The sequence below is a fragment of the Streptomyces sp. NPDC033966 genome (assembly GCF_055575955.1).
On sequence record NZ_JBVIRQ010000004.1, the window covers coordinates 402,766 to 459,846 of the forward strand.

At 70.9% G+C, this 57,081-nt stretch carries 50 protein-coding genes and 1 riboswitch (2 of these 51 cut by a window edge); of the genes, 22 read left to right on the plus strand and 28 right to left on the minus strand.

Annotated features, from left to right (window positions below; genetic code table 11):
- From ACZ518_RS14130 to ctaE, 6 genes are all read right to left on the minus strand, one after another.
- Positions 1-509 carry the start of an aminotransferase class V-fold PLP-dependent enzyme gene (locus tag ACZ518_RS14130; protein WP_469113286.1) on the minus strand. 880 nt of this gene lie to the left of the window's left edge, so the window shows 509 of its 1,389 coding nt (coding positions 1-509); it begins with the start codon at positions 507-509; the stop codon falls past the left edge of the window.
- Between the two features lie 224 nt (positions 510-733).
- Positions 734-850: riboswitch (SAM riboswitch) on the minus strand.
- A gap of 105 nt (positions 851-955) precedes the next feature.
- On the minus strand, positions 956-2,020 hold the full coding sequence (trpD, locus tag ACZ518_RS14135) for an anthranilate phosphoribosyltransferase (RefSeq protein WP_469113287.1): 1,065 nt from the start codon (positions 2,018-2,020) through the stop codon (positions 956-958).
- A gap of 165 nt (positions 2,021-2,185) precedes the next feature.
- On the minus strand, positions 2,186-3,811 hold the full coding sequence (gene qcrB, locus ACZ518_RS14140) for a cytochrome bc1 complex cytochrome b subunit (RefSeq protein WP_469113288.1): 1,626 nt from the start codon (positions 3,809-3,811) through the stop codon (positions 2,186-2,188).
- On the minus strand, positions 3,808-4,866 hold the full coding sequence (gene qcrA, locus ACZ518_RS14145) for a cytochrome bc1 complex Rieske iron-sulfur subunit (protein WP_469113289.1): 1,059 nt from the start codon (positions 4,864-4,866) through the stop codon (positions 3,808-3,810). Before qcrA ends, qcrB begins: the two co-directional genes overlap by 4 nt.
- Complete coding sequence (gene qcrC / locus ACZ518_RS14150) at positions 4,863-5,672, minus strand: cytochrome bc1 complex diheme cytochrome c subunit (protein WP_469113290.1); 810 nt, start codon at positions 5,670-5,672, stop codon at positions 4,863-4,865. Before qcrC ends, qcrA begins: the two co-directional genes overlap by 4 nt.
- 76 nt (positions 5,673-5,748) lie before the next feature.
- Positions 5,749-6,369, minus strand: a complete 621-nt coding sequence (gene ctaE / locus ACZ518_RS14155; protein WP_469113291.1) for an aa3-type cytochrome oxidase subunit III — start codon at positions 6,367-6,369, stop codon at positions 5,749-5,751.
- A 186-nt stretch (positions 6,370-6,555) separates the two neighbouring features.
- Here ctaE and ACZ518_RS14160 point away from each other — a divergent pair, with 186 nt between their 5' ends.
- The gene (locus ACZ518_RS14160; RefSeq protein ID WP_362468736.1) at positions 6,556-6,957 is read left to right on the plus strand and encodes a DNA-binding transcriptional response regulator; all 402 of its coding nucleotides are present in this window, start codon (positions 6,556-6,558) and stop codon (positions 6,955-6,957) included.
- A gap of 107 nt (positions 6,958-7,064) precedes the next feature.
- On the opposite strand, the gene ACZ518_RS14165 is transcribed toward ACZ518_RS14160, so the two are convergent.
- The 4 genes from ACZ518_RS14165 to ctaC form a co-directional block, all read right to left on the minus strand.
- Entirely contained in the window at positions 7,065-8,312 is a 1,248-nt protein-coding gene (locus tag ACZ518_RS14165) for a L,D-transpeptidase (protein ID WP_469113292.1), read from the minus strand.
- Between the two features lie 134 nt (positions 8,313-8,446).
- Positions 8,447-8,845 (minus strand): cytochrome c oxidase subunit 4, encoded by a 399-nt coding sequence (locus ACZ518_RS14170; RefSeq protein ID WP_249765692.1) that lies wholly within the window; start codon positions 8,843-8,845, stop codon positions 8,447-8,449.
- Entirely contained in the window at positions 8,842-10,572 is a 1,731-nt protein-coding gene (gene ctaD / locus ACZ518_RS14175) for an aa3-type cytochrome oxidase subunit I (protein WP_125818809.1), read from the minus strand. The genes ACZ518_RS14170 and ctaD overlap by 4 nt, the downstream gene beginning before the upstream one ends.
- Positions 10,569-11,543 carry an aa3-type cytochrome oxidase subunit II gene (gene ctaC / locus ACZ518_RS14180; protein ID WP_469113293.1) on the minus strand — a complete coding sequence of 325 codons (975 nt, stop codon included), beginning with the start codon at positions 11,541-11,543 and terminating at the stop codon, positions 10,569-10,571. The genes ctaD and ctaC overlap by 4 nt, the downstream gene beginning before the upstream one ends.
- Positions 11,544-11,849: 306 nt before the next feature.
- Between ctaC and ACZ518_RS14185 the strand changes: the two genes are divergently transcribed.
- Positions 11,850-13,229 (plus strand): aminotransferase class V-fold PLP-dependent enzyme, encoded by a 1,380-nt coding sequence (locus ACZ518_RS14185; protein ID WP_469113294.1) that lies wholly within the window; start codon positions 11,850-11,852, stop codon positions 13,227-13,229.
- Positions 13,230-13,319: 90 nt separating this feature from the next.
- On the opposite strand, the gene ACZ518_RS14190 is transcribed toward ACZ518_RS14185, so the two are convergent.
- Positions 13,320-14,297, minus strand: a complete 978-nt coding sequence (locus ACZ518_RS14190; protein ID WP_469113295.1) for a carbohydrate kinase family protein — start codon at positions 14,295-14,297, stop codon at positions 13,320-13,322.
- A gap of 131 nt (positions 14,298-14,428) precedes the next feature.
- Here ACZ518_RS14190 and ACZ518_RS14195 point away from each other — a divergent pair, with 131 nt between their 5' ends.
- Positions 14,429-14,644: a hypothetical protein gene (locus tag ACZ518_RS14195; protein ID WP_469113296.1), complete on the plus strand. Its 216-nt coding sequence runs from the start codon at positions 14,429-14,431 to the stop codon at positions 14,642-14,644.
- Between the two features lie 145 nt (positions 14,645-14,789).
- On the plus strand, positions 14,790-16,220 hold the full coding sequence (locus ACZ518_RS14200; RefSeq protein ID WP_469113297.1) for a hypothetical protein: 1,431 nt from the start codon (positions 14,790-14,792) through the stop codon (positions 16,218-16,220).
- A 110-nt stretch (positions 16,221-16,330) separates the two neighbouring features.
- On the opposite strand, the gene ACZ518_RS14205 is transcribed toward ACZ518_RS14200, so the two are convergent.
- On the minus strand, positions 16,331-16,687 hold the full coding sequence (locus tag ACZ518_RS14205; protein WP_030029080.1) for a HesB/IscA family protein: 357 nt from the start codon (positions 16,685-16,687) through the stop codon (positions 16,331-16,333).
- 342 nt (positions 16,688-17,029) lie between these two features.
- Here ACZ518_RS14205 and nadA point away from each other — a divergent pair, with 342 nt between their 5' ends.
- Positions 17,030-18,217 carry a quinolinate synthase NadA gene (nadA, locus tag ACZ518_RS14210; RefSeq protein WP_469113298.1) on the plus strand — a complete coding sequence of 396 codons (1,188 nt, stop codon included), beginning with the start codon at positions 17,030-17,032 and terminating at the stop codon, positions 18,215-18,217.
- A 67-nt stretch (positions 18,218-18,284) separates the two neighbouring features.
- Here nadA and ACZ518_RS14215 read toward each other — a convergent pair whose 3' ends face one another.
- The 3 genes from ACZ518_RS14215 to cobS all read right to left on the minus strand — a co-directional run bounded on the left by ACZ518_RS14215 (position 18,285) and on the right by cobS (position 23,190).
- Positions 18,285-21,413 (minus strand): efflux RND transporter permease subunit, encoded by a 3,129-nt coding sequence (locus tag ACZ518_RS14215; RefSeq protein WP_469113299.1) that lies wholly within the window; start codon positions 21,411-21,413, stop codon positions 18,285-18,287.
- Positions 21,414-21,557: 144 nt separating this feature from the next.
- The gene (locus ACZ518_RS14220) at positions 21,558-22,271 is read right to left on the minus strand and encodes a response regulator (RefSeq protein WP_469113300.1); all 714 of its coding nucleotides are present in this window, start codon (positions 22,269-22,271) and stop codon (positions 21,558-21,560) included.
- Positions 22,272-22,368: 97 nt separating this feature from the next.
- A complete protein-coding gene (cobS, locus tag ACZ518_RS14225; RefSeq protein WP_469113301.1) occupies positions 22,369-23,190 on the minus strand; it encodes an adenosylcobinamide-GDP ribazoletransferase in 822 nt (273 codons plus the stop codon).
- Between the two features lie 70 nt (positions 23,191-23,260).
- Between cobS and ACZ518_RS14230 the strand changes: the two genes are divergently transcribed.
- A complete protein-coding gene (locus tag ACZ518_RS14230) occupies positions 23,261-24,025 on the plus strand; it encodes a hypothetical protein (RefSeq protein WP_469113302.1) in 765 nt (254 codons plus the stop codon).
- Between the two features lie 41 nt (positions 24,026-24,066).
- Here the strand turns inward: ACZ518_RS14230 and pspAA are convergent, their stop codons facing one another.
- Together pspAA and ACZ518_RS14240 are read right to left on the minus strand one after the other, a co-directional pair.
- Positions 24,067-24,345 (minus strand): PspA-associated protein PspAA, encoded by a 279-nt coding sequence (pspAA, locus tag ACZ518_RS14235; protein WP_469113303.1) that lies wholly within the window; start codon positions 24,343-24,345, stop codon positions 24,067-24,069.
- Between the two features lie 14 nt (positions 24,346-24,359).
- On the minus strand, positions 24,360-25,154 hold the full coding sequence (locus ACZ518_RS14240) for a PspA/IM30 family protein (RefSeq protein WP_362468707.1): 795 nt from the start codon (positions 25,152-25,154) through the stop codon (positions 24,360-24,362).
- Positions 25,155-25,432: 278 nt separating this feature from the next.
- Between ACZ518_RS14240 and ACZ518_RS14245 the strand changes: the two genes are divergently transcribed.
- Both ACZ518_RS14245 and ACZ518_RS14250 read left to right on the plus strand, forming a co-directional pair.
- Positions 25,433-26,041: a DUF3043 domain-containing protein gene (locus tag ACZ518_RS14245; protein WP_469113304.1), complete on the plus strand. Its 609-nt coding sequence runs from the start codon at positions 25,433-25,435 to the stop codon at positions 26,039-26,041.
- Between the two features lie 113 nt (positions 26,042-26,154).
- Complete coding sequence (locus tag ACZ518_RS14250) at positions 26,155-26,862, plus strand: class I SAM-dependent methyltransferase (RefSeq protein WP_469113305.1); 708 nt, start codon at positions 26,155-26,157, stop codon at positions 26,860-26,862.
- A gap of 119 nt (positions 26,863-26,981) precedes the next feature.
- On the opposite strand, the gene ACZ518_RS14255 is transcribed toward ACZ518_RS14250, so the two are convergent.
- Positions 26,982-27,191: a hypothetical protein gene (locus tag ACZ518_RS14255; RefSeq protein WP_469113306.1), complete on the minus strand. Its 210-nt coding sequence runs from the start codon at positions 27,189-27,191 to the stop codon at positions 26,982-26,984.
- 102 nt (positions 27,192-27,293) lie between these two features.
- Here ACZ518_RS14255 and ACZ518_RS14260 point away from each other — a divergent pair, with 102 nt between their 5' ends.
- The 5 genes from ACZ518_RS14260 to ACZ518_RS14280 all read left to right on the plus strand — a co-directional run bounded on the left by ACZ518_RS14260 (position 27,294) and on the right by ACZ518_RS14280 (position 33,571).
- Positions 27,294-28,508 carry a bifunctional adenosylcobinamide kinase/adenosylcobinamide-phosphate guanylyltransferase gene (locus tag ACZ518_RS14260; protein WP_469113307.1) on the plus strand — a complete coding sequence of 405 codons (1,215 nt, stop codon included), beginning with the start codon at positions 27,294-27,296 and terminating at the stop codon, positions 28,506-28,508.
- Positions 28,509-28,572: 64 nt separating this feature from the next.
- The gene (gene cobT / locus ACZ518_RS14265) at positions 28,573-29,631 is read left to right on the plus strand and encodes a nicotinate-nucleotide--dimethylbenzimidazole phosphoribosyltransferase (RefSeq protein WP_469113482.1); all 1,059 of its coding nucleotides are present in this window, start codon (positions 28,573-28,575) and stop codon (positions 29,629-29,631) included.
- A gap of 82 nt (positions 29,632-29,713) precedes the next feature.
- Positions 29,714-31,597, plus strand: a complete 1,884-nt coding sequence (locus tag ACZ518_RS14270) for a phosphatidylglycerol lysyltransferase domain-containing protein (RefSeq protein ID WP_469113308.1) — start codon at positions 29,714-29,716, stop codon at positions 31,595-31,597.
- Entirely contained in the window at positions 31,594-32,331 is a 738-nt protein-coding gene (locus ACZ518_RS14275) for a hypothetical protein (protein ID WP_469113309.1), read from the plus strand. The genes ACZ518_RS14270 and ACZ518_RS14275 overlap by 4 nt, the downstream gene beginning before the upstream one ends.
- 64 nt (positions 32,332-32,395) lie before the next feature.
- The gene (locus tag ACZ518_RS14280) at positions 32,396-33,571 is read left to right on the plus strand and encodes a sensor histidine kinase (RefSeq protein WP_469113483.1); all 1,176 of its coding nucleotides are present in this window, start codon (positions 32,396-32,398) and stop codon (positions 33,569-33,571) included.
- Positions 33,572-34,174: 603 nt separating this feature from the next.
- On the opposite strand, the gene ACZ518_RS14285 is transcribed toward ACZ518_RS14280, so the two are convergent.
- Positions 34,175-34,429: a hypothetical protein gene (locus tag ACZ518_RS14285; protein ID WP_469113310.1), complete on the minus strand. Its 255-nt coding sequence runs from the start codon at positions 34,427-34,429 to the stop codon at positions 34,175-34,177.
- Positions 34,422-34,640 (minus strand): hypothetical protein, encoded by a 219-nt coding sequence (locus tag ACZ518_RS14290; RefSeq protein WP_469113311.1) that lies wholly within the window; start codon positions 34,638-34,640, stop codon positions 34,422-34,424. The genes ACZ518_RS14285 and ACZ518_RS14290 overlap by 8 nt, the downstream gene beginning before the upstream one ends.
- Before the next feature lie 308 nt (positions 34,641-34,948).
- Here ACZ518_RS14290 and ACZ518_RS14295 point away from each other — a divergent pair, with 308 nt between their 5' ends.
- Positions 34,949-35,557, plus strand: coding sequence for an XRE family transcriptional regulator (locus tag ACZ518_RS14295; protein ID WP_469113312.1), 609 nt, complete (start codon positions 34,949-34,951; stop codon positions 35,555-35,557).
- Between the two features lie 264 nt (positions 35,558-35,821).
- Positions 35,822-36,481: a DUF4937 domain-containing protein gene (locus tag ACZ518_RS14300; RefSeq protein ID WP_469113313.1), complete on the plus strand. Its 660-nt coding sequence runs from the start codon at positions 35,822-35,824 to the stop codon at positions 36,479-36,481.
- Positions 36,482-37,084: 603 nt separating this feature from the next.
- On the opposite strand, the gene ACZ518_RS14305 is transcribed toward ACZ518_RS14300, so the two are convergent.
- From ACZ518_RS14305 to ACZ518_RS14325, 5 genes are all read right to left on the minus strand, one after another.
- Positions 37,085-37,918 (minus strand): endo alpha-1,4 polygalactosaminidase, encoded by an 834-nt coding sequence (locus ACZ518_RS14305; protein ID WP_469113314.1) that lies wholly within the window; start codon positions 37,916-37,918, stop codon positions 37,085-37,087.
- A complete protein-coding gene (locus tag ACZ518_RS14310; protein WP_469113315.1) occupies positions 37,915-38,568 on the minus strand; it encodes a spherulation-specific family 4 protein in 654 nt (217 codons plus the stop codon). The genes ACZ518_RS14305 and ACZ518_RS14310 overlap by 4 nt, the downstream gene beginning before the upstream one ends.
- A 39-nt stretch (positions 38,569-38,607) precedes the next feature.
- On the minus strand, positions 38,608-40,191 hold the full coding sequence (locus ACZ518_RS14315; protein ID WP_469113316.1) for a hypothetical protein: 1,584 nt from the start codon (positions 40,189-40,191) through the stop codon (positions 38,608-38,610).
- Positions 40,188-41,759: a GT4 family glycosyltransferase PelF gene (gene pelF / locus ACZ518_RS14320; protein ID WP_469113317.1), complete on the minus strand. Its 1,572-nt coding sequence runs from the start codon at positions 41,757-41,759 to the stop codon at positions 40,188-40,190. The genes ACZ518_RS14315 and pelF overlap by 4 nt, the downstream gene beginning before the upstream one ends.
- Positions 41,760-41,907: 148 nt before the next feature.
- On the minus strand, positions 41,908-43,935 hold the full coding sequence (locus ACZ518_RS14325) for a hypothetical protein (protein WP_469113318.1): 2,028 nt from the start codon (positions 43,933-43,935) through the stop codon (positions 41,908-41,910).
- Between the two features lie 356 nt (positions 43,936-44,291).
- Between ACZ518_RS14325 and ACZ518_RS14330 the strand changes: the two genes are divergently transcribed.
- The 6 genes from ACZ518_RS14330 (at position 44,292) to ACZ518_RS14355 (ending at position 53,786) form a co-directional block, all read left to right on the plus strand.
- The gene (locus tag ACZ518_RS14330; protein ID WP_469113319.1) at positions 44,292-45,821 is read left to right on the plus strand and encodes a leucyl aminopeptidase; all 1,530 of its coding nucleotides are present in this window, start codon (positions 44,292-44,294) and stop codon (positions 45,819-45,821) included.
- A 341-nt stretch (positions 45,822-46,162) separates the two neighbouring features.
- A complete protein-coding gene (gene lpdA, locus ACZ518_RS14335; protein ID WP_042800828.1) occupies positions 46,163-47,551 on the plus strand; it encodes a dihydrolipoyl dehydrogenase in 1,389 nt (462 codons plus the stop codon).
- Positions 47,552-47,604: 53 nt separating this feature from the next.
- Positions 47,605-49,374, plus strand: coding sequence for a 2-oxoglutarate dehydrogenase, E2 component, dihydrolipoamide succinyltransferase (gene sucB, locus ACZ518_RS14340; protein WP_469113320.1), 1,770 nt, complete (start codon positions 47,605-47,607; stop codon positions 49,372-49,374).
- A gap of 189 nt (positions 49,375-49,563) precedes the next feature.
- Entirely contained in the window at positions 49,564-50,190 is a 627-nt protein-coding gene (locus ACZ518_RS14345; RefSeq protein ID WP_469113484.1) for a GntR family transcriptional regulator, read from the plus strand.
- A 278-nt stretch (positions 50,191-50,468) separates the two neighbouring features.
- A complete protein-coding gene (gene aceE / locus ACZ518_RS14350) occupies positions 50,469-53,150 on the plus strand; it encodes a pyruvate dehydrogenase (acetyl-transferring), homodimeric type (RefSeq protein WP_469113321.1) in 2,682 nt (893 codons plus the stop codon).
- Positions 53,151-53,264: 114 nt separating this feature from the next.
- Positions 53,265-53,786, plus strand: coding sequence for a DUF4240 domain-containing protein (locus ACZ518_RS14355; RefSeq protein ID WP_469113485.1), 522 nt, complete (start codon positions 53,265-53,267; stop codon positions 53,784-53,786).
- Here ACZ518_RS14355 and ACZ518_RS14360 read toward each other — a convergent pair whose 3' ends face one another.
- Entirely contained in the window at positions 53,787-54,557 is a 771-nt protein-coding gene (locus ACZ518_RS14360) for an SDR family NAD(P)-dependent oxidoreductase (RefSeq protein ID WP_469113322.1), read from the minus strand.
- Between the two features lie 85 nt (positions 54,558-54,642).
- Between ACZ518_RS14360 and ACZ518_RS14365 the strand changes: the two genes are divergently transcribed.
- The gene (locus ACZ518_RS14365; RefSeq protein WP_469113323.1) at positions 54,643-55,296 is read left to right on the plus strand and encodes a TetR/AcrR family transcriptional regulator; all 654 of its coding nucleotides are present in this window, start codon (positions 54,643-54,645) and stop codon (positions 55,294-55,296) included.
- Between the two features lie 43 nt (positions 55,297-55,339).
- Here ACZ518_RS14365 and ACZ518_RS14370 read toward each other — a convergent pair whose 3' ends face one another.
- Together ACZ518_RS14370 and glnA are read right to left on the minus strand one after the other, a co-directional pair.
- On the minus strand, positions 55,340-55,621 hold the full coding sequence (locus tag ACZ518_RS14370; protein WP_469113324.1) for a hypothetical protein: 282 nt from the start codon (positions 55,619-55,621) through the stop codon (positions 55,340-55,342).
- Between the two features lie 152 nt (positions 55,622-55,773).
- Positions 55,774-57,081 carry the 3' portion of a type I glutamate--ammonia ligase gene (gene glnA, locus ACZ518_RS14375; protein WP_007263729.1) on the minus strand. 102 nt of this gene lie beyond the right edge of the window, so only the last 1,308 of its 1,410 coding nucleotides appear in the window; its start codon lies beyond the right edge, outside the window; the stop codon is at positions 55,774-55,776.

The following is a 57,081-nucleotide window of genomic DNA, read 5'->3' on the forward strand; positions in this document are numbered from 1 at the left end:
GCGAGGGCCCGCTCCAGGGTGGCGACCGCCTCGCCCGGGGTGCGGGGGGCGTTGAGGTAGGTGACCCGGGCGTCGCCCCAGGGCAGCAGCGAGGCGTGGTGCTCGGTCTCGAAGACGAAGACCTGGCAGTCGGCGGGGAGCGCGGCGGCGAGCAGGTTGAGGGAGTCGGTGGTGGACCGGGTGAAGACGACCTGGTCGGAGGGGCGGCAGTCGAGGAACCCGGCGACCGTGGCGCGGCTCTGCTCGAACAGGTCGGTGGACAGCTGCGAGAGGTAGCCGGCGCCGCGGTGGACGCTGCCGTAGTAGGGGGCGTACGCGGCGACGTCGTCCCAGACCCGCTGGAGCGCGGGGGCGCTGGCCGCGTAGTCGAGGGCGGCGTAGGTGACCTCGCCGCCGGTGACGAGGGGGACGGTGACGTCCCGGCCGAGCACCGGCAGCGGCCCGTCACAGGCGGGGCCCTCGGCGGCGGTGGCGCAGGCGGCGGTGGCGGCGTTCAGGGATGCGGACATGGCGGTATCTCCCGGCAGGCAGGGCTGAATGGCTTCGGTGTGCCCGTACGCGGGTACGGCGGCGCGGCGGCGGCCGTCAGCGGGTACGGGAAGGGCCTCGGACTGATCGGGGGTACGCGGAAGGGACCCTGATCCGAGGGTTGAAGAAGGGGCGGAGTCGCCCTATCGCATTCGCTTGCTCACGGAAAACGCTCCTCGAGAGACCAGGACCCCTGGTGTCGAGGGATCCGCGCTTGCCGTAGACCTCGCTGCCTACGGCCTGGTCATCACCCGGGGCACCCCGCCACGGAAGGAGGGTTGCCGGACAGCAAGCCGGGGCCTAAACGCTGTCACTCGTGACCTTGGAGAGCATCCTGCCACAAGATCCCGCACGCGCAAGACCCCGGTCCACGATGTGGACCGGGGTCTCCTTCTACACGCCGCATCTCGCGCCGTTCGGCCAGGGCCTACGCGTTGCTCGCCGCCACCCAGCGCTCCAGCACGGCACGGGCCGCCCCGGAGTCGATGGACTCGGCCGCGCGGGCCATGGCGGCCGCGAGCTGTTCCTCCAGCGCGCCCGTGCCGGGGTCCAGCGCCACCAGGGCACTCGCCGAGTTCAGCAGCACGGCGTCGCGCACCGGGCCCGTCTCCCCCGCCAGCAGGCGGCGGGCGACGTCCGCGTTGTACGACGGGTCACCGCCCCGCAGGGCCGAGATGTCGACCGTTTCGAGGCCCACGTCACGCGGGTCGAAGGCGTGCTCCGTGACCTCGCCGTCACGGACCCACCACACCCGGGAGGTGCCGGTGGTGGTCAGCTCGTCCAGGCCGTCGTCGCCGCGGAACACCAGGGCGGAGGTGTTCCGTTCGGCGAGCACCCCGGCCATGATCGGGGCCAGCCGCGCGTCCGCCACGCCGACCGCCTGCGCCTTGACGCGGGCGGGGTTGGTGAGCGGGCCGAGGCCGTTGAACGCGGTACGCACCCCGAGGTCGCGGCGGGCCGAGGCGGCGTACCGCAGGGCCGGGTGGAAGACCACCGCGGCACAGAAGGTGATGCCGGCCTCCTCGGCGACCTGCGCCACCCGCTCCGGGGTGAGGGCCAGGTTGACGCCGAGCTTCTCCAGGACGTCGGAGGAGCCGCTGGCGGAGGACGCCGCCCGGTTGCCGTGCTTGACGATCTTGGCGCCCGCACCGGCGGCCACGATGGCGGACATGGTCGAGATGTTGACCGTCTTGGCGCCGTCGCCGCCCGTGCCGACGATGTCCACGGTCCGCCCGGGCACCTCGATCAGGTTGGCGTGGGCGTACATCGTCCGGACCAGCCCCGTGTACTCGGCCACGGTCTCGCCCTTGGCCCGGAGGGCCACCGCGAAGCCCGCGATCTGCGCGTCCGTGGCCTCGCCGCGCATGATCCGCTCCATCGCCCAGGCGGTGTCCTCGCTGGCGAGGTCCTGCCGGCTGACCAGAGCTTCGAGGATGCCCGGCCAGCCGCGGGCCGCCACGCTGTCGCCGCCTGCCGGGGTCGCAACGTTCATGGTCAGCTCCTGCTGCTCGTCGGGGTTGGTACGTCCGATGGGAAGGATCTCAGCCTATCCAGCCCCGGAGACGGCAAAGAGCCCCGTCCAGCGACTGGACGGGGCTCTCGCCGTGGCGACACCAGGACCGGCCGGGGCCGGTCCCTCAAGCGGTCGTGCCGGAGATCAGTGGTGGCCGTGTCCGGCCTGGATCTCCTTGTACTCCTCCACCGTGGGCTTCGGAATCTGGTTGTTCTCCGCGTAGAAGCCCTTGCTGAGCTTCGCACGCAGCTTCTCGCCGCGCGTCACCTTGCGCTCGACACCGTTCTCGTCGACCGTCGGGCCGATCTCGACCGGCTTGTACTGCTCGTGCGCGGTGAGCGTGTGCAGCTTGCCCTGCGACAGCGGCTCGTGGACCTCGACGAACTCACCGTGCGGCAGGCGCTTGATGATGCCGGTCTCGCGACCGTGCAGCACCTTGTCGTGGTCCCGGCGCTGGAGGCCGAGGCAGATCCGCTTGGTGACGATGAACGCCAGGACCGGGACGGCGAAGAAGCCGATCCGGACGAACCACGTGATCGAGTTGATCGACAGGTGGAAGTACTGGGCGAACATGTCGTTGCCGCCGCCGATGAGGAGCACGATGTACTCCGCGATCCAGGCGACACCGAAGGCCGTACGGGTCGGGACGTTGCGCGGGCGGTCCAGGATGTGGTGCTCGCGCTTGTCGCCGGTGACCCAGGACTCGATGAACGGCCAGACGGCGATGGCGCCGAGGACCAGCGGGAAGAGCAGCAGCGGGATGAACACGCCCAGGACGAGCGTGTGGCCCCACAGGTTGATCTCCCAGCCCGGCATGGCTCGGATGAGGCCTTCCGGCATACCCATGTACCAGTCGGGCTGCGCACCGGTGGACACGTGGTCCGGGCGGTACGGGCCGAGCGCCCAGATCGGGTTGATCGAGGCGATCGCCGCGATGGCCGCGATGACACCGAAGACCAGGAAGAAGAAGCCTCCGGCCTTGGCCATGTAGACCGGCAGCAGCGGCATGCCGACGACGTTGTTGTTCGTCTTGCCGGGGCCGGCGAACTGGGTGTGCTTGTGGAAGAACACCAGGATCAGGTGCGCGACCAGCAGGCCCATCATGATGCCGGGCAGCAGCAGGATGTGCACCGAGTAGAAGCGCGCGACGAAGTCGCCGCCCGGGAACTCCCCGCCGAAGAGGAACATCGACAGGTAGGTGCCGACGACCGGGACGGACAGGATGGCGCCCTGCATGAAGCGGACACCGGTACCCGAGAGCAGGTCGTCCGGCAGCGAGTAACCGGTGAAGCCGGTGAACATGCCGAGGACCAGCAGCAGGAAGCCGAAGATCCAGTTGACCTCACGCGGCTTGCGGAACGCGCCGGTGAAGAAGACGCGCATCATGTGCACGACCATGGCCGCGACGAAGATCAGCGCCGCCCAGTGGTGGATCTGGCGGATCAGCAGGCCACCGCGGACGTCGAAGCTGATGTCCAGGGTCGAGGCGAAGGCCTCGGACATCATGACGCCCTGCATCGGCACGTACGAGCCGTGGTACACGACCTCGTTCATGCTCGGGTGGAAGAACAGCGTCAGGTACACACCCGTGAGGATGATGATGATGAAGCTGTAGAGGCAGATCTCACCCAGCATGAAGGACCAGTGGTCCGGGAAGATCTTGCGCATGTTCGCCTTGGCGAGGCCGTAGATGCCCAGGCGGCCGTCCGCCCAGTCGGCTACGCGCTCGCCGCGCGACGCGTTGCGCGCAGTGTTGTCTGAGGTGCTCATCCGCGCTCCCAGAATGCAGGACCGACGGGCTCTTCGAAGTCGCCGTGCGCCTCGAGGAAGCCTTCGTCATTCACGCCGATCCGCAGCTGCGGAAGCGCGTGACCGGCCGGGCCGAAGATGACACGGGCGCCGTCGGAGAGGTCGAAGGTGGACTGGTGGCACGGGCAGAGCACGTGGTGCGTCTGCTGCTCGTACAGGCTGATCGGGCAGCCGACGTGGGTGCAGATCTTGGAGAAGGCGACGATCCCCTCGTGGGACCACTCCAGCTCCTGCTTGTCCTTGATGTCCTCCGGCTTGATGCGGACGATCATCAGGGCGGCCTTGGCGATCTGGACCTGGAAGTCGTGCTGGTCCTCCTCCAGGCCTTCCGGCATGGCGAAGGTCAGCGAACCGACCAGGACGTCCTCGGGACGCAGCGGCTCCATCGTGTTCTGGTTGATGAGCAGCTTGCCCTTGGACCACAGGGTCTTGCGCAGCTTGTCCTCGGGCAGCGGGCCCAGGTCGCGCAGGATCACGACGGCGGAGAGCGGCAGCAGGGCCAGCGCGCCGAGCATCGTGTTGCGGATCAGCGGGCGGCGGGCGATGCCGGACTCGTTCGCACCGTCGGCGAAGTCCTGCATGACCTTCGCCTTGACCTCCGGGGAGGCGGCGATCTCGTGGCGCTCGTCGGCGACCTCGACGTCGGACATCAGCGTGCGGGCCCAGTGGACCGCGCCGGCGCCGATGCAGAACAGGGCCGTGCCGAGCGTCAGACCCAGCGCGAAGTTCAGCGCGCTGACCTTCCCGACGGGGAAGATGAAAACGATCTTGTCGACCGGGATGGCCACGTACGAGGCGATGAAGCCGATCGTGGCCAGCATCGACAGCGTGAACAGCATCGCGACCGTGCGCTCGGACCGCTTGGCGGCCTGCTCGTCGATGTCCTGGATGCGCGGCTTGTGGACCGGCAGGCCGGGGTCCGCGAACGGGTCGTCCGCGACCGCTACCGCACCGTGGTGCGCGTCGCCCTGCTCGCTCGGCAGGTGCTTGTCTTCGGGAATGTCTTGGCTACTCATGACTTCTTGGCCTTAGCGGTGTGGGCCGCGACCCAGACGGCGACAGCGATCAGCGCACCCAGACCGAAGATCCAGCCGAACAGACCCTCGGAGACGGGGCCGAGGCCACCGAGCTTGAGGCCACCGGGGCTGGTCGACTTCTCGCCGTTGACGTTCTGGAGGTACGCGATGATGTCCTTCTTCTGCTTCTCCGGCATGGTGCTGTCGGGGAAGGAGGGCATGTTCTGCGGGCCGGTGAGCATGGCCTCGTAGATGTGCTTCGGCTCGACGTCCTCGAGGTTCGGGGCGTACTTGCCGTTCGTCAGCGCGCCGCCCTCGCCGGTGAAGTTGTGGCACTGCGCGCAGTTGTTGCGGAACAGCTCGCCACCAGCGGCGATGTCGGCGCCGGCCGGGTCGTACTGCTTCTCGTGCGGCGTGATCGGACCGGCGCCGAGCGACGCGATGTACGCCGCGAGCTGGTCGATCTGGGGCTGGGTGTAGATGTTGGGCTTCTTCGGCACCTGGGCGCCGGGCTGCTGGGCGGGCATGCGGCCCGTGCTCACCTGGAAGTCGACGGCCGCGGAGCCGACGCCGACCAGGCTGGGGCCGTCAGTGGAACCCTGACCGCCGGTTCCGTGGCAGCTTGCGCAGCCCACGGCGTAGAGCTTCTTGCCCTCCTCGATGGCGAGGGACTGGGCGGTTTCATCGGCCTGCGCCTTGCCCGCGGGCGCGAAGGCGGCGTACAGCCCCCCCGTGACCGCCAGCGCGAAGAGTAGAACGACGACCGCCGCCAGCGGATGGCGTCGTCGTGCGGAGAGCTTTTTCACGGATTACCCCGGTGTCAGGATCTTCTGCGTCGGTGTTTCTGGATGGTGAGCCGGGCGTGGCCCGGCGACGTGTTCGCTACTTGATCAGGTAGATCGTCGCGAAGAGGCCGATCCAGACGACATCGACGAAGTGCCAGTAGTAGGACACGACGATGGCCGACGTGGCCTGTTCGTGGGTGAACCTCTTGGCCGCGTACGTCCGGCCGAGGACCAGCAGGAAGGCGATGAGACCGCCCGTCACGTGCAGACCGTGGAAGCCGGTGGTCAGGTAGAACACCGTGCCGTACGGGTCGGACGAGAGGCTCAGTCCCTCGTGCTTGACCAGCTCGGTGTACTCGAACACCTGGCCGCCAATGAAGATCGCACCCATGACGAACGTGATGATGAACCACGTCCGGAGCTTCTTCACGTCACCGCGCTCGGCGGCGAACACGCCGAGCTGGCAGGTGAGGGAGGAAAGCACCAGGATCGTGGTGTTCGTTGCCGAGAAGGGCAGGTTCAAGGCCTCGGCCTTGCTCGCCCAGAACTCGGCACCCGTCACGGATCGCAGGGTGAAGTACATCGCGAAGAGGGCCGCGAAGAACATCAGCTCGGAACTCAACCAGATGATGGTTCCGACGCTGACGAGGTTCGGCCGGTTGACCGTCGGGTGCGCGTGCCCGGTATCTACTGTCGTTGCTGTCGCCACGACCGACATTATGTCGGTCGCTTATCCCGCCCTCACCCCGGGGGGTGCCGTTCGGAGTGTCAGGGGGGTGTGCAAGGCCCGAACGGCCCATCAGAAGACCGGTCGCGAGGCTTGCGGAACCGATGTTGACAGCGGGTCGGACGGAGTAGCATCCCGCGCATCATCAGCGTGATTCACGGCCAGGTGGAGGACGAAATGCGGGCGACTGCGCGGGTTCTGGTCTACAGCGACGACGCGGGCACCCGGGAGCAGGTGCGGCTGGCCGCCGGGCGCAGGCCCGCCGCGGACCTGCCGCCGGTGGAGTTCCTGGAGTGCGCCACGCTTCCAGCGGTCCTCAAGGAGCTGGACGCGGGCGGCATCGACCTGTGCGTACTGGACGGCGAGGCGGTTCCGGCCGGGGGCATGGGTGTGTGCCGGCAGATCAAGGACGAGATCTTCCGGTGCCCGCCGGTGCTGCTGCTGATGGGGCGTCCCCAGGACGCCTGGCTGGCCACGTGGAGCCGGGCGGACGCGGCGGTCACCCTTCCGGTGGACCCGGTCGACTTCCCCGACACCCTGGCGGGGCTGCTGCGGTCGCGGCTGTCACCGGCCGCCTGAGGCCCCTGGGGTCCCTGGGGCGCCGGAGACGCCCGGTCGCACGCCCGCGGGCCCGCGGGCCGGCCTGTCGGCCGGGACGCGGGCCCGTGCGGCCTTCTGCGGGCCTCTCAGACGGTGGGGCGCAGTCGCGCCTGGTCGACGGGGCTGCGGCCTTCCTGGGTGCCCTTCAGGAGGGCGCTGCCCTCGCGCCACTCCTTCCACTCCATGTTCCAGTCGCCGAAGCCGTTGCCGAAGGTGTCCATGTCGTCGCCGATGCTGTTGATCACCTTGACGATGTCGCCCTCGGTGATGTTCTCGTAGAACCAGGCGGCGTTGCCGGTGCTCATGCCGGTGCAGCCGTGGCTGACGTTCTCGTAGCCCTGGGAGCCGACCGACCACGGCGCGGCGTGCACGTATTCACCGCTCCACGTCACCCGGGTGGCGTAGTAGACGGGCAAGTTGTAGTACTCGCTGCCGCCGATGCCGACGGTGTCGCCGCGCATCTGGACGAAGTACTGCTTGCCGAGCACCACCTTGACCCCGTTGCGGGTGGAGAAGCCGGGCTTCCCGGTGGTCACCGGGATGGTGTTGATCACTTCTCCGTTGCGCTCGAACGTGAGGTAGTGCGAGGCGGCGTCGGTGGTGACCTCGACGCGGTCGCCGATCTCCAGCTTCAGCGGCTTGGACGCGGCTCCGTGGAGCTCGTCGGAGACCTTGATGCCCTCCAGGTTGCTCCGTACGGAGACGGTGGTGTGGGCGGGCCAGTAGTCCTTCGGGCGGTAGTGCAGGTTCTTGTCGTCCACCCAGTGCCAGGCGCCTTCGACGCCGGCCGGCGCGTCGACGATCAGGGCCCGTTCGACGATGGCGCGGGCGGCCTTGTCCTTGACCGGCTCGTTGAGTTCGGCCGTGAGGGGCTGTCCGACGCCGTACTTGCCCTCGTCCGGGCCGAATTCGACCTTGAGGACCTTCTTGGCCGGGGTGGTCTCGAAAGTCAGCGTGCGCTGCCCTGGGGCGCCCCGCTGGTCCTCCGTGCTCACGAGGACCGTGTAGCGCACGCCCGCCGCCATCGGGACGGTGCTGTGCCAGCGGTCGCCCTTGGCCGACAGCTCGCCCGCCAGGCGGCGGCCGTGGGTGTCCACGGCCATCACGTCGGTGATCCGCGCCTCGGCTCCCTTGGCGGTGACCTCCAGCGGCTTGTCCGGGTCGGCGGGGCGGCCGCCCGGGGGCTGGTTGAAGACGACCTGGTCGCCCGCGTCGTACGGGCGGGCGGACAGCGGGTTGTTGTCGCCGGACCCGCATGCGGTGGCGCCGGCCCCGAGGGACGCGACCAGCAGGGAGCAGCTGAGTACCGTCCAAAGACGCGGTGAGTGGTTCATGCGCCCAACGCTATGAAGATATGACAAATCCAGCGCGCGGGGTGACTGCAAACGAGGGGCCCGGACTCCTCCGAAAAGGTGTCCGGGCCCCTCAGGCGCCGCGGCGGACCGCGGTGTGATGCCTACTGCTGGTGCTACTGGTTCTGGTTCTCACCGCGGTAGTACTCGTACACCCAGCCCCACAGGCCGATCAGGATGATCGGGGCCGAGAAGTACATGAGCCACCAGCCGAAGACGACACCCATGAACGCGAGCGCGCCACCGATGGCCAGCGAGAGCGGCTGCCAGCTGTGCGGGGAGAAGAACCCCAGCTCGCCCGCCTCGTCGGCGACGTCGGCCTCCAGGTTGTCCTGGGCCATCTCGTCCACGCGCTTGGCCGTGAAGGCCAGGTAGTAGCCGATCATGGCGCTCAGGCCGAAGGCCAGCGCGAGAGCGGTGGTTCCGACCGGCTCCTTCGACCAGACGCCGTAAACGACGGTCATGATCAGGATGAAGACGGAGAGCCAGAGGAACATCTTGCCCTGGATCTTCACTTGCCGGCCTCCTTGCCACCGGTGACGGCCTTCGCCGGGGCGTGGTCCTCGAGGTGGTCGAGGGCCGCGATCTCCGGGTGGTGCAGGTCGAACGCCGGCGATTCACTGCGGATGCGCGGCAGGGTGAGGAAGTTGTGCCGCGGCGGCGGGCAGGACGTCGCCCACTCGAGCGAACGGCCGTAGCCCCACGGGTCGTCGACCTCGATCTTCTTGCCGTACTTCGCCGTCTTCCAGACGTTGTACATGAACGGCAGCATCGACAGGCCCAGCAGGAAGGAGCTGATCGTGGAGATCGTGTTCAGCGCCGTGAAGCCGTCGGCCGCGAGGTAGTCCGCGTAACGACGCGGCATGCCCTCGGCGCCCAGCCAGTGCTGCACCAGGAAGGTGCCGTGGAAGCCGATGAACAGCGTCCAGAAGGTGATCTTGCCGAGGCGCTCGTCCAGCATCTTGCCCGTGAACTTCGGCCACCAGAAGTGGAAGCCGGAGAACATCGCGAAGACCACGGTGCCGAAGATGACGTAGTGGAAGTGCGCGACGACGAAGTACGAGTCGGAGACGTGGAAGTCCATCGGGGGCGAGGCCAGGATGACGCCGGTCAGACCACCGAAGGTGAAGGTGATCAGGAAGCCAACGGCCCAGAGCATCGGGGTCTCGAAGGACAGAGAGCCCTTCCACATGGTGCCGATCCAGTTGAAGAACTTCACACCGGTCGGTACCGCGATCAGGAAGGTCATGAAGGAGAAGAACGGCAGCAGCACACCGCCGGTGACGTACATGTGGTGCGCCCACACGGTCACCGAGAGGCCGGCGATCGCGATCGTCGCGGCGATCAGACCGATGTAACCGAACATCGGCTTGCGCGAGAAGACCGGGATGACCTCGGAAATGATTCCGAAGAACGGCAGCGCGATGATGTACACCTCTGGGTGTCCGAAGAACCAGAAGAGGTGCTGCCACAGCAGTGCGCCACCGTTTGCCGCGTCGAAGACGTGCGCACCGAACTTCCGGTCGGCCTCCAGCGCGAAGAGCGCGGCGGCGAGGACCGGGAAGGCCAGCAGGACCAGGACACCGGTCAGCAGCACGTTCCAGGTGAAGATCGGCATGCGGAACATCGTCATGCCGGGAGCGCGCATGCAGATGATCGTGGTGATGAAGTTGACCGAGCCGAGGATCGTGCCGAAGCCGGAGAAGGCCAGACCCATGATCCACATGTCGGCGCCGATGCCCGGCGAGCGGACGGCGTCCGACAGCGGGGAGTAGGCGAACCAGCCGAAGTCGGCGGCACCCGAGGGGGTGACGAAGCCGGCCACCGCGATGGTCGAGCCGAAGAGGTACAGCCAGTACGCGAACATGTTCAGCCGCGGGAACGCCACGTCGGGCGCGCCGATCTGCAGCGGCATGATCCAGTTGGCGAAGCCGGCGAACAGCGGGGTCGCGAACATCAGCAGCATGATCGTGCCATGCATGGTGAACGCCTGGTTGAACTGTTCGTTCGACATGATCTGCGTGCCCGGTCGGGCCAGCTCGGCGCGCATGAAGAGCGCCATGATCCCGCCGATGATGAAGAACACGAACGACGTGACCAGGTACATCGTGCCGATGGTCTTGTGGTCGGTGGTGGTGAGCCACTTCACGACCACGTTGCCCGGCTGCTTGCGCCGTACCGGCAGCTCGTTCTCGTACGAGTCAGCTGCGGCGGCACCCTGGGATTCGTTGAGGATGCTCACAGTTTGTTCGTCTCCGCATTCCGGGCGGGGTCAGTCTGCTTGATGCCGGCCGGCAGGAAGCCGGTCTGCCCCTTCTCCGCCAGCTCCTTCAGGTGCGCCCGGTACTTCTCCGGGGAGACGACCTTCACGTTGAAGAGCATGCGGGAGTGGTCGACACCGCAGAGCTCGGCACACTTGCCCATGAAGGTGCCTTCCTGGGTCGGGGTGACCTCGAAGACGTTGGTGTGACCGGGGATGACGTCCTGCTTGAACAGGAAGGGCACCACCCAGAAGGAGTGGATGACGTCGTTCGACGACAGGATGAAGCGGACCTTCTCGCCCTTGGGCAGGTAGAGGGTCGGCCCCGGGTTGTTGGTCTGCGGGTTCCGGTCGCCGGGAACGCCCTTCTCGTAGACGCCCTCGGCGCCCGCGGGGAAGGCCTTGATGAAGCGGTCCGGGAGGGAGGCGAGTTCCTTCGGGGTCTCGCCCGCCTTCGGGGTCGCGGCATCGCCGTCGACGTTCTCCACGTAGTTGAAGCCCCAGCTCCACTGGTAGCCGATCACGTTGATCGTGTGCGCCGGCTTGGCGGAGAGGGAGAGCAGCTTCGACTCATCACGCGCGGTGAAGTAGAAGAGCACCGAGACGATGATGAGCGGGACCACGGTGTACAGCGCCTCGATGGGCATGTTGTACCGGGTCTGCGCGGGGACCTCGATCTTCGTCCGGCTACGCCGGTGGAAGATGACGCTCCACATGATCAGGCCCCACACCAGGATGCCCGTGATGAGAGCGGCCGCCCAGGATCCCTGCCACAGGGAGAGGATGCGAGGCGCCTCCTCCGTGACCGGGGTGGGCATTCCGAGGCGGGGGAAGTCTTTCCAGGTGTACGAGCAACCAGTGGCGGTCGCCAGGACCACGCCCGCAGTCAGCGCCTGCAGCAGCTTCCGCCGCATCGGGCGCCGCGGCGAGCGGTCGGAGCCGTAGGGACTCACGTAGCGCCTTCCCGAGAGTCTCGGCCCGCGCGGCCGGCCGCGGCCGTGTTCGGGTCGGTCGCCGGCCCTGACGCAGGCAGGGGTTTGGATGTTTATGCGGACCAAACCCTACTGGACGCTATTTGGGGTCGCGCGGGGAGGGTGCCCAACGCGCCGCGACTGCCCCCGAAGGGATGGATCCGCCGTACGGGGGACGGGCCGTACGGCCCTGAACGGCGGGCTCCGGACGGCATTTGACGGTCCCTGAACCGGATGCGCGCGGGGCGGGGTCCCACCCCGCCCGCGGCCACCCTCTACCGTGGCCGGATGCCGTACTTCGACACCGCGTCCGCCGCTCCCCTCCACCCCGTGGCCCGGCAGGCACTCCAGGCCGCCCTGGACGAGGGCTGGGCGGACCCCGCCCGGCTGTACCGGGAGGGGCGGCGGGCCAGGCTGCTGCTGGACGCGGCGCGCGAGGCGGCGGCCGAGGCGGTGGGATGCCGCGCCGACGAGCTCGTATTCACTCCTTCGGGGACGCACGCGGTTCACACGGGCATGGCGGGCGTGCTCGCGGGCCGCCGGCGCACCGGCGGCCATCTGGTCGTATCGGCGGTGGAGCACAGCTCCGTACTCCATGCGGCGGACGTGCACGCGGCGGCCGGCGGCACGGTGACGGAGGTTCCGGTGGACCGGCTCGGCGCGGTCTCCGCCGCCGGGTACGAAGCCGCGCTCGGCTCCACCACGGCTCTGGCGTGTCTCCAGTCGGCCAACCACGAGGTGGGCACGGTCCAGCCGGTGGCCGAGGTCGCCGAGGTCTGCGGTGCCGCCGGGGTGCCGTTGCTCGTGGACGCCGCCCAGTCGCTGGGCTGGGGCCGGGTGGAGGGCGCGTGGTCCGTCCTGGCGGCCAGCGCCCACAAGTGGGGCGGCCCGCCCGGGGTGGGCCTGCTCGCCGTCCGCAAGGGGGTCCGTTTCTCCCCCCAAGGCCCCGCCGACGAACGGGAGTCGGGCCGCTCCCCCGGCTTCGCCAACCTGCCCGCCATCGTCGCGGCGGCGGCCTCGCTGCGCGCGGTGCGGGCCGAGGCGGACGCGGAGGCGGCCCGGCTGCGGATCCTGGTGGACCGGCTGCGGAGGCGGGTGGTCCGGCTGGTGCCCGACGTCGAGGTGGTCGGGGACGCCGACCGGCGCCTGCCGCACCTGGTCACGTTCTCCTGCCTCTACGTCGACGGCGAGACCCTGCTGCACGAGCTGGACCGGGCGGGGTACTCCGTCTCCTCCGGCTCCTCCTGCACCAGCTCCACGCTGACCCCCAGTCACGTGCTGCGGGCGATGGGAGTGCTGTCGGAGGGGAACGTACGCGTCTCCCTGCCGCCGGGCACCTCCGCCGACGAGGTCAACGGCTTCCTGGAGGTACTGCCGGGCGCGGTCGCGGGCGTACGGGAGAAGCTCGGCGTCTCGGAGCCCTCCCCGGTGGCCCCGGTGGCCGACGCGGTGGAGGTCGACGCGCTGGGCCTGCGCTGCCCGCAGCCGGTGATCGAGCTGGCCCGGGCCATCGCCACGGTGCCGGTCGGCGGCACGGTCACGGTCGTCTCCGACGACGAGGTGGCCCGCCTGGACATCCCGGCGTGGTGCGCGATGCGCGGCCACACCTACCTGGGCGAAACCCCTCGCGGGGCGGGCGTGGCGTACCAGGTCCGCCGCGAGGTCTGAGCGGGTGCCTTGCCTTCTTGACGCGCCGCTCGCACGGTTCGGCCGCGGCCGAGCCGTGCGAGCGGCGCGCCGCACATGGGGTGCGGCGCGTCAGGCCGGCAGGTGCGCGCGGACCTCGGCGGCGGCCTCTTCGCCGTAGGCCTTCGTGAAGCGCTCCATGAAGTGGGCGCGGGCCAGGGTGTACTCCTGGGTGCCCAGGGTCTCGATGACCAGGGTGGCCAGCATGCAGCCGATCTGCGCGGCCCGCTCCAGGCCGACGCCCCAGCCGAGGCCCGTCAGGAAGCCGGCGCGGAACGCGTCGCCGACGCCGGTCGGGTCGACCTTCGCCGTCTCCTCCGGGCAGCCGACGACGATCGGCTCGTGGCCGACGCGCTCGATGCGCACGCCCTGCGCGCCGAGGGTGGTCACGCGGGTGCCGACCTTGGCGAGGATCTCCTCGTCGGTCCAGCCGGACTTCGACTCGATGAGGCCCTTCTCGTACTCGTTCGAGAAGAGGTACGTCGCGCCCTCCATCAGGGTGCGGATGTTCTCGCCGTCCATCCGGGCGATCTGCTGCGAGAAGTCCGCCGCGAAGGGGATCCCGCGGGTGCGGCACTCCTCCGTGTGGCGGAGCATCGCCTCGGGGTCGTCGGCGCCGATGAGGACGAGGTCGAGGCCGCCCACGCGGTCGGCGACGGCCTTGAGCTCGATCTGCCGGGCCTCGCTCATCGCGCCCGTGTAGAAGGAGCCGATCTGGTTGTGGTCGGCGTCCGTGGTGCAGACGAAGCGGGCGGTGTGCAGCACCTCGGAGATCCGGACGGACTCGGTGTCGACCCCGTGCCGGTCCAGCCACGCGCGGTACTCGTCGAAGTCCGAGCCGGCCGCGCCGACGAGGATCGGGCGGCTGCCGAGCTGGCCCATGCCGAAGCAGATGTTCGGTCCGACGCCGCCCCGCCGCACGTCGAGGTTGTCGACGAGGAAGGAGAGGGAGACCGTGTGGAGCTGGTCGGCGACGAACTGGTCGGCGAAGCGGCCCGGGAAGGTCATGAGGTGGTCGGTGGCGATGGAGCCGGTGACTGCGATGCGCACGGCGTGGATGCTCCTGCGGATGACGGCGGGTGACAATCAAAACTACCGGGTCCGCGGCCATACTCCGACCCGGCGAAACTACCCCGTAGTAGGACTTCCTTCGCCCAGGATGGCGCCCATACGGTGCCTCCATGACCTATACCGATGGCTTCGGGTACGCGGACCACGCCTCCGACGCGCGGCCCGGCTTCGCACGGCTGCTCGGCGACTGTGCCCGGATGGCCCCGCACTGGGCCGTGGAACGGGAGCCGCGGCCGGGGCGGGTGGCGCCCTCGCAGATCCACGGGGTGCGCGTCCCGTCGGCCTCCGCCCGGCTGATCGCCGGCACCGCCGCGTACGGCGACTAGCCAGGGGGCGTCGTGTGGATCAGGCCGGTCGCGAACCCCGGCCTGATCCACACGACACCCCCCTGGGGGAACCCGGGGAACCGGTTTCGCGGCCGGCGCGTCACACCCGCATCACGTACGGCGGGACACGCTAAGGAGCGATGCGGTGACCAGCGAACAACCCGACACATCACGCGGCACACGGCGGCGGCCCGCCTGGGCCGTCGGCTCGATCGCGGCCGCCGTCCTGCTGGCCGGCGGCGGTACGGCGTACTGGGCGTCCACGGCGTACGGCGACGGCTCGGGCGGCGGCGTCCGTACGAGCGACAGCGCGGCCGTCGCGCCGCGCTCGGCCGGGTCCCCGACGGGCCCCGGCATCGCCCCCGGGGAGCCGGACCCCTCCGGCGGGCCGGTGACGTACCGGGCGGACGTGAAGCTGCCCGACGGACCGGGCACCGCGCCCGCCTTCGCCGTGTCCGGGGAGGTGGCCTCCGACGAGGTGGCCCGGCTCGCGAAGGCGCTGGGCGTCTCCGGCGCACCCCGGCTGGTCGGCGACGCCTGGCAGGCCGGCGAGGCCGCCGACGGGTCCGGGCCCCGGCTCACGGTGACCCGCAAGGCCCCCGGCACCTGGACCTTCTCCCGCTACCAGGCCGGCGGCGGCGTCGGGGACGACTGCGTGCGCGGCAAGGACACCTGCGGCCCGGCCACCCTCCCCCAGGAGGGCGCGGGCGCGGCGAAGCCCGTTTCCGAGCAGGCCGCGAAGGCCGCCGCGGCCCCGGTGCTCGCGGCCGCCGGGCAGGCCGACGCGAAGGTGGACGCCCACCTCACCCAGGGTTCCGTCCGGGTGGTGAGCGCCGACCCGGTGGTGGGCGGGCTCCCGACCCAGGGCTGGTCCAGCAGGATCAGCGTCGGGGCCGACGGCGCGGTGGTGGCGGGCAGCGGGGAGCTGAAGGCCCCGGTCCGCGCGGGCGAGCAGGCCGTGGTCGGGGCCGCCGAGGCCCTGGAACGGCTCAACGCGGCGGCCAAGGGCGGCGGCGACGGCACAGGCCCCGGGCCGAGCGGCTGCGCGACCACGGTGCCGCTGACCCCGGACACCCCGACGGGCGCGACGGACACCCTGCCCTGCAACCCGGAGCCGCGGCCGATGAAGCCGCCGCGGACCGAGAGCGTGCGGGGGGCCGTACTGGGGCTGGCCGCGGGGACGGTCGACGGCGGGCGGGGCCTCGTACCGGCCTGGCTGTTCGAGGTGGCGGGCTCGCAGAGCAAGCCGGGCCGCACGGTGGTCCAGCCGGCCGCGGCGGAGGACGCGGGCACCGCGGTGCCGCCGAAGCCGCACACCGTGCCCGGGTTCTCGTACGCCCAGGCCGACCGGACGCTGACGGTGAACTTCTGGGGCGGGGTGTGCAGCACCTACACCCTGGAGGCGCGGGAGGAGGCGGCTTCGGTCCTGGTGAAGATCACGGACACCCCGAACAAGCCCGGCCAGGCCTGCATCATGATCGCGCAGGAGATGGCGCTGACGGCGACGCTCCAGCAGCCGCTCGGCGACCGCAAGGTGGTCGACGCCACGTCGGGCAAGCCGATCCCCCGCCAGTAGGACCGTCGGCGGAATGCGTGAAGGGCCCGGGCCCGGTCCTCTCCTTGGGTTCCAGGAGTCGACCGGGCCCGGGCCCTTCGACGTGAAGCGGTGCGGCTGGGCCGTGAGGCTTAGCTGAACGAGTCGCCGCAGGCGCAGGAGCCGGTGGCGTTCGGGTTGTCGATCGTGAAGCCCTGCTTCTCGATGGTGTCGACGAAGTCGATGGAGGCGCCGCCCAGGTACGGGGCGCTCATGCGGTCGGTGACGACCTTGACGCCGTCGAAGTCCTTGACGACGTCGCCGTCGAGGGAGCGCTCGTCGAAGAAGAGCTGGTAGCGCAGGCCGGAGCAGCCGCCGGGCTGGACGGCGACGCGCAGCGCGAGGTCATCGCGGCCTTCCTGCTCCAGCAGGGTACGGACCTTCTCGGCGGCGGCGTCGGACAGGAGGATGCCGTCGCTCACAGTGGTCTTGTCGTCCTGTACGGACATCTGCATTCACTCCCGAAGTGGGCGGCTCCCCGCCGGTGGCTGGGGAAACGTCGGACTCTTGCCGTCGATGGCAACCAGCGGGACCGCGGTTTCATTCCGGGTCCGGCGCCTCGTTTTCTCAATTCATGCTCGCACACCCCGGCGGTCCGGTGGACCCCGCGACGAGGACCGGTGGAGTGGCGTACCCCGCACGCACCCCGCACGGGGGCGAATGCGTCACATCGACACTATCGGCATCGTCAAAGTGACGTGAAGCAGCTATGATAGATAGCGTCAAATAGACGAGAAGTGTCGATCAAAGCCCCCCGCAGTCCCAGATTTCCTTGTCGCAGAACAGAAAGGGTGCGTGTCGTGACCACCGCCCAGCCTTTGGACGTCCAGCCGACGCCCCTTGCCCTGCTGCTGCTCGGCCGTGAGGCCGACCCCAAGAGCGAGCGCGGGGTGGAGTGCCCCGGCGACCTTCCCTCGCCGTCCGACCCGGACCTGGTGGCGCGCGCCCGCGCCGCCAAGGAGAAGCTCGGCGACAAGGTCTTCATCCTCGGCCACCACTACCAGCGTGACGAGGTCATCGAGTTCGCCGACGTCACCGGAGACTCCTTCAAGCTGGCCAAGGACGCGGCCGCCAAGCCGGAGGCCGAGTACATCGTCTTCTGCGGCGTGCACTTCATGGCCGAGTCCGCGGACATCCTGACCTCGGACGACCAGAAGGTCGTCCTGCCCGACCTCGCGGCCGGCTGTTCGATGGCCGACATGGCCACCGCCGAGCAGGTCGCGGAGTGCTGGGACGTGCTGACCGAGGCCGGGATCGCCGGTACGACGGTCCCCGTCTCGTACATGAACTCCTCCGCCGACATCAAGGCCTTCACCGGCAAGCACGGCGGCACGATCTGCACCTCGTCCAACGCGAAGAAGGCACTGGAGTGGGCCTTCGAGCAGGGCGAGAAGGTGCTCTTCCTCCCCGACCAGCACCTGGGCCGCAACACCGCCGTCCGCGACATGGGCATGTCCCTGGACGACTGCGTCCTCTACAACCCGCACAAGCCGAACGGCGGCCTGACCGCCGAGCAGCTGCGGGACGCCAAGATGATCCTGTGGCGCGGCCACTGCTCGGTCCACGGCCGGTTCTCGGTGGACTCGGTGAACGACGTGCGCGAGCGCATCCCGGGCGTGAACGTGCTGGTGCACCCGGAGTGCAAGCACGAGGTCGTGGCGGCCGCGGACTACGTCGGGTCGACGGAGTACATCATCAAGAAGCTGGAGGCGGCCCCGGCCGGCTCCAAGTGGGCCATCGGCACCGAGCTGAACCTGGTCCGCCGCCTGGCGAACCGATTCGCCCCGGAGGGCAAGGAGGTCGTCTTCCTCGACAAGACGGTCTGCTTCTGCTCGACGATGAACCGCATCGACCTCCCGCACCTGGTGTGGACCCTGGAGTCCCTGGCCGAGGGCAACCTCGTCAACCGGATCGAGGTCGACAAGGAGACGGAGAGCTTCGCGAAGCTCGCGCTGGAGCGGATGCTGGCGCTGCCGTAGCGCCAGCGGATCGCGTGGGGGCCCCGGCCGGCGTCAGTGACGCCGGCCGGGGCCCCTTGTGCTGTGGTCAGACCTTGACCGGGGTGTCGTCCGATGCCGTCGGCGCGGACGGGACCACCGTGAGGCGGGCCCGCTTCTTCGCGCGGCGGCGTTCCTTGCGGAGCTCGATCATCGTGTACAGCGTCGGCACCAGGAGCAGGGTCAGCAGGGTGGAGCTGACCAGGCCGCCGATCACGACCACCGCGAGCGGCTGCGAGATGAACCCGCCCTCGCCGGTGACGCCCAGCGCCATCGGGAGCAGCGCGAAGATCGTCGCAAGGGCCGTCATCAGGATCGGGCGCAGGCGGTGGCGGCCGCCCTCGACGACCGCTTCCACGACGCCCAGGCCCTGTGCCCGGTACTGGTTGACCAGGTCGATCAGGACGATCGCGTTGGTGACGACGATGCCGATGAGCATCAGCATGCCGATCATCGCCGGGACGCCCATCGGGGTGCCGGTGGCGATGAGCAGGCCCAGCGCGCCGGTGGCCGCGAAGGGGATGGAGACCAGCAGGATCAGCGGCTGGACCAGCGAGCGGAACGTCGCGACCAGCAGCATGAACACGATCGCGATGGCGGCGAACATGGCCAGGCCCAGCGAGGCGAAGGCCTCGTCCTGGTCCTCGGAGACTCCGCCGATGGCGGCGGTGGCGCCCTCGGGCAGGTCCAGGGCCTTGAGCTTGGTCTGGAGCGCGGCGCTGACCGCGCCCGTGTTGTCGCCGACCGGCTTGGCGGTGATGGTGGCGGCGCGGGCGCCGTCGATCCGGGTCATCGCGACGGGGCCGGGGACCTCCTTCACCTCGGCGATGTCGCCGAGCCTGGCGGGGCCGACCGGCAGGGCCTGGAGCTCGGCCAGGGTGGCGGCCGGCTGCGCGGAGCGGATGACGACGTCCCGCTCGGTGTTGTCGAGTACGGCCTTGCCCACCGGGTTGCCGCGGACCGCCTGGGCGACGATCGCGCCCAGCGCGGCCTGGTTCAGGCCCGCCTCGGCGGTCTTGGGGGTGGCGGTGACCGAGATGCGGGGAACGGACTGGGCCAGGTCGCTCTGTACGTCGGTGACGTCCTTGAGGGTGGCCACCTCGGCGCGGACCTGTTCGGCGGCCTTGGCGAGGACGGCGCCGTCGCCGGCCTTGACGACCACGCTCAGGTTCTGGCTGCCGAAGCCGCCGCCCGCCGAGATGGAGGTGTCGCCGATGCCCTGGAGCTTGCCGAGGGCGTCCTGGATGCGCTTCTTGACGGCGTCGGACTGACCGGCGTCGTCCAGGGTGACCTGGAAGGAGGCCTGGTTGGTGCCCGTTCCGCCGCCGAAGGCCGCGAGGAAGCCGGAGGAGCCCACGGTGACCTGGTGGTCCTTGACGCCCTCGATGGACTCCAGGGCCTTCTCCACCTTGCGGCCGGCCTCGTCGGAGGCGGCCAGCGAGGTGCCGGCGGGCAGTTCCTGCTTGACCGTCAGGACGTCCTGGTCGCCCTGGTCGAAGAAGTTCGTCTTCAGTAGCGGGGTCATCCCGAAGGTGCCGACGAGGACGACGACCGCGATCGCGACACTGGTCAGCCGGCGGCGGGTGGCGAAGCCGAGGACCCGTACGTAGAAGCGCTGGAGGCGGCTGTTGGCCTCCTTCTCCTCCGCCTCGCGGCGGGCCTTCGCGCGGCTCTCGGCGTCCTGCGGGGAGACGCCCTTGGGGGCGCGCAGGAACCAGTACGACAGCACCGGCACGACCGTCAGGGACACCAGCAGCGAGGCCAGCAGGGCGGCGGTGACGGTGAGCGAGAAGGAGCCGAAGAGCTCGCCGATCATGCCGCCGACGAGGCCGATCGGCAGGAAGACGGCGACGGTGGTCAGCGTGGACGAGGTGACCGCGCCGGCCACCTCCTTGACGGCGGTGGTGATCGCGGCCTCGCGCTCCTCGCCGTAGCCGAGGTGGCGCTTGATGTTCTCCAGGACCACGATCGAGTCGTCGACGACCCGGCCGATGGCGATGGTGAGGGCGCCCAGCGTCAGCATGTTGAGGGACAGGTCGCGGGTCCACAGCACGATCAGCGCGAGGACCACGGACAGCGGGATGGAGACCGCGGTGACCAGCGTCGAGCGGAGCGAGGCCAGGAAGACCAGGATCACGATGACGGCGAAGACGAGGCCGAGCAGGCCCTCGGTGGTCAGGCCCGAGATGGAGCGGGCGACGGCCGGGCCCTGGTCGCTGACGACGGTCAGCTCGGCGCCGGAGCCGAGCGTGGAGCGCAGCTCGGGGAGCTTGTCCTTGACGGCGTCGGAGATGGCGACGGCGCTGCCGTCCTTGTCCATGGTGAGGACGAGGGCGAGGCTGGGCTTGCCGTTGGTGCGGGTGATGGAGTCGGCCTTGGCCGGCTCCTGCTTGACGGCGGCCACGTCACCGAGGCGGACGGCCGGCTTGCCGGGGCCCGCGGTCAGCCGGAGGTCCTCCAGCTGGGCGAGCGAGGTGTATCCGGAGCCCACGCGGACGGTGCGGTTCTTGCCCTGCTCGTCGAAGGAGCCGGCGGGGACGGTCGTACCGCCCGCCTTGAGGCCCTCGGCGAGCGCGGCGCCGTCGAGGCCGGCGGCGGCGAGCTTGGCGTTGTCGGGGGTGATGGTGACCTGGAGGTCGCGCACGCCGTCCACGCTGACCTGGCCGACGCCGTCGATGTCCTCGAGGACGGGGACGACGGAACGGTTCAGCTGGTCGGCGAGCGCCTGCTGGTCCTTGTCGGAGGTGACGGCGAGGACGACGGTCGGGATGTCGTCGGTGGAGCCGGCCACGACCTGCGGGTCCACCTCGGCGGGCAGCCGGACGCGGGCCCGGTTGACGGCCTGCTGGACGTCGGCGACGAGCTGCTTGGTGCCGCTGTCGCCGTAGTCGAAGGTGGCGCGGATGAGGGCGTTGCCCTCGCTGGCGGTCGAGGTGATGCCGGTGATGCCGTCGACGCCCTTGAGGGTGTTCTCGATCGGCTCGATGACCTGCTTCTCGACCACGTCGGGTGAGGCGCCCTGGTACGGCGCGAGCACGGAGACCATCGGGAGTTCGATGGAGGGCAGCAGCTGCTGCTTGAGCTGCGGGATGGCTATGGCGCCGAACAGGAGCGCCACGATCGACACGAGGCCGACCAGCGCTCTCTGGGCGAGGCTGAAGCGGGACAGCCAGGACATGGGTGGGGATCTCTCTGCTGGTCGTTCGCGAGGGCCCCTCCAGCCTTCCGCACCCGGCGAGCCCGTTGCGTCGCTCCCAGGTGCCGTCCTTATGTGCGGCATACCGCGGCCGCAGTACTCCGTTCTACTGCGGTCCGCCGCAGGTCAGTCGGCGCGGGGCCGGACCAGTCCCGATTCGTACGCGATGACCACCAATTGCGCCCGGTCGCGGGCCCCGAGCTTGGCCATGGCCCGGTTGACGTGGGTCTTCACGGTCAGCGGGCTGACCTCCAGCCGGGCGGCGATGCCGTCGTTGGACAGTCCGCCGGCGACCTGTACGAGGACCTCGCGCTCGCGCCCGGTCAGCGCGGCGAGCCGTTCGGCGTGGGCGGAGCCGGCGGCGGGGGCGTCGGCGCGGCCGCCCTGGGCGAGGAAGCTGGCGATGAGCCCTTTGGTGGCGGCCGGGGAGAGCAGCGCCTCGCCGGCGGCGGCGACGCGGATGGCGTTGAGGAGTTCCTCGGGCTCGGCGCCCTTGCCGAGGAAGCCGGAGGCGCCGGCGCGCAGGGCGGCGGCCACGTACTCGTCGACCTCGAAGGTGGTCAGCATGACGACGCGGACGTCCGAGAGCTCCGGGTCGGCGCTGATCATGCGGGTGGCGGCGAGTCCGTCGGTGCCGGGCATCCGGATGTCCATGAGGACGACGTCGGCGCGCCGTTCGCGGGCGAGGGCGTACGCCTGGGCTCCGTCCGAGGCCTCGCCGACGACCTCCATGTCGGGCTCGGAGTCGACGAGCACCTTGAACGCGCTGCGCAGCAGCGCCTGGTCGTCGGCGAGCAGGACTCGGATGCGGGCGGGGCCGGCGTCGGCGGGATCGGTCATACCGTCAGGGTAGGCGGCGCCCCGGCGCCCCGGTCGGCGAGGTGGCGGCTCCCGAACGGCCCGTGCGGGCAGGGTCCGTGGGCGGGCGCGGCCGGGTTCAGCCGAGGGCGAGGACCAGCAGGACGGCGGTCGCGGCGACCTCGCAGACGGCACCGAAGACGTCCCCGGTGACCCCGCCGAAGCGGCTGACGCAGCGGCGGAGCAGGAGTTCGGCGGTGAGCAGGGCCGTGAGGACGGCGGCCGCGTGCTGCGCGGCGGCGAACGGGCCCGCCGGGAGGGCGGCGAGGGCGGCCGCGGCGACGACGGCGGCGGCCACGCAGGCGGCCGCCGCGCGCGGGACCACGCCGGCCACCGCCGCGCCGAGCCCCTCGGGCCGGGCGGCGGGGACCCCCTCGCGGGAGGCCAGGGTCATCGCGAGGCGGGCGGCGACGGCGGCGAGTACGGCGGCCAGGGCGCCCCGGATCCAGCTGTCGGCGTACGCGTTGGCCAGGGCGGCCACCTGGACCAGGAAGACGACGAGGAGGGAGATGACCCCGAAGGGGCCGATGTCGGACTGCTTCATGATCCGCAGGGCGTCCTCGGCGGGCTTCGCACTGCCCAGCCCGTCGGCCGTGTCGGCCAGGCCGTCCAGGTGGAGTCCGCGGGTCAGCGCCGCCGGTACGGCGACGGTGACGGCCGCGGCCAGCAGCGGACCGCCGCCGAGGAGCAGCAGGAGCGTCCCGGGGACGGCGGCGAGCAGGCCGACGGCGAGGCCGGCGAGCGGGGCGCAGGCCATGCCGGTGCGGGCGGCGGGCCGGTCCCAGCGGGTGATGCGCGCGGGCAGGACGGTCAGCGTGCCGAAGGCGAACCGGATCCCGTCGGGCAGGGAGGCGCGTTCCCCGGGCGGCCGGGGCAGCGGATCATCGGTGGAGTCTGTCATCGGCGCGAACGCTACCCGCTTACGGTGGGCGGTAAATTGCTCAATACGTGCCATATCGGGAGCTGGTGTCGTGGGTCACTGGTGGGAACGCAACATCGTCGAGCCGGGCAAGCTCCCCCTGCTCCTCGCCCTGCTGTCCTTCGTGCTGTCGTTCCTGGTCACACGGGTGATCACGAGGCTGATCCGGGCCGGCCGGGGGCCCTTCAGGAACATCACCCCGGGCGGGCTGCACGTCCACCACGTGGTGCCGGGCGTGGTCCTCGTGATCATCGGCGGGTTCGGCGCGGTCGGCAGCGGCGGCCACAGTTTCGGCGCGGGCCTGTCGGCGGTCCTCTTCGGCCTGGGGGCGGGCCTGGTACTGGACGAGTTCGCGCTGATCCTGCACCTGGACGACGTCTACTGGAGCGAACAGGGCCGCAAGAGCGTGGAGATCGTGGTCCTGACGGCCGCGGTGGTGGCGCTGGTGCTGGGCGGCTTCCTGCCCTTCGGGGTCAACGAGCTGTCGCCGGAGGAACGGCACAGCCGCGGGCTCGTCGTCATGAACACCGCCACCAACTTCTTCCTCGCCCTGATCGCCCTGTGGAAGGGGAAGCCGCGCACCGCGATATTCGGGCTGGTGGTCCCCTTCGTGGCGCTGATCGGCGCGGTGCGCCTCGCCCGGCCCGGGTCCCCGTACGCCAAGCGCTTCTACGCCAACCGCCCGCGCGCGCGGGCGAAGGCGGGGCTGCGGGCCTTCCACCACGACCGGCGCTGGGCACGGCCGAGGCGCAAGTTCGAGAACTTCATCAGCGGGCTCTCCGACCCGGAGAAGCACCCCGCCGAGCGGCGCGAGTGAAGGACCCGCCCCCGTGCGTACGCGTGTACGGGGGCGGGGGGTCAGCCCGGGATGAGGCCGTCGTCGCTGAGCATCTCCCGCACCTCGTCGAGCGTGGCCTCGGGCGCGGGCAGGATCAGCTCGGACGGCTCCAGCGCATCGTCCGGCAGCGGACTGCCGAGGCGCCGGACCGCGTCGAGCAGCGCGCCCAGCGTGCGCCGGAAGCCCTCCACGTCGCCGGACTCCATCTCTTCGAGGAGTTCGTCGTCCAGCTTGTTGAGCTCGGCGAAGTGGCTGTCGGCCAGCTCGACCTGGCCCTCCCCCATGATGCGGACAATCATGACGGGCCCCTGTCCTACTGCTTGTCGAACCGGTGCTGGGTCTGGTGCGGCTGCGCGGTGCCCGGGGCACCGCCCTCGATGGCCTGCTGCTGGGCGGACGGGCCGCCCGCCAGCTCGGCCTTCATCCGCTGGAGCTCCAGCTCGACGTCGGTGCCGCCGGAGAGGCGGTCCAGCTCGGCCTGGATGTCGTCCTTGGAGCCGAGACCGCTCTGGTCGTCCAGGGCGCCGGAGGCGAGCAGCTCGTCGATCGCGCCGGCGCGCGCCTGGAGCTGGGCGGTCTTGTCCTCGGCCCGCTGGATGGCGAGGCCGACGTCGCTCATCTCCTCCGAGATGCCGGAGAAGGACTCCGCGATGCGGGTCTGCGCCTGGGCGGCCGTGTAGGTGGCCTTGATGGTCTCCTTCTTCGTACGGAAGGCGTCCACCTTGGCCTGGAGGCGCTGCGCGGCCAGCGTCAGCTTCTCCTCCTCGCCCTGGAGGGTCTGGTGCTGCACCTCCAGGTCGCTGACCTGCTGCTGGAGGGAGGAACGGCGGGACAGGGCCTCGCGGGCCAGGTCCTCGCGCCCCAGGGCGAGGGCCTTGCGGCCCTGGTCCTCGAGCTTGGCGGACTGGCTCTGGAGCTGGTTCAGCTGCAGTTCCAGGCGCTTGCGGGAGGTCGCCACGTCGGCGACGCCGCGGCGTACCTTCTGGAGCAGCTCCAGCTGCTTCTGGTACGAGTAGTCGAGGGTCTCGCGCGGGTCCTCGGCCCGGTCCAGGGCCTTGTTCGCCTTCGCGCGGAAGATCATCCCCATACGCTTCATGACACCGCTCATGGGCTTCGCGCGCCCCCTTCTAGACGGACTGTGCTCCAGGTCACCGACAGGACCCACAGTACGGGCCCTGTCTCCATTACCGCACTGTTCGAGTACGGATGCGCTCCTCCTCCAGGACGAGTACCCCGGTGCCGTATCAGGCGTAAGGAGTAGGTGATCCCTGAGACTCCGGGAGCCCCGGAATCCCCGGCACCGAAAGAGGCCCGCACCCGGTAGACGCCCGCCGTTGCCGGATCGTTCCCCGCCGGGGTGGGGCCCGTGGCCCCGACCACGTACGCTTGGGTTTTGTGTTTGGTAGCCGCTCCTCCAAGGAAGAGAAGGCCTCCGCCACCGACAAGGTGAGCGCCGGCCCTTCGCAGCCCCGTGACCCGCAGGCCCCGAAGGGCCGCCCGACGCCGAAGCGTGCTGTGGCCCAGTCGCAGCGCAAGGCCGTGGTGGCCTCGACCGGCAACCGCAAGGAGGACGCCAAGCGAGCCCGCGAACGTCGCCGCGAAGAGATGGCCAGGCAGCGCGAGGCGCTGGCCAACGGCGACGAGCGCTATCTGCCCGCCCGCGACAAGGGGCCGGTCCGCCGGTTCGTCCGCGACTTCGTGGACTCCCGCTTCTCGGTCGCCGAGATGTTCCTGCCGCTGGCCGTGATCATCCTCGTGCTGAGCATGATCCGGGTGCCCTCGATCCAGAACATCGCGCTGATGCTGTGGCTCGGCGTGATCGTCCTGATCATCCTCGACTCCATCGGCCTGTGGTTCCGGCTGCGGAAGGCGCTGGGCGAGCGCTTCCCGGACGAGCCGCGCCGCGGCGCCGTCGCCTACGGCCTCATGCGCACCCTCCAGATGCGTCGCCTGCGCCTGCCCAAGCCGCAGGTCAAGCGCGGAGAGCGGCCCTGACCGCAGCGACGCCCGGAGCATCAGGGGCATCGTCGGGGGAGGGCTTCTCGGGGGGAGCCCGGCTGTGGCTGGAGGGACTGGGAGGACTGCGCAACGCCGTCCGCCAGGAACTCGTGGGCCGGCAGGTCGAGGAACAGATCACGCACCGCTTCCCGGTCGGGCAGCGGCTGCGGGTCCTCGACGTCGGCATGGGCCAGGGCACCCAGGCGCTGCGCCTGGCCCGGGCGGGACACCGTGTCACCGGCCTGGAGCAGGACGCCGCCATGCTGGCCGTCGCGCACGCGGCGCTGGCCGCCGAGCCGGCCGGGATCCGCGACCGGGTCGACCTGGTGGAGGGCGACGGCCGGGAGACCGGCGCGCACTTCGAACCGGGCAGCTTCGACGTGGTGCTGTGCCACGGAGTACTGATGTACGTGTCGGAACCCGACGCGATGCTCGCCGGACTGGCCCGCATGCTCGCCCCCGGCGGGCTGCTGTCCCTGCTGGTGCGCAACGGCGACGCGCTCGCGCTGCGGCCCGGACTGTCGGGTGACTGGTCGGGGGCGCTGGCCGCCTTCGACACCGTCGACTACACGAACCGGCTCGGCCTGGACGTACGGGCCGACCGGCTGGCCGACCTGACGGCGACGCTGTCGGGCATCGGCGCGCCGCTGCACTCCTGGTACGGGGTCCGCGTCTTCACCGACGGCACCGAGGCCGCGGCGGAGCTGCCGCCGGACGAGGAGCTGGAGCGGCTGCTGGCCGCCGAGGAGCGGGCCGGGCGGACCGATCCCTACCGGGGGGTGGCGGCGCTGCTGCACCTGTGCGGGGTGCGCGGGTAGCGGCCCGGAACGTAGCGGAACCCCGGGGGGACTCCCCCGGGGTTCCGGCGTTTCCCGAGCCCTGGCCCTGGCCGGGCGGGACGGTGTGCCGCTGCGCGGGGCCGTCCAGGGGTCAGGGGTCAGGCCTCCGTGGCCGCCCTCAGGCTCATCGGGTAGATCTGGGTGCCGTCCTCGAACAGGGTCACCTGCTCCGCCCCGCCGTCCAGGAGCTCCTTCCAGACCTCGCCGATCCAGGACTCCGCGTCCCCCTGCGTGGTGAACTCCTCCGGCTCCACCGCCGGGGTCACCTCGCTGCCGTCGGCCGCCTCGAACCGCCACGTCCACGCCATGTCCGCCTCCGTTGTTCGTCGCGATCTCACGCTTCTCGCCTTGAGTGTGCCCGCAGAGTAGCCGGGCGCGCACCACTACCGGCGACGCGGGAGGATCTCTGTGTGGAACTCACTCTGCTCGGCACCGGTACCCCTGAAGGACTGCCCCGCCCCGGCTGTCCCTGCGCCGCCTGCGCGGTCTCCGTGGGCGGCCGGTCGCGCGGTGCGACCTCCGTCCTCGTGGACGGGGCGCTGCTGCTCGACCTGACTCCCGGGGCGGTGCTGGCCGGGGCCCGTGCGGGGCATTCGCTGGCCGGCGTACGGCAGGTGCTGCTGACGCACCCGCACGACGGGCCGGCCGTCGAGCTGCCCCCCGGGCTGCCCGCCGCCGGGCGGGTGCCGGACGGGCGGGAGCTGTCGGTGATCAGCGGGCACCGGGTGCGGGCCGTGCCGATGGACGCTCCCGGCACCGGGTACGAGGTCACCGGCCCCGACGGCGCCCGGCTGCTGTACCTCCCGCCGGGCGGCGCCCCCGCCGGGACCGGCAACGGGGACGCGCAGCGGCCGTACGACGCGGTCCTCGCCGACGTGCTCGGCCGGCCGGAGGCGCTGGCCCGGCTGCGGGCGAGCGGTGCCGTCGGCCCGGTCACCGACGTGATCGCCGTGCACCTGGACCACGACACCCCGCCCGGCCCGGAACTGGAGCGCCGGTGCGCCGCCGCCGGAGCGCGGGCCGTGCCGGACGGCACCACCGTGGTGGCCGGCGAGTACCGCGCGGTACCGGACGTGCCGCGCCGCACCCTGGTGCTGGGCGGAGCCCGTTCCGGGAAGTCCTTCGAGGCCGAGCGGCGCCTGGCCGCCTTCCCCGAGGTGGTCTACGTGGCCACCGGCGGCACCCGCGACGGCGACGCCGACTGGGCCCACCGGGTCGGCCTGCACCGGGAGCGGCGCCCGGCCACCTGGCGGACGGTGGAGACCTGCGAACTGGTGCCGCTGCTGGAACAGGACGGCCCGCCGCTGCTGATCGACTGCCTCGCGCTGTGGCTCACCGACGCCATGGACCGGGCCGGTGCGTGGGACGACGCGGTGTGGGCCGCCGAGGGCCGCAAGCGGCTGCGGGCGCGGGCCGACGAGCTGGTGGCGGCGGTCCGCGCGAGCCGCCGCCCGGTGGTGCTGGTGAGCAACGAGGTGGGGGCCGGAGTGGTCCCGGCGACCGCGTCAGGGCGGCGGTTCCGCGACGAGCTCGGCCGCCTCAACAACGCGGTCGCGGGCGAGTGCGAGCACGTACTCCTGGTGGTCGCGGGGCAGGCTCTCGTCCTCAAGGGACAACCGAGGTGAAGCAGAGCCGGTACACCCCCCGGGGGAGGGCCCGGGCGGCTGTAATCTCTGGCAGATGACCACGCTGAATCTCGACGACTTCTCCGATCTGATCGAACGCCCCGACGGGGGCGTCCGGCGTGACGCCGAGGAGCGTCGTGAGCGGCTGGCCGTGCCGCCCGGCGCCCTGGGCCGGCTCGACGAGCTCGCCGAATGGCTGGCCGCCGCGCAGGGCCGGGTACCGGTCCGGCCGATCCAGCAGCCGCGCGTCGTGCTGTTCGCGGCCGACCACGGCATCGCCGCCCAGGGCGTCTCCGCCCGGCCCGCGGGCAGCGCCCACGAGCTGGTGCGCGCGGTGCTGGACGGGACCAGCCCGGTCTCCGTGCTGGCCGGCCGGTTCGGCGCGGGCGTGCGCGTCGTGGACGCGGGCCTGGACTGCGACCCGGAGCTGCTGCCCGAGGACGTGGTACGGCACCGCGTACGGCGCGGCAGCGGCCGGATCGACGTCGAGGACGCGCTGACGGCCGAGGAGGCCGAGGACGCGCTGCGGCTCGGGATCCAGATCGCCGACGAGGAGGCCGACTCCGGTACGGACCTCGTCGTCCTCGGCGACCTGAGCGTGGGCGGCACCACGGTGGCGGCCACGCTGGTGGCGGCGCTCTGCGGGACGGACGCGTCCGTGGTCACCGGCCGCGGCGGACTGCCGATCGACGACCTGGCCTGGATGCGCAAGTGCGCCGCCATCCGCGACTCGCTGCGCCGGGCCCGCCCGGTCCTCGGCGACCAGGTGGCGCTGCTGGCGGCGGTCGGCGGCGCGGACGTCGCCGCGATCACCGGGTTCCTGCTCCAGTCCGCGGTGCGCCGTACGCCGGTCATCCTCGACGGGGTCGTCTCGGCGGCCTGCGGGCTGGTGGCCCAGCGGGCCGCCTTCCGCGCCCCCGACTGGTGGCTGGCCGGGCAGTCCAGCGGGGAGCCGGGCCAGGCGAAGGCACTGGACCGGATGGCACTCAACCCGGTGCTCGACCACGGCGTCACAGTAGGAGAAGGAACCGGCGCCCTGCTGGCGCTCCCCCTGGTCCAGGCGGCCGCCGCACTCGCGGCGGAACTCCCGGAGAGGGCTGCTGCGGAACAGCCGACGGACTGAGACACCGGGCACTACGGGCCTGACCAGTCCGCAGTGCTCGCACTGCGCTGCGGACCGGTGACGCCCCATATCATCGCTTTTCATGGGAGAGGTCCGCTTGACCAGCGTAGAAACCGACCGGAGCCTCGATCAGGCTTCCGGCAAGGGTTCCAACAACAAGAAGGAGCAGGGAGGGGAAGCTGCAGCGAAGCCGGAGAGCCGCAGGGGCACTCCCAGGTCACGGCGCGGTGCCGCCTTCGCGGTCTGGTACCTGCGGATCGTCACCTTCGTGAACTTCCTCAGCGCGGTGTGGCTCTCGCTCGGGCAGGACCTGCGCCGGCACAACACCGCCGACTTCTACACCCCCTACCTGCTGACGGCCGGGTTCGCCTCCGGGCTGTTCTCGCTGCTGCTCGCGGTCACGATGGGCCGCCGCAAACGGGCCGCCTGGATCCTGAACCTGGTGGTCAGCGGCATGCTGCTGCTGGCCTTCGCGGTCGCCGCCTTCGCGCCCTGCACGAGCGGCGAACTGAGCATGTGCTACCCGGAGTTCCGCCAGCACGCCCAGAACTGGGTCTCGCTCGCCCTGACCGCGGCCTTCGTCGTCGCCCTGCTGCTGGGCCGCCACGAGTTCTACGCCAAGGGCGACCGCTCCAACCCGAAGCTCGCCACCGCGGTGGCCGCCGTCGGCCTGCTGCTCACCTCGCTCGTCGCCGCCCTGCTCGTGGGCGCCACCAACATCGACGCCGACCGCGCCGACGCCACGTTCCTGGCGCGCTGGCGGTACGGCGTGATGCGGCTGATCACGCTGGCGCCCGACGACAAGGCCTACCGCGCGATCACCACGCCCGCCTGGGTCGACGTGGCCATCAACATGATGTCGATGCTGCTGCTCCTCGCCGTGCTGTTCGCGGCGTTCCGCTCCCGGCGCGCCGTCGACCCGATCACCCCCGAGGACGAGGAGCGGCTGCGGGCGCTCCTCGCCAAGCAGGGCGACCGCGACTCGCTCGGCTACTTCGCACTGCGCCGCGAGAAGTCCGTGATCTGGTCCCCGACCGGCAAGGCCGCCGTCACCTACCGCGTCGTCGGCGGGGTCTCGCTGGCCTCCGGCGACCCCATCGGCGACCCCGAGGCCTGGCCCGGCGCGATCGAGCCGTGGCTGGCCGAGGCACGCGAGCACGGCTGGGTGCCGGCCGTGATGGGCGCCAGCGAGGAAGCCGGGCAGATCTACGCCCGGCACGGCCTGGACGCCCTGGAGCTGGGCGACGAGGCCATCGTGGAGACCGACGAGTTCACGCTGGAGGGCCGCGCCATGCGCACCGTCCGGCAGGCGTACAACCGCGTCAAGCGGGCCGGCTACACCGTCCGCATCCGCCGCCACGCCGACATCCCCGCCGACGAGATGGCGGTGCTGCTGGAGCGCGCCGACGACTGGCGCGACGGCGCGACCGAGCGCGGGTTCTCCATGGCACTGGGCCGCCTGGGCGACCCGGACGACGGCCAGTGCGTGATGCTGGAGTGCACCGACGGCAACGGCGACCTGCGCGCCGTGCTGTCCTTCGTGCCGTGGGGCCCCAAGGGCCTGTCCCTGGACCTGATGCGCCGTGACCGGAACTCCGAGAACGGCCTGATGGAGTTCATGGTCATCGAGCTGCTGGAGCGCTCGAAGGAGATCGGCGTCACACAGGTCTCGCTCAACTTCGCGATGTTCCGTTCCGTCTTCGAGCGGGGGTCCAAGCTCGGCGCGGGTCCGGTGCTGCGCATGTGGCGCTCGCTGCTGAGCTTCTTCTCCCGCTGGTGGCAAATCGAGTCCCTCTACCGGGCCAACGCCAAATACCGCCCGATCTGGGAACCGCGGTTCATGCTCTTCGAGAAGAGTTCGGACCTGCTGCGGATCGGTATCGCGGCAGGGCGGGCCGAGGGCTTCCTGGAGGCGCCCGGCCTGCCCAAGTGGCTGCACCGCAAGCACCTGGAGACGATTCGTTGACGTCGTGGAAGACGGAGGTCCGGCAGTTCGCCCGCCGTGAGTGGGGCCCTCTGCTGCTGACCGTGCGGGACGCGCTCGTCCGCGACAAGTGGCGGGCCGTCCCCATGACCCTCGGGGCGGTCGCCCTGACCTCCGTCTTCCAGATCGTCCAGAACACCTCCTGGGGCTTCCAGCCCGTACAGGACCTGGGGTCCGTGAAAGCCGCCGACCCGCTGTGGCTGGCGCTGCTGCGGACCCCGCTGTCCCTCTTCGTCCCCGCCCTCGACCTGCCCGTGTGGGGGGCGCTCGCGCAGATCCTGCTGGTCTTCGGCATCGCCGAGATCTGCATCGGCTGGTGGCGCACCCTGCTCATCGGCTACGTCGCCACCATCGCCGGGACCACGTACGCCCGCATCGGGCTCTCGCTCGGACCCGACCACCCCTTCGGACTGCCGGTGACCGACCGGATCGTCAACGACACCGGACCGTCGGCGGCGGTCGTGGGCCTCGCGATCTACGTGTGCTGGCGCTACCGGGCGTACCTCACCGGGGCCCTGGTGATCCTCGTGATAATCGGCGAGGTGCTGGTCAAGAACAACCTGGCCGGCAAGGAGCACCTGGCGGCCATCGCCGCCGTCATGGCGATGTGCGTGCTCCGCGCCAAGTGGGGGCCGGCCCGCTCACGGACCCCCCTCGGCCCCCGGCCACCCGCTCCCCCCTCGTCGCCCGCACCCCCGGGATCCGCGCGGCTCTAGCGGGAACCCTTACCGTGTCCGGGTGACGACAGACCTCGGGCCCTTCGCCGCCACCCGGCAGTGGATGCGGGCGCATCCACTCGCCACCGACGCCGTGCTCGCGTTCGGGGCGCTGGTCTCCATGGTCGTCGGGTCCTTCGCCGACCCGCACGGGCCGCACGGGCCGACCTTCGGCACGCGCACCCCCGAGCCCCTCTCCCTGCTGCTGATGCTGCTCAGCGCCGCCGCCCTCGTACTGCGGCGGCGCCGGCCGCGTACGGTCCTCGCCGTCACCTGCGGGCTGTCGCTGCTGGAGCTGACCACCGGGGACCCGAGGGCGCCCGTCGCCATGAGCGCGGTGATCGCCCTGTACACGGTGGCCGCGCAGACCGACCGGCCCACCACCTGGCGGATCGGGCTCCTGACGATGGCAGGGCTCACCGGGGTGGCGATGCCGGCCGGCCCGATGCCCTGGTACGCGCAGGAGAACATCGGCATCTTCGCCTGGACCGGGATGGCCGCCGCCGCCGGCGACGCGGTGCGCAGCCGACGGGCCTTCGTCGACGCCATACGGGAACGGGCCGAACGGGCCGAACGGACCCGCGAGGAGGAGGCCCGGCGGCGGGTCGCCGAGGAGCGGCTGCGGATCGCCCGGGACCTGCACGACGTGGTGGCCCACCACATCGCCCTGGTCAACGTCCAGGCGGGAGTGGCCGCGCACGTCATGGACAAGCGGCCCGACCAGGCGAAGGAGGCCCTCGCCCACGTACGGGACGCCAGCCGCAGCGCGCTGAACGAGCTGCGCGCCACCGTCGGCCTGCTGCGCCAGTCCGGCGACCCGGAGGCCCCGACGGAACCCGCGCCGGGGCTGGCCCTGCTGGACGAACTCCTGGACACCTTCCGGCACGCGGGCCTGCCCGTGGCGGCGACCGTCCAGCTGGGCCCCGGCACCGAGCTGCTGCCGGCGGCCGTGGACCTGGCGGCGTACCGGGTGATCCAGGAGGCGCTGACCAACGTGCGCAAGCACGCGGGCCCGGGCGCGCAGGCCGAGGTCAGCGTGGTCCGGGTCGGGGCCTCGGTGGAGGTGACCGTACTGGACGACGGCGGCGACTCGGCGGACTCGGCCCCGGCCCACATCGACCCGGGCGGCGGCCACGGCCTGCTCGGCATGCGCGAACGCACGGGCGCCCTGGGCGGCTCCTGCTTCGCGGGCCCCCGCTACGGGGGCGGATTCCGGGTACACGCGATCCTGCCGGCGTGAGGGGGGCGGGGGCGGGGGCGGGGGCGGGGCGGGGGCGTACGGGGCTTGCGGTGCGGGCCCGCTATCTCCCCCTCGACCCCCCGGGGCGGGGCGGTGGTTGCCCACCCGCCTCCCCGGGTGCGGGCCGGTGGGGTGGGGAGCGGTGTCCTGGCGGGGCGGTCTCGCAGCTGGTTTGGGGGTTTCCCGTCAGTCCCATCGTCCTTCCGTGTCGGGCCGGTCCCTCAAGGGCGCTCCCTGCGGTCGCGTCGCTACGCGATCGCCTTCGGCGACCCTTGACCGACCGACCCGCCCCGGAAAGCCGAAAGACTGACGGGAAGCCCCCAAAAGAACGGTCACGGGGCAGGAGAGGAGGAGCGGCCTCGTCAGCGATGAGGCGACGGGGTCGGGCCTTGGCCGGCCGGGCATCCGGGCCCGTGATGCCGGATTCCGGGCCCGTGGCGCGACATGCGCACGAGAGGTTGATCAGAGCAACCTGCGGAGCATCCAGGCGCACCCGATCGCTACGCGCTCCTGTCGTCTCAGCGTCCGACGACCGCCCGGGGCTGATACCCGCACCAGAGGGCGACCAGAGCAGCGCGGGAAGCGCGTGGGCGCGCCAGATCGCTACGCGCTTCTCCCGTCTCGGCGGCCCACGACCGTCCGGGGCTGGTCTGGGGCGGGTACGACGTTGGTGGCGGCGGTGGTGAATTCGCGGCCGGATGCGCCCCGGATGTAGGCGAGCTCCATCCAGCGCTCGATGCCGGTGTCCGAGACGTTCTCGTTGATCACGGCCATGAGGACGCCTTCGGTGCCGGAGGCGATGTCGCGGACCCGGCGGCGGAGCAAGCGGTGGGGGACGTACTCGCACTGCTCACTCATCGGGTCCTCCTCGAAGGCACATGCCGTCGTGGCCCCCACCACCGAGAATCGGCAACCGCCGTTCGTAGCCCTCACCGAATACGCGGCGGGCCCGGTCGTGCTCGTCCGAGCACACGACGGCCAAGGTGGCCACCAGCTGTTCCAGTGAGGTGAACCGGTCAGGGAAAGTCAGCACGACCCCGCCCCTGACCGCGCGTTCATACCCGTCCATCAGACCCTCCTGCACTCGGTCATCGACGAACTCAGCCTGCTCCCCACGTATGGACGTATCTGCCTTTATCCAAGGACGGTTGGGCCGTTCCGCGCTATGTTCCGGAGAACGCCCAAATGTCCAGTGGAGGGCTCTTGAACACGGCCTTGAGTTCAGCTATGGCCGACGCCGGCGTGAGGCCGCATCAGCTGGCTGATCGGGTGGGAGTATCCGGGAAGACCGTCAGTCGCTGGTTAGCGGATCCCGGGCTGGTGCCGCATGCTCGAAACCGTGCGGATGCGGCTCGGGTGTTGGGAGTTGAAGAGCGCATGATCTGGCCCGAAGCAGTGACCACCCGCGTGAAGGTCGGACAGGACAAGGAGCTGGTCCACTCCTACCCCTACCGCTCCGCGTGCTCATCCACGACGTGGGCGAAGCTGGTCGCTGAAACGACCGCCGAGATGCTGCTGTCCGGGTACACGAACTATTTCTTCTGGACCATGATCCCCGACTTCGCCGGGATCATCCGGCAGAAGGTCGAGAGCGGATGTCGGATCCGCTTCCTCGTGGGAGACCCGAACGGCGAAACCACTCGACAGCGCGAGGCGATCGAGGACGCGGCCCTGACCGTCTCCACTCGCATCCGCATGACCCTCGAACAGCTGGACCGACTCGGTCCCCTGGACGGCTTGGAAGTCCGCGTCAGCGCCCCGGAAGACGCCACCAACCACGTCGGCCTCAGCGTGTTCCGCTTCGACTCCGACGCCCTCGTCACGCCCCATCTCGCTCGTGTCATCGGACACGACTCACCCATGTTCCACCTGCGCCGACAGAGCAAGGAGGGCATGTTCGACCGCTTCGCCGACCACGCCGAGGAACTATGGGAACGAGGCACACCGTACGTGTTCGACCAGCCCAGGACACCCGCCGGACGCTGACAACGGAGAAGCGCGTACGGAACTGCTGCGTCTGGGACGCCCGTGGATCGCCGAGAACCTGGCCAAGAACGTCCGCCAGTAGGTGAGTGCCCCGAGTGCGTGTCGGCGGCTCGGCTCCTGCTGGGAGGCCTCCGGGTACGCCTCAGGTCTTACTTCGCTGGTCCCAGGTTTGCTGCGTCCGCTGGCCGATACGTCGGTCGGGGTCTGCGATCGATGATTCCTTACGTCGGTTCGTCGTGTTCGCGCCCGGGAGGGAAGCTGCCCATGTGGGGCAAATGGATCAGTTGCAAGGTGCCGGTGACCGCGCGGGGAGAGTTCTCTGCGGCCCAGCGCGTCTGGTCGACGATCAGTGATCAACCAGGTTTGGTCGGGCAGGTCGGTGGCTGGGACCCGGCCACCGGCTGTGCTCATCTGCTGGGACTGTGGACCGACGCGGAGGCGTACCTGGGCTTCATGCAGGAGCGGCACGACTCGGTGTTCGCCGGCAACCGGCAGAGCGCCAGCTGCTCCGCGATCGAGGTCGCCACCGGCGAGGTCGTCTTGGAGATGCCGGGGGAGACAGCCCTGCCCCGTGCTCTTGAACGCGCCACTCTCCTACGGGTCGCCGACTGCCGACTACTGCCCGGACGCCAAGAGCATTTCCTCGACGTCCAGCGCACGGTGTGGGCTCCAGGCATGGCAGCGGCCGGCGGCATGCTCACGGGTGTCGTCACCCGGCTGGAGGCGGACCGCTACCTGGTCACCACGCTATGGTCCAGCTCCACTGCCCACCAGCGCTATACCACCCAACACCTTCAGGCCCTGCGCTCCCGCGCGGCACTCGAGAGCGACATCCAGTCGATGACCGGCCACACGTTGCCACTTGAGAGAGCCTGGCACGTCCTGCCACCCTCGACCGACTCGGTGCCTGGAAAGCGTCCCTGAAATCCCTGCCCGAACAGTCGATCACCAGCGAGCCCCGACGGCGCATCCGGGATCCATCTGACGCGCCTGTCGGCTTCCCCTGCTGCTCTGTTCATCCTCTGGTGCAGGTATCAGCCCAAGACGGGCTACTGACGCCGAGAAATGAGGAGCGCGTAGCGATCTGGCGCGCCTGGGTGGTCCGCAGGTCGCTCTGATCAACCTCTCGTGCGCGTAGGCGGGCCCCGGCCCGGAATCTCGGCTCTTGAGGGCCCGGATGCCCGGCCGGCCAACGCCCGGCCCCGTCGCCTCATCGCTGACACGGCCGCCCCTCCAACCATGGACCGTGCCGTTCTTTTGGGGGTTTCCCGGCAGTCTTTCGGCTTTCCGGGGCGGGACGGTCGGTCAAGGGTCGCCGAAGGCGATCACGAAGTGACGCGACCGAAGGGAGCGCCCTTGACAGGCCGGCACGACACGGAAGGACGATCGGACTGACGGGAAACCCCCAAACCGGCCCTGAGACCGCCCCGCCAGGACACCGCCCCCACCCCACCGGCCCGCAGACGGGGAGGCGGGTGGGCAACTGCCGCCCCGCCCCGGGGGGTCGAGGGGGAGATAGCGGGCCCGTCAGCATGCCCTGCGCCACACCCCCAGGTCCGGTTTCTTCTCCAGGGAGCTGAGCTGCAGGCGGCGGGACTGCTTGCAGAAGCGGGAGGCGGGGAGTTCGTACTCGACGTGGAAGACGGCCTTGCCCGCCTTGATGAAGGGGGTCAGGTCCTCGCACTCGTCGTACTGGGCGCACTGCTCGTTGACCGCGAAGTCGTAGTCGCCGACCAGCTGCGGGATTTGGTCGAGGTCGTTCTTGAGGCCGACGGCGAGGCCTCGGTCGTGGGCGAGTTTCGCGATGGAGCGGTTGAACCTCAGCTGGTCGTCGGCGGTGAGCGGGAAGCCGGAGGTGTTGTGGTAGGCGTCCATGTTGTCGGGCTCCACCGCGTCGAAGCCCTTGTCGCGGCACATGTCGAAGCGTTTCGCCATCAGCGGTTCCAGCTCCGCCGTGCGGCGGATGTCGATCCAGCGCTCGCCCTTCCAGCCGTTGCCCTTGCCGAGCAGTGAGTCGGGGAAGTCGCCCGCGTCCGGGCGGAAGTCCTCCCAGGCTCCGGTGGAGATGTAGCAGATGGTGCGGCGGCCGTCCTTCTTCAGCGCCGCGACCTCCTCCTTGGTGGTGTTGAACCCGTCGACGTCGTACACGGGCACGTCGACCGAGGTGTCCAGCTTGCCGGTGAGCTGCCACTGCCAGGGCGTGCCGGGGCGGGGCTGCCAGCGTTCGCCCGGGGCCTGGGAGGGCCAGGAGGGGCCGGGGGCCGGGCTCTCGTCGTCGTGCGGTTCGGCGGTGCAGGCCGCCGTGAGCAGCAGCAGGGCGGTGGCGCTGCTCGCGGCCAGGACGGTGGGGAAACGCTTCATCCGGCTGCCTCCAGGGCGTACGGGAGGGTGCCCCACGGGTGGGCCCCGGTGCCGGGGACCGCGCAGTGCACCCCCGCGTGGCGCTTGGCGGCGAGTTCGGCGGCGGGGGCGTCCGGCGGGACCGCGTACACGAGGTGGCAGAACCGTAGGGCGGGGTGGTCGGCGGTCCACGGCGGCGGGGTCGCGGCCTTGTCGCGGTAGGCGTCCCAGGGGCCTTCGAAGGTGACGAGCAGGTCGGCGAGCCGGAGGTACCCGGGGTGTGGGTGGACCCCGTGGTTGAGGACGAGGGTACGGGCCCCCGCCGCGCGGGCGGCGACGGCGAGCCGGCCGTAGTGGGGCAGGAGTTCCGGGTCGGCGGCGGCCTGGTCGAGGAAGGCGCCGTCGGCCCCGTACCAGTCGCGGTGGCGCAGCAGGTCCTGGACGACGGCTGCGTGCGGGCGCCGCCCGTAGTCGGTGTCGGTGTAGCCGAGGACGGGCACGCCGGCGTCGCGGAGCCGGGCGGCGACGGCGGCGAACCGTTCGTCGGGGGCGCGGCCGGGTCCGCTGTCGGGGTTGAGCACCACCGAGTGCAGCTGTCCGGCGGAGCGGATGAGCCGCTCCCACTCCTCGGGCCGGTCGGCGGGGTGCTCGTAGAGCGGCACCAGCAGCATGGGGACCTTCGTCTTCTCGTACGGGCGGATGGAATGGGGTCAGCGGTGTGCCGTGGCCCGGCCGAGGAACAGGCAGACCAGCACCGCGAGGGCCGCCGCCGCGGTGCCGGCCACCGCCAGCTGGACCAGGCGGGGTTGTCCGATCCCGGCCAGCAGGGCCAGGCTCTGGGCGAAGGCCGCGCCGGAGCAGACCACGGCGGCGGGGCGGACCGCGCCGAAGGACTGCAGGAGCAGCCCGGTCCACATCACGGCGCCGAGCAGCAGCAGGGTCGCGACGCGGAGTCCGGTCAGGCCGGGGGCGTGCGGCCACAGCAGGGTTCCGGTGACGCCGAGGACGAGCAGCACCGCCAGGTACACGGTGAGGCAGCGGGCCAGGGTGGCGAGCATCCGGCGCCGGAACGCGCGCGGCGAGCGGGCCGCCCGCAGCCCGGCGAGGCTGCCGCTGCGGAAGCGGTGGAGCAGCCATTCGGCGGGGCCCATGCTGAGGGTGAGGGCCACCGCGGAAGGGGCGGCGACGGCCTCGGCGGGGCCGCCGCCGAGCACCTCTCCGAGCGCGGCGTACAGCACGAGGAGGCCGGTGCCGAGGCCGAACACCCCGTAGGGCGCGGAGTCCCCGATGCGGGGTCCGCGCCGGGTGTGCTCCTCCTCGGCGCCGCGCAGCATCCGCCAGCGCACCGGGCCGCCTTCGCCCGGGCGGCGTTCGGCCCAGCGGTGGATCCTGCGCACCCCGGCCCGTACGCCGGCGGCGAGCGGCAGCTCCCGCAGGGCGAGGGTGCACGCGGCCAGCAGGGATACGAGCAGCAGGGTGACGCGTACGGGCACGGGCGGGTCGGTGAACAGCGCGAGGACCGCGCCGGCGGCCATGGGGGCGAGTGCGGCGAGCAGCAGCCGTTCGCGGCCCAGTACCAGCAGCACGGTGGCGGCGCCGACGTAGACGGCCTGGCCTGCGGCGAAGGCGTACGAGAACGGCGGCCCGCCGGGGACGGCGAAGGCGGCGGCGGTGCCGAGGAACGCCCCGGCGGGGGCGCCGACGAGCAGGGTGCGTCCGGCGGCGGGCCGGTCGCCGAGGCCGAGCCAGGAGTAGGCGCGGTGGGACAGGCTCTGGTCCCAGACCCAGCCGATGAGGGCTCCGGCGAGGAGGGTCAGGGTGCCGGCGGGCAGTCCGAGCCGGTCGGGCGGGCCTTCGAGGAGGGGGGCGCCGAGGACGTAGGCCAGGCCGGGCAGGGCGAAGATCAGCCCGCGCAGCAGGCAGGCGGTGAGGGGGACCTTCCAGGGGTCGGGGAGCCGGTCGGGTTCGGGGAAGGAGCGGGGGACGCGGGCGTAGAGCTCCTCGGCGAGGGCGAAGGAGTCCTGGCGGCCGTAGGTGAGCCGGATGTACTCGTCGGTCATCCCGTCGGATTCGAGGATGGCGGCGATCTCGTCGGGGTGGACGGCCGCCCCGGCGAAGGGGCCGATCCGGTCGGCGAGTTCGTCCATGGGGTCGGCGGCCGGGCCCCCGGGCCCGCCGGGGCGGGGCCGGGGCAGGTCGGGCAGGGTGTCGGTGTGTCCGGCGGGGGCCGGGCGGCCGACGTGGACCCAGGAGCCTTCCGGGCCGGGGGGCTTGAGCCAGAGGGATCCGCTCACCACATGCTCCCGTCGGCCGCGAGCTCCTTGTTCCAGGGGTCCTTGTACCAGGGGTCGGCGAGCCGCTGGGTCCAGTCGGCGTCCGTGCGGACGGGCAGGCCTGCCTGGCCGGCACGCGTCTGGTCGGCGAGCTCGCGGTAGATGTGCCGGAAGCCGTCCACGGACTGGTGGAGGGTGAACTTCTCGACGACCCGTGTGCGTGACATCCGGCCGAGTTCGGCGCGGCGTTCGTCGTCGCGGAGGAGCGCGAGGGTGGCGCGGGCCATGGTCTCGGGCTCGCGGGGCGGGACGACGAGTCCGGTGTCGCCGACGGCCTCGCGAACGCCTCCGACGTCGGTGGAGACGGTGGTGCGGCCGCAGGACATGGCTTCGATGATGCTGAAGGGGAAGCCCTCGCTGATGCTGGAGAGCATGACGACGGAGCCGGCGGCGTAGGCCTTGGCGACCTGGTCGATGCGGCCCTCGTAGGTGATGCCGTCGCCGACGCCGAGTTCGGCGGCGAGTTTCTCCAGGCGCAGCTTGTAGTCCTCGCACCCGGCCGGGACGGGTCCGAAGAGGCGCAGGCGCAGGGCGGGGAGTTCTTCGCGCATGAACGCGTAGGCGCGGATCAGGGTTTCGAGGTCCTTGATCGGGTCGATGCGGCCGCACCAGCTGAGGGTGGGTACTTCGGGTTCGGAGCCGGCTTCGGGGAAGGCGTGCGGGTCGACACCGTTGTAGACGGTGCGGATGCGTTCGGAGTCGGCGCCTCCGCGTTCTTCCCAGCGGCGGTTGTACTGGTTGCAGGGGGTGATCAGGTCGGCCTGCCGGTAGCCCTCGGAGTTGAGCTCGCGGTAGAAGCCCAGCATCAGGGCCTTGACGGGCCAGCGCTGGGCGGCGCTGCGGTAGCCGAGGTAGCGCTCGCGCAGGTAGATGCCGTGCTCGGTGAGGAGGAAGGGCACTCCGTCCAGGCGTTTGGCGGCGAGGGCGGGGAGGGTGGCGAGGCCGCTGCTGACGGCGTGGGCGACGCTGTCGGGCGGGATCCGTACCGAGAGCGGGCGCAGGGCGTGTTCCAGCAGGTCGGTGGCGGTGAGCGCGTCGTGGATGGTGGGTTCGGCGGCGGCGGTGACCAGGCCGGGGCGGGTCCATACGGTCATCAGCAGGCGCAGTACCGCTTCGGAGCGCAGGGCCGGGGCGAGCCGGCCGGCGCGGGCGAGGCGGGCGAGTTCGCCCAGGGCCTCGGAGAAGCCCCCGTGTCCGGGGGTCCCCCCGGCGGTGGCTGGGGGCGGGTCGATGAGGGAGAGCAGGAAGGTTTCGTACGTTTCGGTGAAGCGGCGGCGGGCCCTGCCGCGCAGGGCCGAGCCGCGGGTGCGGGCCGGCGGTGGGCCCCAGAGCGGGACGGCGGTGTGCCGGTAGACGTTGCGCGGCAGCTCCCAGGTGACCGGCTCTCGTCCGGAGCCGGTCAGGGCTATGACGTTGAAGTCGACCTCCGGCATGCCGCGTACCAGCTGGTCGCACCAGGTGCTGACGCCGCCGTGGACGTGCGGGTAGGTGCCTTCGGTGAGCATGGTGACATGACGCCCATGGCTCATGCGGTGTGTCCCCCCAGGACGGAAAAGGGGCCGGCGCCCGTGGTGCGTGCGTGGAGCGCCGGCTCTGGGTGTTACGTGCGCCGCGGGTCGTCCGGGCGGCGGTACGGGCAGTACGGCCGGGACGGGTGGCGCGGGTGGTACGGGCGGGTCAGAGGAGCTTGAGCGTGACCTGTGACTGGAGCAGCTCGGGGGCGGTCCAGGCGGACCGGGTTCCGGCGTAGGCGGTGCCGAAGTCGGCGGTGCCGAGCAGCAGCTGCTTCTTCGTCCCGTTCGGGGCGGTGACCGGGGCGACGAGTCCGGAGGGCGCCTTGACGACGACGTCCTTGCCGATCTTGTAGGCGGTCACCTTGCCGGCGGCGACGGCCTTGTCCCAGGCCGCGCGGCGCTGGAGCTCGATCCCGGTGTCCTTCATGCTCTGGTTGACGATGGGCGCGCTGGGCGCGTAGAGCGCCCGGTAGGTGTCGAGGACCTGGTTGAGCACCGGGTAGAGGGTGCGGTCCTCGGCGAGGTTGGACTGGTGGACGTAGTGCGGCCGCGGGTCGTTGGCCAGCACGTGGCGCATGGCGGTGCGCGCCTCGGCCGGGACGATGTGGTCCAGGTAGCCGGTGTCGGGGTCCAGCGGGGCCGGCAGGCAGGTGGAGGTCGCCGGGTTGTCCTCGCAGATGCCGCTGCCGCCGTGGGCGCGGCTGGTGTAGATCCAGTTGTACTCGTCGGCCATCTCCGCGTTGGTGCCCGTGTTGTAGTACACGTTCATCGGGTAGCGGGGGACGGTCAGGGCGGCTCCGACGGCCCGCTGTTCGGGTTCGCGGGAGTTGTCGCTGCCGGCCCACTTGACCCCGTTGTCGGCGAGGGCGCCGGCCAGGTTGGGGTTGTCCTGCGGCTGCTGCGGGAGGGTCTTGAGCCCGGAGTGCTCGCCGGTGACCAGTTCGGAGCGGTCGGTGGTGATGCCCTTGGCCGCGGCCCAGTTGTTGTTGTCGCGGATCTGCGCGGCGATCTCGGCGCGGCTCATGTAGGTGATCGCGCCCTGGGCGTTCTTGGTGCAGCTCCAGGGCGTGGTGCTGACGTCCTGGACGCAGCCGAGGAACGGGTGGGTGTAGGTGTGGTTCATCCACCGGTACTTGGCCCGGTCGGCGACGAGCTGGGCGGTCAGCGCGTCGGTGCCGCCGTTCTCGGTCTTCCACTCCTCGCCGGCGCCCGCGTTGAAGAGCATGTCCAGCTTGAAGTTCTTGGACGTCTGCCACTGCGCCGCGTACTGGGCGTCGGCGGCGGTCATCCGGATGGTGCTCTCCTTGCCCTCGCCGCCCGCGCAGGCGTAGTCGCCGGGCGTGCAGTTGAGCTCCTTGTTCCAGCGGGCGTCCGGGGCGAAGACGTCGTCGACGTGGACCGCGAAGTAGCTGCGCTCCTGCCCGAGGTGGACGCCCTGGGTGAGCCACTCGACGATGCCCCGGGCCAGCAGCCGGAACTGCTGCTGGTGCTGGTTGTAGCCGAAGGTGACGACGAGTTCGCTGCGCCCGTCGTGGGTGTACTCGCCGACGAGCGAGGCGCGTCCGCCGGTGACGGGGGCGTCCAGGTAGCTGGTGTAGCCGGTGCGCGGCTTGCCCATGAAGCCGTAGCTCTCCGGAATCACGGCGGAGTTGTCCTCGAAGGTGACCTGACCGCCGAGGTAGCCGAAGGGGCCCGCCTTGCCCGCCGCGGTGACGGCGGCCTGGGTGCCGTCGAGCTGGCCGCTGTAGCCCCCGTTGTCCGTGTACTCGAGCCCGACCCCCGGGTGGGCCCAGGTGTAGGCGTCGACCTGGCGGATCCCGTACGCCGTCTCGTACGCGGTGAGCGCCGCCATCTCGGGGGAGCCCTCGCCGAAGGGGTTCTCGTTGGGCAGTACGACCCCCTGGTACTTGGCCCGGGGGCGGCCGTCGACGGTGTCGGCGAGGAACGCCGCGTCGATGACGGGGCGGCCGGCACCGGCCAGGTCGACCCGGGTGTAGGGGACCCCCGTGTCCTTGAGCTGCGCGGTGATCGCCCCGACCGAGCTGCCGCCGTCGTCGACGACGAGCACCTTCAGGTCGATGCGCGGCGTCACGGCCGCCGCCCGGGCGGTGGCGGCGGGTACTGCCACGGACATCAGGGCTGCGGCCGCCATCGCCGCGGCGGCCCTGTTCATCCGGTTCTTGTTGACCATTTCGGCCTTCCCCCCGCAGGCATCCCTCGACGACGGCCCATGGCGGAAGGCCGGGGCGGGGAGGCACTGTGGAAATCATGCAAAAGGACCCCACGTCCCCTTGCCAGAGTGATGCGAGTCTCTCGGACCCCGTCAGCTCTAAGGGGCAAACCTGGAGCAGAGTCCACAGATGGGTGAACCTGGCAGCGCATTGATCGAACAGCTTGACAAACCTTGCAGTGGCGTACGGACGACGGCCTGCGCGTAGGCTCGTTTCCGGCGGCCGCCGGGCCCGAATACGATCGCTGCGGAGCGGCCGGTGACCCCGACGCGACCAAAGCGCCCACTAACACAAACGGAAGCGAGACTTCACCACCGTGACTGCTCTGACTCTCAGCACTGCCGGCGCTGCGACGCTGCGCGCCGACGCCCTCGTGGTCGGCGTGGCGAAGGGCCCGAAGGGGCTCGTCGTGGCCGCCGGCGCCGAGGCCGTGGACAAGGCGTTCGACGGAAAGCTCGCCGCCGTGCTCGACTCGCTCGGCGCCACGGGCGTCGAGGGCGAGACCACCAAGCTGCCCGCCCCGGCCGGCCTCAAGGCCCCGGTCGTGCTGGCGGTCGGCCTGGGTACGGCCCCTGAGCAGGACGAGTCCTTCGACGAGGAGGCCCTGCGCCGCGCCGCCGGCTCCGCCGCCCGCGCCCTGCACGGTTCGAAGAAGGCCGCGTTCGCCCTCCCCCTGGACGACGCCTCCGCCGTCACCGCCGTCGCCGAGGGCGCGCTGCTGGGCGCGTACGCCTTCACCGCCTACCAGGGCGGGGAGAAGAAGGCCGCCAAGAACGGCGGCCCCAAGCAGCCGCTGACCGAGGTCGCCCTGCTCGGCGCCAAGCCGCGCGACAAGGAGCACAAGGCAGCGGCCGAGCGCGCCACCGTCGTCGCCACCGAGGTCAACGTCGCCCGCGACCTGATCAACACCCCGCCGAACGACCTCACCCCCGAGGCCTTCGCCGCCGTCGCCTCCGCGACCGCGAAGGAGAACGGCGTCAAGGTCCAGATCCTCGACGAGAAGGCCCTGGTCAAGGGTGGCTACGGCGGCATCATGGGCGTCGGCAAGGGCTCCGAGAACCCGCCGCGCCTGGTGAAGCTCTCGTACACCCACGCCAAGGCGGAGAAGACCCTCGCCTTCGTCGGCAAGGGCATCACCTACGACTCGGGCGGCATCTCCCTGAAGCCGGCCGGCCACAACGAGACGATGAAGTGCGACATGTCCGGCGCCGCCGCCGTCTTCGCCGCCGTCATCGCCGCCGCCAAGCTCGGTCTCCAGGTCAACGTCACCGGCTGGCTCGCGCTCGCCGAGAACATGCCCTCCGGCTCCGCCACCAAGCCCGGCGACGTGCTGCGCATGTACAGCGGCAAGACCGTCGAGGTCCTGAACACGGATGCCGAGGGCCGCCTGGTCCTGGGCGACGCGCTGACCAAGGCCTCCGAGGACAACCCGGACGCGATCGTCGACGTCGCCACCCTGACGGGTGCGATGGTGCTGGCGCTCGGCGACCGCACCTTCGGGATCATGGCCAACGACGACGCCTTCCGCACCTCGATCCACGAGATCGCGGAAGAGGTCGGCGAGGCCTCCTGGCCGATGCCGCTCCCCGAGGACCTGCGCAAGACCATGGACTCCCCCACCGCCGACATCGCCAACATGGGCGTGCGGATGGGCGGCGGCCTGGTGGCCGGACTCTTCCTGCAGGAGTTCGTCGGCGAGGGCATCACCTGGGCGCACCTGGACATCGCGGGCCCGGCCTTCCACGAGGGCACCCCGTACGGCTACACCCCCAAGGGCGGCACCGGCTCCGCCGTGCGCACCCTGGTGCGACTGGCCGAGCGCACCGCCACGGGCGACCTGGGCTGACGCACCGGCCCCCGTCGCCCGGGCGTCCCGCGTATCACCCCGTGAGACGCCTGCTGTGACGCGCGCCGCGCCCCGGGACCCGGATCAGGGTCCCGGGGCGCGTTCGCTCTGGAAGAAACGTCGAGGATCAGTAGGTTTCTACGCACGGGTAACCCTCATCTCGGGCAGAACGACGGTCCACACCCGGGGCCCGGCGTCCCGCCTGCCCCCGACAAATGCGAAGATGGGTTCTCGGCAGGACAGGGCCCCCACCACAGGGCCGAAGAAACAAGCGGCCGATTACCAGCCGCCGCCCGGTCACAGAGGACCGGTGCCCGGCGCACATGCATGGAGGACGTGACGTGGCGAACGACGCCAGCACCGTTTTCGACCTAGTGATCCTCGGCGGTGGCAGTGGCGGTTACGCCGCGGCTCTCCGCGCATCCCAGCTGGGTCTCGACGTTGCGCTGATCGAGAAGAACAAGCTCGGCGGCACCTGCCTGCACAACGGCTGCATCCCCACGAAGGCTCTGCTGCACGCCGGTGAGATCGCCGACCAGGCACGCGAGGCCGGACAGTTCGGTATCAAGGCCTCCTTCGAGGGCGTTGACATCGCCGGTGTGCACAAGTACAAGGACGAGGTCATCTCGGGCCTGTACAAGGGCCTGCAGGGCCTGGTCGCCTCCCGCAAGGTGACCTACATCGAGGGTGAGGGCCGTCTGTCCTCCCCGACCTCCGTCGACGTCAACGGCCAGCGCATCCAGGGCCGCCACGTCCTGCTGGCGACCGGCTCCGTGCCGAAGTCGCTGCCGGGCCTGAACATCGACGGCAACCGGATCATCTCCTCGGACCACGCGCTGGTCCTGGACCGCGTGCCCCAGTCCGCGATCATCCTGGGCGGCGGCGTCATCGGCGTCGAGTTCGCCTCGGCGTGGAAGTCCTTCGGCACCGACGTCACCGTCATCGAGGGCCTCAAGCACCTCGTCCCGGTCGAGGACGAGAACAGCTCGAAGATCCTGGAGCGCGCCTTCCGCAAGCGCGGCATCAAGTTCAACCTCGGCACCTTCTTCGACAAGGCCGAGTACACCGAGACCGGCGTCCGCGTGACGCTGGCCGACGGCAAGACCTTCGAGGCCGAGGTGCTGCTGGTCGCCATCGGCCGCGGTCCGGTCTCCCAGGGCCTGGGCTACGAGGAGCAGGGCGTCGCGATGGACCGCGGCTACGTCCTGGTCGACGAGTACATGCAGACCAACGTGCCGACCATCTCGGCCGTGGGCGACCTCGTCCCCACCCTGCAGCTCGCGCACGTCGGCTTCGCCGAGGGCATCCTCGTCGCGGAGCGCCTGGCCGGCCTGAAGGCCGTGCCGATCGACTACGACGGTGTCCCGCGCGTCACGTACTGCCACCCGGAGGTCGCCTCCGTCGGCATCACCGAGGCCAAGGCCAAGGAGATCTACGGCGCGGACAAGGTCGTAGCCCTGAAGTACAACCTGGCGGGCAACGGCAAGAGCAAGATCCTGAAGACCGCGGGCGAGATCAAGCTTGTCCAGGTCAAGGACGGTGCCGTGGTCGGCGTCCACATGGTCGGTGACCGGATGGGCGAGCAGGTCGGCGAAGCCCAGCTGATCTACAACTGGGAGGCCCTGCCGGCCGAGGTCGCGCAGCTCATCCACGCGCACCCGACCCAGAACGAGGCCCTCGGCGAGGCCCACCTGGCCCTGGCCGGCAAGCCGCTTCACGCACACGACTAATCGTCACGGGCGCGACGACCACTTCCGCACTTTCGTTAGGAGCAACTGAAACCATGCCGGTTTCCGTAACCCTTCCGGCGCTCGGCGAGAGCGTCACCGAGGGCACTGTCACCCGTTGGCTCAAGGCCGAGGGCGAGCGCGTCGAGGCCGACGAGCCGCTGCTCGAGGTCTCGACCGACAAGGTCGACACCGAGATCCCCTCCCCCGTCTCCGGCATCCTGGCCTCCATCAAGGTCGCCGAGGACGAGACCGTCGAGGTCGGCGCCGAGCTGGCCGTCATCGACGACGGCTCCGGCGCCCCGGCCGCCGCTGCCGCCCCCGCCGCCGAGGCCCCCGCGGCTCCGGCCGCTCCGGCCCCCGTCGCCGAGGCCCCGGCCGCCCCCGCACCGGCCGAGACCCCGGCTGCTCCGGCCGCCGCTCCGGCGGGCGCCGCCTCCGGCACCGACGTCGTGCTGCCCGCGCTGGGCGAGTCGGTCACCGAGGGCACCGTCACCCGCTGGCTGAAGGAGGTCGGCGAGTCCGTCGAGGCCGACGAGCCGCTGCTCGAGGTCTCCACGGACAAGGTCGACACCGAGATCCCCGCGCCGGTCTCCGGCACCCTGCTGGAGATCCTGGTCGGCGAGGACGAGACCGCCGAGGTCGGCGCCCGTCTCGCCGTCATCGGTGTCGCGGGCGCGGCTCCGGCCGCCGCCCCCGCCGCTGCCGCTCCGGCTCCGGCCGCCCCGGCCGCTCCGGTCGCCGCCCCGGCTCCGGTCGTGGCCGCCCCGGCCGCCGCCGCTCCGGCTCCGGTCGCCCCGGCCGCCCCCGTGGCCGCTCCGGCTCCGGTCGCCGCTCCGGCCGCCCCGGCTCCGGTCGCCGCTCCGGCCCCGGCCGCTCCCGCCGCCGTCTCCGGCGACGAGGGCGCGTACGTGACCCCGCTGGTGCGCAAGCTCGCCTCGGAGTCCGGCGTCAACCTGTCGACGGTCACGGGCACCGGTGTCGGTGGCCGTATCCGCAAGCAGGACGTCCTGGCCGCCGCCGAGGCCGCCAAGGCCGCCGCTGCTCCGGCTCCGGCCGCCGCCGCTGCCGCCCCGGCCGCCAAGGCTCCGGCCGCGGTGTCCGAGCTGCGCGGTCAGACGGTCAAGATGACCCGCATGCGCAAGGTCATCGGCGACAACATGATGAAGGCCCTGCACTCGCAGGCGCAGCTCAGCTCCGTGGTCGAGGTGGACATCACCAAGATCATGAAGCTGCGCGAGAAGGCCAAGGCCGGCTTCCTCGCCCGCGAGGGCGTCAAGCTGTCCCCGATGCCGTTCTTCGTCAAGGCCGCTGCCCAGGCGCTGAAGGCCCACGCGGTCGTCAACGCCCGGATCAACGACGACGAGGGCACCATCACCTACTTCGACTCGGAGAACATCGGCATCGCCGTGGACTCCGAGAAGGGCCTGATGACCCCGGTCATCAAGGGTGCCGGTGACCTCAACCTGGCGGGCATCTCCAAGGCCACGGCCGACCTGGCCGGCAAGGTCCGCGGCAACAAGATCACCCCGGACGAGCTGTCCGGCGCGACCTTCACCATCAGCAACACCGGTTCCCGCGGTGCGCTGTTCGACACGGTGATCGTTCCGCCGAACCAGGTCGCGATCCTGGGCATCGGTGCCACGGTCAAGCGCCCGGTGGTCATCGAGACCGAAGAGGGCACCGTCATCGGCGTCCGCGACATGACGTACCTGACCCTGTCCTACGACCACCGCCTGGTGGACGGCGCGGACGCGGCCCGGTACCTCAGCGCCGTCAAGGCGATCCTGGAGGCCGGCGAGTTCGAGGTCGAGCTCGGCCTGTAAGGCCCGGCGCACAGCCCCGGCTGTCGCTTGCGGCGCCCCCGTCCGGATTCGTCCGGGCGGGGGCGCCGTCGTTGTAACGAGCCTCACCCTGCGTCCCGGACCGCGAACGCATCGGAGCAGGCCACGACGGCCGTATTGTCTACGCATCAGGCCCCGCGTGTCCGCACACACAGGAGTTGAAACCCGATGATCACCCCACCCGTCGTGCACTCGCTGCGCGAGCAGATCCGCGAGCACATCGTGGAGGGGATCGTCAGCGGCCGCTGGAAGCCCGGCGAGCGGATCGTCGAGCGCCGGATCGCCGTCGAACTGGAGGTCAGCCAGACGCCCGTGCGCGAGGCGCTGCGCGAGCTGGAGACGCTGCGGCTGATCGAGTCGGCGCCGAACAAGGGCGTCCGGGTACGGAACCTCTCCGCGGCCGACCTGGAGGAGATCTACCCGGTCCGGGCCGGCCTGGAGCAGATCGCGGCCGAGCTGGCCGCCCCGAAGCTGGCGAGGGACTGCTCGGCCCTGGAGCCGCACGTGGCGGCCCTGTGGGAGGCCGACCGGATCCAGGACGGCACGGCGCAGGTGCGGCACACGGTGGGCTTCCACCGGGAGATGGTGCGGGCGGCCGGGAACAGCGTGCTGCTGCACACCTGGGAGAGCCTGGGCATCGAGGTCTTCACCGCCCTGTCCATCCGATGGCTGGGAACCGTCCAGAAGTCCTACGCGGAGGAGCACGAGGCCCTCGTCGCGGCGTTCCGCAGCCAGGACCCCGACATCGGGGTGCTGGTGAAGCGGCACGTCCTGGGCTGCGCCCCGCGCAGCGCCTGATCCTTCCCCACCTCGTCTGACCTGGGAGTTTTAGCGATCCTCCAGCGGATCGCAGGCCCGGTGGCATGTACTGATGAAACCGGCACCGGGTGCCTGAATTCATGGCACCGGGTGCCGACTTTCGTCACAGCGGCGAATATTAGTCACTTTTATTTGATCGATCATCGATCAGGGACTTACAGTCACTGCGGGCCCCAACCGGGTCCATCGACCCTGTCCTGCCCGTCAGGGTTTTCTTCACCACCTCCTCTCCTTTGTCCGGAAGGCGGCGCACACCGATGTCCGACCCCGTAGGAAAGCTTCCGAGCGAGCTCGACCAGCTCCCGGACCGCGACACCGAAGAGACCGCCGAATGGGCGGCCTCCCTCGACGCCGTCGCCAAGGCCGCCGGTACGCGCCGCGCCGAATACCTGCTCCGTCGCACCCTCCAGCACGCCGAGGCCGCCGGCCTCGCCCTGCCGAAGCTGCTGGAGACGGACTACGTCAACACCATCCCCACCTCCGCGGAGCCCGAGTTCCCGGGTGACCAGGAGATGGAAGCCAAGATCACCGCCTGGAACCGCTGGAACGCGGCCGCCATGGTGACCCGCGGCTCCAAGTACGGCGTCGGCGGCCACATCGCCACCTTCGCCTCCGCCGCGTGGCTGTACGAGACCGGCTTCCAGCACTTCTTCCGCGGGAAGGAGGCCGACGGATCGGGCGACCAGCTCTACATCCAGGGCCACGCCTCCCCCGGCATCTACGCCCGCGCCTTCCTCGACGGGCGCATCTCCGAGCAGCAGCTCGACAACTTCCGCCAGGAGTCCGGCGGCAACGGCCTGCCGTCCTACCCGCACCCGCGGCGCCTGCCGTGGCTGTGGGAGTTCCCCACGGTCTCCATGGGCCTCGGCCCGCTCTCCGCGATCTATCAGGCGCGCTTCAACCGCTACCTGCAGAACCGGAACATCAAGGACACCGCGAACTCGCACGTCTGGGCCTTCCTCGGCGACGGCGAGATGGACGAGCCCGAGTCGACCGCCGCCCTGGCCCTCGCCTCCCGCGAGCAGCTCGACAACCTGACCTTCGTCATCAACTGCAACCTGCAGCGCCTCGACGGTCCGGTCCGCGCCAACTTCCGCGTGGTGCAGGAGCTGGAGGCCCAGTTCCGCGGCGCCGGCTGGAACGTCATCAAGACCCTGTGGGGCTCCGCCTGGGACGAGCTGTTCCAGCTGGACACCACGGGCGCCCTGGTACGCCGCCTGCGCGAGGTACCGGACGCGCAGTTCCAGACGTACGCGACCCGCGACGTGGCCTACATCCGCCAGCACTTCTTCGGCGCCAACGCCGAGCTCGTGCAGCTGGCCGGTGTGCTCTCCGACGCGAAGATCGCCGAGTGCTTCCACACCTCCCGCGGCGGCCACGAGCCCCGCAAGGTGTACGCCGCGTACAAGGCCGCCCTGGAGCACAAGGGTGCTCCGACGGTCATCCTCGCGCAGACCGTCAAGGGCTACACGCTGGGCGCCGGGTTCGAGTCGAAGAACGCGAACCACCAGATGAAGAAGCTGACGATCGACGAGTTCAAGGACATGCGCGACCTCCTTGGCCTCCCGATCCCGGACAGCGCCTTCGCCGACGGCGTGGTCCCGTACGGCCACCCGGGCGCGAACAGCCCCGAGGTCCAGTACCTGAACGAGCGCCGCGCGGCCCTCGGCGGCCCCGCCCCGGCCCGCAAGGTCAAGCAGGTCGCCCTGCCCGCCCCCGCGGACCGTTCCTTCGCCCCGCTGCTCAAGGGTTCCGGCAAGCAGGAGATGGCCACCACCATGGCCTTCGTCCGCCTCGTCAAGGACCTGATGCGGGACAAGGAGACCGGCAAGCGCTGGGTGCCGATCGTCCCCGACGAGGCCCGCACCTTCGGTATGGAGTCCCTCTTCCCGTCGGCCGGCATCTACTCGCCGCTGGGCCAGACGTACGAGCCGGTCGACCGCGACCAGCTGATGTACTACAAGGAGGCCAAGGACGGCCAGATCCTCAACGAGGGGATCACCGAGGCCGGCGCCATGGCCGACTTCATCGCCGCCTGCACGTCGTACGCGACGCACGGCGAGCCGATGATCCCGTTCTACATCTTCTACTCGATGTTCGGCTGGCAGCGCACCGCCGACCAGATGTGGCAGCTCGCCGACCAGCTCGGCAAGGGCTTCATCGTCGGCGCCACGGCCGGTCGTACGACCCTGACCGGTGAGGGCCTGCAGCACGCGGACGGCCACTCGCACCTGATCGCGTCCACGAACCCGGCGTCGCTCAACTACGACCCGGCCTTCGCGTACGAGATCGCGGTGATCGTCAAGGACGGTCTGCGCCGGATGTACGGCGAGCAGCCCGAGGACGTCTTCTACTACCTGACGGTCTACAACGAGCCGAAGGTCCAGCCGGCCATGCCCGAGGGCGTGGAGGAGGGCATCCTCAAGGGTCTGTACCGCTTCAACACGGCCGCCGCCCTGGAGGCCGCCCCGGCCGCCGACGCCCCGAAGATCCAGCTGATGGCCTCGGGTACGGCGATCCACTGGGTCCTGGAGGCGCAGCGGCTGCTCGCCGCCGACTGGAACGTGGCCGCCGACGTGTGGTCCGCCACCTCGTGGGGCGAGCTGCGCCGCGACGCGCTGGAGTGCGACGAGGCGCTGCTGCGCGGCGAGGAGCGCACCCCGTACGTGACCCGCGTGCTGGAGGGCGCCCCGGGCCCGGTCCTGGCGGTCTCCGACTGGATGCGCCAGGTCCCGGACCAGATCAGCCAGTGGGTCCCGCAGGACTACACCTCGCTGGGTACGGACGGCTTCGGTCTGTCCGACACCCGTGAGGGCGCCCGCCGCCACTTCGGTGTCGACGCCCAGTCGATCGCGGTGGCCGCGCTGGCCCAGCTCGCCCGCCGCGGCGAGGTTCCGGCGTCCGCCGTCAAGGAGGCCCGGGAGCGCTACGGCCTCTGAGCCGTGTCCCGCCGAACACCGAAGGCCGGTGTCCACCCCCCAAAGGGGTCGGACACCGGCCTTTGGCCGTACGAGCGGTGGCGACGCGGGGGTGGAGCCGTGATGCTGGATCCCGTGATGGACGAGACGGAGTTCTGGGAGATCGTCGACCGTACCCGCGAGGCCGCCGAGGGCGACCCCGAGGAGCATGCCGAGCTGCTCGTGGAACGGCTGGCGCAGCTCGACCCCGACTCCGTGCTGGACTTCGCACGGCACTTCGAGTCCCGGTACAACCGGGCGTACACCTGGGACCTGTGGGGCGCGGCGTGGGTGCTGCTCGACGGGGCGAGCGACGACGCGTTCGACTACTTCCGGTGCTGGCTGATCGGGCAGGGCCGGGAGGTCTTCGAGGGCGCGGTGCACGATCCGGACCGGCTGGCGGAGCTGCTGGGCGAGTTCGACGAGGAGATCGACGGGGACGGTGAGGAGCTGGGGTACGCGGCCGACGAGGCGTACGAGCAGCTCACCGGGGTGGTCGCCCCGGACCTGGGCATCCCGTTGCAGGCGGAGGAGCCGGAGGGCACTCCGCTGGACTTCGAGAACGAAGCCGTGCTGGCGGAGCGCTTCCCCCGGCTCTGGGACCGGTTCCGCGGTTGATCAGTAGTGCGTGCCGCCGTCGATGCGGATCTCGGTGCCGGTGATGAAGGCGCCGTCCTCGGAGCCCAGCATCGCGACGACGCCGGCGACGGTCTGCGGGCCGGCGAAGCCCTGGCCGAGGGCGGGGGCGAGCTTGGCGAACAGGCTCCAGTCGGTGTCCTCGGGCAGGCCGGGGCCGGTGCCGGTGGTCATGCCGCTCTCGATGGAGCCGGGGGCGACGGAGACGAAGCGCAGGCCCTGCTTGCTGTACTCGGCGGCCAGTGCGTGGGTCATGGACTGGATGCCGCCCTTGCTGGCCGCGTAGGCGGACATGTAGGGGTGGGCGAAGCTCGCCGAGGTGGAGCTGAAGTTGACGACGACGGGCTGCTCGCCGGCCAGCAGCGCCGGGAGCGACTCGCGGATCATCAGGAAGGTGCCGGTCAGGTTGACCGAGATCACCTGGTTCCACAGGTCGAGCGTGGTCTGGTGGGTGTGCGCCGAGCGCAGGATGCCCGCCGCGTTGACCAGTACGTCGATGCCGGTGAGGGCGTCGACGGCGGCGGCGACGCCCTCCTTGACCGAGGCCTCGTCGGATATGTCCAGGACGGCGGTGGTCAGCCGGCCGCCGTGGCCATCGGCGGCCGCCTGCTCGGCGGTGGCCTTCAGGCCGGCCTCGTTCACGTCGACGGCGTGGACGCGGCCGCCCTCGGAGAGAATGCGGTGGACGGTGGCCTGGCCGATGCCCGAGCCGCCGCCGGTGATGAGGACGCGACGTCCTTCGTAACGGTTCATGGGGCGAGCGTACCGAGTGTCTGACACGTTTTGCCAGGCTGGCATGAAATGCATTCTTCAGCCGGTCCTGGCGTAGTCTTCACCCGTGAGATCTCCCCGTCCGTACTCCCCCCAGAGCGGCCCCGGAACCCAGTCGCTGACCGAGCGCCGCAAGGCCGCCACGCAGCTGGACATCGCCCGTGCCGCGTGCGAGCTCTTCGCCGCGCACGGCCCCGACGGCACCACCGCCGAGGACATCGCCCACCGGGCGGGGGTCGCACTGCGCACGTTCTACCGCTACTTCCGCAACAAGCAGGAGGCCGTGGCCCCGCTGCTGGCGGGCGGCGGCGACGCCTGGCGGGCGCTGCTCGCCGAGGAGCGCCCGGGAACGCCCTTGGCGGAGGCGCTGGAGCGCGCGGTGAGGCGCTCGCTCAGCGACTCGCAGAGCGTGGAGGAGGGGCTGGAGGTCACCCGCGGCCTGTTGCGCGCGGCCGCCTCCGACGAGGCGCTGCGGGCGGTCTGGTACCGGGTGAACCAGGACTCGGAGGAGCGCCTGGTCCCGGTGGTGGCCCGGCTGGCCGGCCCGGAGGCGGACCCGTTGTCCGTACGCCTGCTCGCGGCGGCCGCCACGGACGCGATCCGCGTCTCGCTGGAGCTCTGGTCGGCGGGCGACGCCCCGGTGGCGGGACCCGGCTCCCCCGCGGACCTCGCGGTCCGGGCCCTGCGCGAGCTGACCGGCGCGATGCCCCTGCTCCGCTGAGCGCGGGGCAGGGGCACCGTGGGTGCACGGTCGGGCGCGGCGGTCAGCGCCAGCCGCCCCAGTCGCCCCAGTCGCCGTCCCAGCCGTCGTGGCCGCGCCAGTCGGCGTTGTCCCAGCGGCCCCAGTCGTTGTCGTTCCAGCCGTGGTCGTGGTCGCTCCAGCGGCCGTTCCCACCGCAGTCGTCATCGTCCCAGTTGTTCGAGTGGCGGTAGTCCGAGCGCGAGTCCCAGCCACCGTCGTGGGCTGATGCGTTCGCGGCCGGCAGCAGACCCAGGGCGAGTCCGGCGGCCCCGGCGACAACGGCTCCAACGATCCTACGGCGCATCTTCATGCACCTCCGAACATCTATCGCTTATCGGGCATTTAGGTCCTATCCACCGTTACTCCGGTCGGGCGGGCTGTCAAAAGCAGAAGGCCCCCGCCACTCTCCGAAAGAGAGCGGCGGGGGCCTTCCCTGCCTACGCTGACCTGGGCTTCTTACAGGTCGAAGTAGAGCTCGAACTCGTGCGGGTGCGGACGCTGCGCGATCGGGGCGATCTCGTGCGTGCGCTTGTAGTCGATCCAGGTCTCGATCAGGTCGGGGGTGAAGACACCGCCGGCCAGGAGGTACTCGTGGTCCTCCTCCAGGGCCTTGAGGACGTCCTCGAGGCTGGTCGGGACCTGCGGGACGCTCGCGTGCTCGTCGGGCGAGAGCTCGTAGAGGTCCTTGTCGATCGGCTCCATCGGCTCGATCTTGTTCTTGATGCCGTCGAGGCCCGCGAGGAGCAGCGCCGAGAAGGCGAGGTACGGGTTCGAGGACGGGTCCGGCGCGCGGAACTCGACGCGCTTGGCCTTCGGGTTCGAGCCCGTGATCGGGATGCGCATGGCGGCGGAGCGGTTGCGCTGCGAGTACACCATGTTGACCGGCGCCTCGAAGCCCGGCACCAGGCGGTGGTAGGAGTTCACCGTCGGGTTGGTGAAGGCGAGCAGCGACGGGGCGTGCTTGAGGATGCCGCCGATGTAGTAGCGGGCGGTGTCCGACAGGCCCGCGTAGCCGGCCTCGTCGTAGAACAGCGGCTCGCCGCCGGCCCACAGGGACTGGTGGACGTGCATGCCCGAGCCGTTGTCACCGAAGATCGGCTTCGGCATGAAGGTCGCGGTCTTGCCGTTGCGCCAGGCGACGTTCTTCACGATGTACTTGAAGAGCATCAGGTCGTCGGCCGCGGCGAGCAGCGTGTTGAACTTGTAGTTGATCTCGGCCTGGCCACCGGTGCCGACCTCGTGGTGCTGGCGCTCGACCTGGAGGCCCTGGGCGTCCAGTTCGAGGGAGATCTCGGCGCGCAGGTCGGCGAAGTGGTCGACCGGGGCGACCGGGAAGTAACCGCCCTTGTAGCGGACCTTGTAGCCGCGGTTGTTCTCCTCGGAACCGGTGTTCCAGGCGCCGGCCTCGGAGTCGATGTGGTAGAAGCCCTCGTTCGCGGAGGTCGCGAAGCGCACGCTGTCGAACACGTAGAACTCGGCCTCGGGGCCGAAGAACGCGGTGTCGGCGATGCCGGTGGAGGCGAGGTACGCCTCGGCCTTCTTCGCGATGTTGCGCGGGTCGCGGCTGTAGGCCTCACCCGTGATCGGGTCGTGGATGAAGAAGTTGATGTTGAGCGTCTTGTCCTTGCGGAACGGGTCCAGGCGCGCGGTGGTGATGTCGGCGCGCAGCGCCATGTCGGACTCGTGGATCGCCTGGAAGCCGCGGATCGAGGAACCGTCGAAGGCGAGCTCCTCCGCCGGGTCGAACGCTCGCGCCGGGATGGT

Bases quoted from the DNA above. Each gene is read 5' to 3' on its own strand.
- ACZ518_RS14295 (WP_469113312.1), top strand. From the start codon at position 34,949: ATGATCTGGCCCGAAGCAGTGACCACCCGCGTGAAGGTCGGACAGGAC.
- ACZ518_RS14310 (WP_469113315.1), bottom strand. From the start codon at position 38,568: ATGCTGCTGGTGCCGCTCTACGAGCACCCCGCCGACCGGCCCGAGGAG.
- pelF (WP_469113317.1), bottom strand. From the start codon at position 41,759: ATGAGCCATGGGCGTCATGTCACCATGCTCACCGAAGGCACCTACCCG.
- qcrA (WP_469113289.1), bottom strand. From the start codon at position 4,866: ATGAGTAGCCAAGACATTCCCGAAGACAAGCACCTGCCGAGCGAGCAG.
- ACZ518_RS14280 (WP_469113483.1), top strand. From the start codon at position 32,396: ATGCGGGCGCATCCACTCGCCACCGACGCCGTGCTCGCGTTCGGGGCG.
- ACZ518_RS14325 (WP_469113318.1), bottom strand. From the start codon at position 43,935: ATGGTCAACAAGAACCGGATGAACAGGGCCGCCGCGGCGATGGCGGCC.
- ACZ518_RS14215 (WP_469113299.1), bottom strand. From the start codon at position 21,413: ATGTCCTGGCTGTCCCGCTTCAGCCTCGCCCAGAGAGCGCTGGTCGGC.
- ACZ518_RS14185 (WP_469113294.1), top strand. From the start codon at position 11,850: ATGCCGTACTTCGACACCGCGTCCGCCGCTCCCCTCCACCCCGTGGCC.
- qcrB (WP_469113288.1), bottom strand. From the start codon at position 3,811: ATGAGCACCTCAGACAACACTGCGCGCAACGCGTCGCGCGGCGAGCGC.
- trpD (WP_469113287.1), bottom strand. From the start codon at position 2,020: ATGAACGTTGCGACCCCGGCAGGCGGCGACAGCGTGGCGGCCCGCGGC.
- cobS (WP_469113301.1), bottom strand. From the start codon at position 23,190: ATGACAGACTCCACCGATGATCCGCTGCCCCGGCCGCCCGGGGAACGC.
- ACZ518_RS14305 (WP_469113314.1), bottom strand. From the start codon at position 37,918: ATGAAGCGTTTCCCCACCGTCCTGGCCGCGAGCAGCGCCACCGCCCTG.
- ACZ518_RS14160 (WP_362468736.1), top strand. From the start codon at position 6,556: ATGCGGGCGACTGCGCGGGTTCTGGTCTACAGCGACGACGCGGGCACC.
- pspAA (WP_469113303.1), bottom strand. From the start codon at position 24,345: ATGATTGTCCGCATCATGGGGGAGGGCCAGGTCGAGCTGGCCGACAGC.
- ACZ518_RS14370 (WP_469113324.1), bottom strand. From the start codon at position 55,621: ATGCGCCGTAGGATCGTTGGAGCCGTTGTCGCCGGGGCCGCCGGACTC.
- ACZ518_RS14360 (WP_469113322.1), bottom strand. From the start codon at position 54,557: ATGAACCGTTACGAAGGACGTCGCGTCCTCATCACCGGCGGCGGCTCG.
- aceE (WP_469113321.1), top strand. From the start codon at position 50,469: ATGTCCGACCCCGTAGGAAAGCTTCCGAGCGAGCTCGACCAGCTCCCG.
- ACZ518_RS14195 (WP_469113296.1), top strand. From the start codon at position 14,429: ATGACCTATACCGATGGCTTCGGGTACGCGGACCACGCCTCCGACGCG.
- ACZ518_RS14290 (WP_469113311.1), bottom strand. From the start codon at position 34,640: ATGGACGGGTATGAACGCGCGGTCAGGGGCGGGGTCGTGCTGACTTTC.
- sucB (WP_469113320.1), top strand. From the start codon at position 47,605: ATGCCGGTTTCCGTAACCCTTCCGGCGCTCGGCGAGAGCGTCACCGAG.
- ACZ518_RS14255 (WP_469113306.1), bottom strand. From the start codon at position 27,191: ATGGCGTGGACGTGGCGGTTCGAGGCGGCCGACGGCAGCGAGGTGACC.
- ACZ518_RS14270 (WP_469113308.1), top strand. From the start codon at position 29,714: ATGGGAGAGGTCCGCTTGACCAGCGTAGAAACCGACCGGAGCCTCGAT.
- ACZ518_RS14300 (WP_469113313.1), top strand. From the start codon at position 35,822: ATGTGGGGCAAATGGATCAGTTGCAAGGTGCCGGTGACCGCGCGGGGA.
- ACZ518_RS14285 (WP_469113310.1), bottom strand. From the start codon at position 34,429: ATGAGTGAGCAGTGCGAGTACGTCCCCCACCGCTTGCTCCGCCGCCGG.
- ACZ518_RS14165 (WP_469113292.1), bottom strand. From the start codon at position 8,312: ATGAACCACTCACCGCGTCTTTGGACGGTACTCAGCTGCTCCCTGCTG.
- ACZ518_RS14220 (WP_469113300.1), bottom strand. From the start codon at position 22,271: ATGACCGATCCCGCCGACGCCGGCCCCGCCCGCATCCGAGTCCTGCTC.
- ctaE (WP_469113291.1), bottom strand. From the start codon at position 6,369: ATGTCGGTCGTGGCGACAGCAACGACAGTAGATACCGGGCACGCGCAC.
- ACZ518_RS14205 (WP_030029080.1), bottom strand. From the start codon at position 16,687: ATGTCCGTACAGGACGACAAGACCACTGTGAGCGACGGCATCCTCCTG.
- ACZ518_RS14240 (WP_362468707.1), bottom strand. From the start codon at position 25,154: ATGAGCGGTGTCATGAAGCGTATGGGGATGATCTTCCGCGCGAAGGCG.